Raw genomic sequence first — 56,828 nt, forward strand, 5'->3', positions numbered from 1 at the left:
CAGCGATGGGTTCGAGCACGGCGAAGGACGCAGCGTCGGTCTGCTCGGCGGTGGCATCGGTACGGCCCGGTGAGAAGGGCACCTCGATGCTCACGCCACCTGCCTTGGCGGCTTGCTCAACGGCGGCGTTGCCAGCGAGCACGATGAGGTCGGCGAGCGAGACCTTCTTGCCCCCCGTTTGGGCGGTGTTGAAGTCGCGCTGGATGGCGCCGAGCGTTTCCAGCACCTTGGCAAGCTGCGCGGGCTGGTTGGCTGCCCAGTCCTTCTGCGGCGCGAGGCGGATGCGTGCGCCGTTGGCGCCACCGCGCTTGTCCGAGCCACGGAAAGTGGACGCAGAAGCCCAGGCAGTCGACACGAGCTCGGCGACGCTGAGGCCCGAGGCCAGCACCTTGGCCTTGAGCGCGGCCACATCAGCCGGGCCGACGAGGGCGTGATCGACGGCGGGTACGGGGTCTTGCCAGATGAGGTCTTCGGCAGGTACCTCCGGGCCGAGGTAACGCACCTTGGGGCCCATGTCGCGGTGGGTCAGCTTGAACCAGGCGCGCGCGAAGGCGTCGGCGAAGGCGGCCGGGTCCTGGTGGAAGCGGCGCGCGATCTTTTCGTAGGCCGGGTCCATGCGCAGCGAGAGGTCGGCCGTCGTCATCATCGGCGGATGCTTTTTCGACGGATCGTGTGCGTCGGGAATCATGTGTTCAGGCTTCACGTCCTTCGCGACCCATTGGTGTGCACCGGCGGGGCTCCTGGTGAGTTCCCACTCGTACCCGAAAAGCATATCGAAGTAACCGTTGTCCCACTTGGTGGGGTTGGGTTTCCACGCGCCTTCGATGCCGCTGGTGGTGGTGTGCACGCCGTGGCCCGAACCGAACTTGTTGATCCAGCCGAAGCCCATTGCTTCAAGTGGCGCCGCTTCGGGCTCGGGACCGACGAGCTTGGCGTCGCCCGCGCCGTGGGCCTTGCCGAAGGTGTGACCGCCAGCGATGAGGGCGACGGTCTCTTCGTCATTCATGGCCATGCGGGCGAAGGTTTCGCGCACATCGCGGCCAGAGGCGACGGGGTCGGGGTTACCGTCCGGGCCTTCCGGATTGACGTAGATGAGGCCCATCTGCACGGCAGCGAGCGGGTTTTCGAGTTCGCGATTGCCGCTGTAGCGGCTGTTGGGCTTGTCACTGGTGGCGAGCCATGCTTTCTCTGCGCCCCAATAGATGTCTTCCTCGGGTGCCCAGATGTCCTCACGGCCGCCGCCGAAGCCGAAGGTCTTGAAGCCCATGGATTCGAGCGCGACGTTACCGGCGAGGATCAGGAGGTCAGCCCAGGAGAGGGCGTTGCCGTATTTCTGCTTGATCGGCCACAGCAGACGACGCGCCTTGTCGAGGTTGCCGTTGTCGGGCCAGCTGTTGAGCGGCGCGAAGCGCTGGTTGCCGGTGCCCGCACCACCCCGGCCATCGGCCGTGCGATAGGTACCGGCGGCGTGCCAGGCCATGCGGATCATGAGGCCACCGTAGTGGCCCCAGTCGGCTGGCCACCAGTCCTGCGACGTCGTCATGAGTGCTTTGAGGTCCTTTTTCACCGCCGCGAGGTCCAGCTTGCTGAAGGCGGCGGCGTAATCAAAATCTGCGGGCAGGGGGCTGGACTCGGACGTGTGCTGATGCAGGATCCTGAGGTTCAGCTGGTTGGGCCACCAGTCACGGTTGGATTGTGTGGCGGCCGTCGCGGCGCCACCGTGATGGAAGGGACATTTGTTTTCGCTGGACATGACTGACTCCTGAGAATGGGGGTGTGGTGGGTGCGGGGTTGGCGGTGTTCAGTAGCGACCGGCCTGGAAAGCCATGACTTCCCGGAGCAGATCGATGCAGGCTTGCAGGTGGTGTTTCATGCGCGTTCTCCAGAGGTGATGGAGGCACTTTAGTGAGCGCTGGTCGATCAATCCAATTGATTGCCGGAACAATGGTGATAGCAAATGACAATCGTCGAGCGAGGGGTGGCAGGGCGCGACGGCGGGGAGCGGCGAAGGTGACGGTGAGGCGGCGGTGAGCCGGGGCAGGGCGGTCAGGCGGCGCTTCCGGGCTACAATCGCGGCCATGAGTTACCAAGTCCTCGCGCGAAAATGGCGCCCCAAGAGTTTCGAGACCCTGGTGGGCCAGGAGCACGTCGTGCGGGCGCTGTCTCACGCCCTGGCGACCGGGCGTTTGCACCACGCCTACCTCTTCACCGGCACGCGCGGCGTGGGCAAGACGACCATTTCGCGCATCCTCGCCAAGAGTCTCAACTGCGAGACCGGCGTGACGGCGACGCCCTGCGGCGTCTGCACTGCCTGTACCGAGATCGATAGTGGGCGCTTCGTCGATTACGTCGAGATGGACGCGGCGTCGAACCGCGGTGTCGACGACATGGCCAACCTGCTCGAAAAAGCCGCCTATGCGCCGGCGCGCGGGCGCTACAAGGTCTACATGATCGACGAAGTGCACATGCTCACCGGGCATGCCTTCAACGCCATGCTCAAGACGCTCGAAGAGCCGCCCGAGCACATGAAGTTCATCCTCGCGACGACCGATCCGCAGAAGATCCCGGTCACCGTGCTGTCGCGCTGCCTGCAGTTCAACCTCAAGCAGATGCCGCAGACGCATATCGTCGATCACCTCTCGCGCATCCTGGGCGAAGAGCAGGTGCCTTTCGAGCCGGGTGCTTTGCGCCACCTCGCCAAAGGTGCCAGCGGCTCGATGCGAGACGCGCTGTCGCTGCTCGACCAGGCCATTGCGCATGGCGCCGGCAAGGTCGAGGAAGAGCAGGTAATCGACATGCTCGGCACGGTGGGCGATGACCACCTGTACGCCTTGCTCGACGCCCTTGCGGCGCAAGACATCGACGCCATGCTCGCAGCGGCCGACACCATGGAGGCGCGTGCGCTGTCCTTCGACGACGCGCTGCAGACCTTTGCCAGCCTGTTGCATCGCATCGCCCTCGTGCAGTACGCGCCGAGTGCGGTCAGCGATGCGTTCGAACGCGAGCGCCTGCTGGGCTATGCCGCGCAGTTCGATGCCGAATTCCTGCAGCTGGCCTACCAGATCGTTGTGCATGGCCGCGATGAGCTATCCATCGCGCCGGATGAGTTGACCGGCTTCTCGATGACCCTGCTGCGCCTGCATGCGTTCCGCCCCGAGACGGGCGCTGCTGCAGGTGGCGCATCGAGCAGTGGCGCGGGTGGTGGGCAGGTGCGTGTCATGCCTGCACTGCGTCCGGGTGCACCTGTTCAGGCTGCACCGGCGGGGCTCAAGCCTGCTGCCGCGCCCGCTGCTGCACCGCTCGCGCGCCCGCAGGCTGCAACGCCTGCAGCTCCTCCGGCTTCGGTCGCAGCAGAGCCCCCAGTGCGTTACGACGCTGAGCCTGCCAACTTGCCTGCTGGCAAGCTTGACTGGCAGGAACTCATCAGCGCCATGCAACTCGGTGGCCTCGTGCGCGAACTGGCGCAGAACTGCGAACTGGGGGTGACGGATGGGCAAACCGTCAACCTGCGTCTCGCGCCCTCGCATCGTCACCTGCTGGCGGTACCCGGTACGCAAGCCAAGTTGCAGGAGTCGCTTGGCAAGCATTTCGGTAGCGCCATCCGCCTCAACATCGAGATTGCGGAACCCGCATCGCAGACCCCCGCGCAGCGCCAGGCGGAAGCCCAGCGCCAGCGCCACGGTGATGCCGTGGCCGCGCTGGAGTCAGATCCCTTCGTGCAGGAAATGATCCAGCGCTTCGACGCCACGCTCGTCGAATCTTCGGTCAAGCCGCTCTGAGCGCAGACCTGACACCCCTTACGAATCAACCCGAACCAAGGAGTAACACCATGATGAAAGGCGGAATCGCCGGCCTGATGAAGCAGGCTCAACAGATGCAGGCCAACATGCAGAAGGCGCAGGAAGAACTCGCGCTGATCAACGTTGAAGGCCAGGCGGGCTCGGGCGCCGTCAAGGTCACTCTGTCCTGCAAGCACGAGGTCAAGCGCGTCAGCATCGACGCTTCGGTCATGGACGACCGCGAGATGCTCGAGGACCTGATCGCAACGGCGATGGGCGATGCGCTGAAAAAAATCGAATCGACCACGCAGGAGAAAATGTCCGGCTTCACCGCCGGTATGCCGCCCGGCTTCAAACTCCCATTCTGAAACATGCCGCCGAAGCTACTGCGCAAGCCGGGACTGCTTCTGCGATGCTCGTCGTACCCGGTGCACGACTGCGCTTCTCGAAACAGTCGCGACTTGCGCGCTGCGTTTCTGCGGCACGTTTGAACGTTCGGAAAAATTCACTTCACTCCGATGTCGCCGCTAGATCAATTGATTGAAGCTTTGCGCGTGCTGCCCGGTGTCGGGCCGAAGTCCGCGCAGCGCATGGCCTATCACCTGTTGCAGCGTGACCGGCAGGGCGCTGCGCGGCTTGGGGCCTCCATCGTTACTGCGATGGAAAAGCTCAAGCATTGCCAGCGTTGCAACAGCTTCACCGAGGCCGATGTGTGTGAGCGCTGCCTCAATGCGCAGCGCGACCCTGCTTTGTTGTGCGTGGTCGAGATGCCCGCCGATCTGGCGATGATGGAGCAGACGCATACCTACAAAGGCCTTTACTACGTGCTCATGGGGCGAATCTCGCCGCTGGATGGCGTGGGGCCGCGCGAGCTGCAGCTTGAAAAACTCATCGACCGAGCTTCCGATGGTGTGGTTAACGAGGTCATTCTCGCTACCAACTTCACCAACGAGGGCGAGGCGACTGCGCATTACGTGGGCGCCGTCCTGCAGGCGCGTGGCATCAAGGTCAGCCGCATCGCGCGTGGCGTGCCAGTCGGCGGCGAGCTGGAGCACACCGACATCGGCACCATCGCACAGGCGCTGGTGGAGCGACGCAGCTTGTAGCGTTGCGAAGTCTGACAACAAAACCAGCCAACAAAAAAGCTGCCCGTGGGCAGCTTTTTTGTTGATCAGAGGGGGCACATGGCCCCATCTTCTGAAGAGCCGATCAGGGCACCGGGTTCCAGCTGATGGCCGAGAAGGCCGCAGCGCGCGTTGCGAACACGGCGGCTTCGGTATCGGTCAGGATGCGGCCACCAACACGGCCACTCAGGCTCACGGCGTTACCCGCCGTGTCCATCGTGCCGTATTCCTTCCAGCCGGTCGTTGCCGTCGGCGTGGTCGGGTTCGGCGCGGGTTGGCCATTCACACCCAGGCCGGCCCAGCCGATGGTGGCAACGTGTGTGTCCATCTTGCAGTTGATGAACGTAACGTTGTCCCACGATGCCGTGCCGCCCGGGCTGCGCGCGAGGTAGGTGACGCCCAGGGGCAGGGCCACACCGCCGGGGCCGACCCCATTGGTCAGCGTGCTGTTGAGGAAGATGAAGCCCTTGTCGGTCGAAGCGACCGTACGAGCCTGCACCACGTAGCCGCCGGAGCTGGTGTTGGAGGTATCACCCACCGAGCGGATTTCGCTGTTCTCGAACAGTGCGACGCGGTTACCACCCCAGATGAAGTCGACGTTGCCGGCAATCAGGGTGTTGTAGAACCACGTGTAACCCTTCACCTGGATCGTGTCCTGCTCGCTGTAGAAGTTGGCGTTCTTGGCGATCAGGCGGCCCGTGTCGTTGTTGAAGTAGATCGTTTCGGCCTGGGCGCTGATGCTGGAAGAGCGCAGCGTCGTGTTCTTCAGCGTCAGATTGTCCAGCGTCAGCAGATCGGAGGTTTCGATCATGAACACCGCGCGACCACCAGCCGGCGAACCCGAACCGGCAGCCTGGCTTGCGCCCGAGCCGCTGTTGAGGGTTTCGTAGTTCTTGAACTGGATGATTGTGCCGTCGCGGCTCTCGCCGACGATGGTCAGGTTGTTCTTGCCGCGCAGGTACAGTGCTTCGTCATACACACCATTCTTGACGTTGACCGTTGCAGCCGTTGCGGCAGCCACGTTCTGCATTACGTAGTTGAGCGCGCCCTGCACGGAACGGAAGTCGGCGGTCGTGCCGTCGTCATCCACCGTCAGCGTGGTCAGGCCTGCAGCAGGCGCAGCCTTCGTGGTGAAGGACCAGTTCCCCGCTGCGCCGATACCCACGAACGGCGTGCCGCCAAGCGTGGTGCCCGTGAAGACGCCATCGGCGACCGCCACGTAGTACTCGGTGCCGTAGGCCAGCTTGCCCTGGTGCGGGGTGATGACGGCCGTATTGCCGCTGATGCTGATCATCGGCGTGTTGATCACACGCACGTTGCTCTGGCCGCTGTAGCCCAGGGTATTTGTTTCGCCGGTGGGCTTGATGACGTCGATCAGCGCGTTATCGCTCTTGCGGAAGATGCGAACCGAACCGCTCGTGGTCAGAGTGGGGGCCGAGTCAAACGTCAGGCTCAGCTTGCCGTCGACATAGGCCGTCGCATCGCCTGCGGCGGGCACGACGCTGCTGCCCAGCGAATAGGTCTGTGTGGGTTGCACGAAGGCCGGCGCGATGGTGGCGCTGATCGTGCGCGACAGGGTGGCGTCCGAACCGCTCTGGAACACGATGTTGGCGCTGCCTGCAGCCAGCGGCGTCAGGGTCACGGTGTTGCCGCTGACCGAGACCCCAACGACGGCGGGATTGCTCGACACCACGCTGAAGGTGTCGGCCGTGACGCCATCGCTCTTGACGGCGGTGACCGTCACCACGCGCGCTGCGTCACCCGCTTCGGCCGACCAGGTGGTCGAGGGCGACAGGGTGAGCTGCACCGGTTTGATGTTGGGGTCGCCAACACGGATGTCGTCGATCTGGAACGACTTGTTGGCCGTGTAGAGGCCGATCAGGCCGCGTGCCGCAAAGGATGCGTCGGTGACCGAACCGATTTTTTCGCCATCAAGATAGACCGTCAGCGTCGTGCCGATCAGCTCGAAGCGCACCGTGTACCAGGTGGTGTCCATGGAGATGGGCTTCTTGACCTGCTTGGGACGAGACAGGGAGCCCGCCAGCATCTTGGCGATTTCGACCTGCGTGCTGGAGGTCGAGCTCTGCACGTTGAGGCCGGCACCGTACCAGTTGTTGCTGTCAACGTAGCGCGTGACGAGGAACAGGAACTTGTTGCCCGTGGTGCTGTTCGTCTGCGGCTTGATGCGGGCTTCGAGGTAGTAGTCAGGCGAGGTAACGCCAGTGAAGGCCGAGGACTTCACGAGGGCCAGGATACCGCCCGTCGATACGGCGGTGTATTGCAGCACCTTGTTGCTGTTGCTGGCGCTTTCGGCATTCACGGCAAACGAGCCGTTCGGGCCGGCGACGGGGAGCAGGTCCCACTTGTCAGCCGTGCCGGTTTCGAAGTCGTCGCAGAAGTAGAGGCCGCTCGCAGGGCACCCAGCGTTGGCTGTGCTGGAGCTGCTGGACGAGCTGCTGCTGGAAGTCGAGCTGCTTGAAGAAGATGAACTGACGTTGCCCGTTCCGGTTACTGCAGTGGCAAGCTTGCCGCTGCCCGCTTGAGCCAGCGCCAAAGCCTTGACTCCGATGGTCGCGCGGGGCGTAAAGGAATAGGGAACCGTCCAGGTGACTGCATTCGACAAGGAGCACCCTGTCAGGGCTGTGCCATTAAGCGTGGAGCCGGTGTCCTTGAACAGACCTGCGGTAGAGGATGATGTCGGATTGACGATGATCTTGTCGCACGTGGCCTTGCCACTGAACGTGATTTCAAAGGCGTTGTAGTCCGAGATGATCTGTGAGCTCTTGCCGGCGCCGATGCTGTAGTCGTTCGGGTAGACCGGATGTGTCTGGCTGCCGAGGTAGTAGTTGTTGTAGAGGTGCACCTGACCAAAGCGTATGCGCGGCGAGCGCTGTGTCAGCTGACTGAAGATGTTGTTATGGAATGTGACATGCAGCTTGCCACTGTCGCCCGTTGCGCTGTCGCTGTTGCCGATCAGGAACGACTTGTTGTGCATGCCGAAGTTGTTATACGACAGCGTGACGTAGTCGGATGCATCGGTAATGTCGACCAGGCCATCGTGGCACTGTTTGAGCATGCCGTTTTCGATGGTCAGCGTGTCGTCAGTCTTGGGCGCGTCTGTAAAGGTATTGTGGTCGATCCAGATGTGATCGGAGCCCGATATCGAAATGCTGTCGTAGGCCGCGTTCCAGTTCCCGCTGGAGCCGTCAGTCGGGTCCCACACCGGTGCGACGTCGCAGGGCGTGACGAACTTGAGGTTGCGGATGATGATCTGCGAGACATTGCTCAGAATCACATGGCCGTTGATGAAGCCGGAGCTGGTGCCGTCGCCGATGAGTGTCGTGTTGCTCTTCAGGCGGATGGCCCCGCGCGTGCTCTGGTCTGAAGCGCTGGTATAGGCCGTGCCATTGCTCATGTCGATGGTGCCGACCACCTTGATGATCTTGGGCAGGGTGCCGCCGTTGGCGATGGCATTCAGCAGCTCTGTGCGGTTGGTGACGGTGTAGATCTGCGAGCTGGCGGCTGCAGAGCCACCCAGCGTGCCGCCAGCCATGCCGGCAAAGCCGTTGGAAGGCGCAACTTCGAGTGCCGGGTCGACCGCTTGGGCGGACGGGCCGGCGAGGCCGAGCGCCATAAGGCCGGCGCACAGCAGGGCCTTGATGAATGAAACATTCATTCCTGTTCTCCTTGATGAGAGCGGATGCGTTGAAGCCCCGGCACCACGTACCGGGAACGTTTTTGCAGAGAGAGGGGGCTAGCGTTTGCTGCGTCGGAGGGCAGCGGCAGTAAGACCGAGTCCGGCGAGCAACATGAGTGCGTTGGTCGGCTCCGGCACCGGGCTGACAGTCAGTTGCGCTGTATAGCCATCAACGCCGTTAGTCCAACTGACGTTGCTCAGATTCACGCGGATAGAGTTGCTACCAATGATGTTTAACACTGGCGTGCCCGAGATGCCGGTCAGGCTGGTCGAAGAGAGACTGGAGATGACACCGTTCAGGCCACTGAAACTGAAATCGAACACATAGCTTGAGGCCGTCGCGTCTGGGAGCCCAAAGAACGTGATGCTGCCGGACTCGCTGAAGTCGATCATGAACAGGAAGTCGGAGCTCAGATACTCGACCGTCGAACTATCGAGGTGCGTGATGTTCGATCCCACAATGGTGTCAAAGCCAGAGTCCACACCTAGCAAACCGGAGGCCGAGCCGTTATAAGTCCCCGTGATTGTCACCCCCGTGAGCGTGGCCGCTTGCAAGGAGCCGGCCGCCAGCCCGGCGCACAGGAGCGCGCCCAGTACTGCTGTTTTCATATCTCTCTCCACACTTGGTATTGTTCGTTCGCACAATGTGACCGGTCGAATCCGGTTCCGCTGTGCTTAAGCAAAAAAGGCGCCGTACCTTGCGGGCTTTGATTTTGTGAGAAATATTTAACGTGTTACCGGTCTCCTGTCAAACGAATCGACAGCTGCGGCGCAGCAAAATCCCTATTGTGTTTTTTCAACTTACTGATTCAGCCGGAATGAATTGCCGCTTCGACGGAGTACTCGGGCGCAATGACCGTTGCACTACCCGTCGTAACCACCTCACCGTTCTGGTTCCGTACTTCGCAGTCGAGCGTGACGCGTCGCTTCTCGTGTTTTTCGCGGCAGGTGAGGGTGACGGTGAGCGTGTCGCCGACCTTGACGGGGCGGCGGAAGCGTAGTGACTGGTCGAGGTAGATGGTGCCGGGACCCGGCAGCTGCATGCCCAGCACGGCGGAGATCAGCGCGCCGCTGAACATGCCGTGGGCGATGACTTCGCCGAACGGGGTGCTGCGTGCGTAGTCATCATCGAGATGGGCCGGGTTGCGGTCGCCTGAGATGGCGGCAAAGGCTTCGACGTCGGCACGCGTGACGGTACGGGTAAGGGTGGCCGATTCGCCGACCGTGATCTGGTCGTAGGTGCGGTTGTGGATGGTTGTCATGCAGCACCTCACCCGAGGATGTTCACGCCGCCATCGACGTGGAGTGTGCCACCAGTCAGTGAGCGGGCGCCGTCGCTGACGAGGAAGGCGCACAGCGCGCCGACGTCGTCGATGTTGACCAGACGGTGCAGCGGTGCGCGCTGCGCGGCGCTCTCCATAAGCCCGTCAAACCCCTTGATGCCCGAAGCAGCGCGGGTGGCCAGCGGGCCGGGCGAGACGGCGTGCACGCGGATCCCCTTGGGGCCCAGCTCGGCGGCGAGGTAGCGAGACGCAGACTGCAACGCTGCTTTGACCGGCCCCATGATGCCGTAGTTGGCAATCACCTCGTCGGCTCCCTGGTAGCTCATGGTGAGCAGGCAGCCCCCATCGCTCATCAGTGGTTCTGCGAGGTGGGCCATGCGCACGAAGGAATGGCAGGAGATATCCATCGCGCGCGCAAAGCCGGTGCGCGAGCTGTCGGTAACGCGACCGTGCAGATCGTCCTTCGGTGCGAAGGCGATGGAGTGAAGCAGGAAGTCCAGGTGACCCCAGCGTTCGCGCAAGGTAGCGAAGACGGCCCCCATTTGCGTGTCGTCCTCGACGTCGAGCGGCAGCGTTACGCTGGCGTTCAGTTGCTCGGCCAGTGGCCGCACATGGGGTTCTGCCTTGGCATTGAGCCAGGTGACGGCCAATTCGGCACCAGCAGCGCGAAAGGCTTTGGCGCAGCCCCAGGCAATGCTTTTGTCGTTGGCGATGCCGACGACAAGGCCGCGTTTTCCTTTGAGGTCAAACATGATGTACTCCAACTAGGCTGTGCTGCGATGCAGCGTTGACGCTCAGCCTAGTTGAAGGACATCCAGGGCGCCGATTGATCGCGGCGATCTTTGATGCGGCGCAACGGCGCGCTTAGAGCGCGGCCAGATCAATCTCGCCGACGTTGTTGAAGACGTGGTCCGGCTTGTAGGGGAAGTGCGTCATGATCTCGGGTGTTGTGACGCCAGACAGAACAAGCGCCGTGGTCATGCCAGCCTCCATGCCACCGACGATGTCGGTATCCATGCGGTCGCCAATCATCACGGCGTTATCCGGGTGCACACCCAGCTTGCGCGTCGCGAGGGTCATCATCAGCGCGTTGGGCTTGCCGACGATATAGGGCCTCTTGCCGGTGGCGGCCGAGATGGCAGCCAGGATGGTGCCAGCGGCGGGTTCGTTGCCGCCTTCGACAGGGTCGATCATGTCCGGGTTGGTGCCGATGAACTTGGCGCCGCCGTCAATGAGGCGAACGGCCTTCTTGAGCTGCTCGAAGTTGAAGGACGTGCTTTTGGCCACCACGACGTAGTCCGGATTGGTCTCGGACAGCGAGAAACCGACTTTGTAGAGCTCGCTCATGATGCCGCCGCCGCCGATCACATAGGCCGTTGCCGCGGGCTTCTGGGCCTTGAGAAACATGGCCGTGGCCATGGCGGCCGTGATGAAGTTCTCTTCCGTCAGGCCGCTGATGCCCAGACCTTCGAGCTTGAGCTTGAGATCGAGCGCGGTTTGTTCCGCGTTGTTCGTCAGGAAGAGGAATGGCGTCTGTGTGGACAACAGGCGCTGGACGAAGTCATTGGCGCCGGGGATCAACTGCTTGCCCCGGTAGATGACGCCATCCATGTCGCAGATGATGCTCTTGCTCATGAGGCGGTTGTTCCCTAGGTGGATTCGGTGCCAAGTGTACGCGAAAGGGGGGTGCTCCGGGCCCCCGGCGTGGCGTCGCAGCAAACTATCTGCTGCCCGCAAACCCAATGTCGGCGCGGCTTTCGGCGTATTGACGCGAATCAAGGCTTCTTTTTGTGGTGCGACTTTCGCTATACTCCGCGAGTTTCGCGAATCCAATCAGCGGGGTTTTCATAAATGAGCAATGACAAGAGTGCTGACGCTGGCTGCGCAGATTGCAGCCGTCGCAGCCTGATCGCGGCGACAGCCGTGGTCGGCGGCGCAGCGGGCATCGGGGCAGCAGTCCCGTTTGTGGCCAGCTTTACGCCCTCCGAGCGCGCCAAGGCGGCCGGAGCACCGGTCGAGGTGGACATCTCGGGAATGCAACCTGGCGAGAAGAAAGTGGTGGAGTGGCGCGGCAAACCCGTGTGGATCATCCGCCGTACGCCGGAAATGCTCGCCTCGCTGAAGGCGGTCGAGGCTTCACTCGCCGATCCGGACTCCAAGCGCTCCGAGCAGCCCACCTACGTCAAGGGCGCTGCCCGTGCGATCAAGGAGGAATACCTTGTCTGCATCGGCATCTGTACCCACCTCGGCTGCTCGCCCAGCGACAAGCTGGCCCCTGGTGCCGAAGGTGGCATGACCGCGGACTGGAAGGGCGGCTTCCTTTGCCCCTGCCACGGTTCACAGTTCGACCTCTCCGGCCGCGTGCTCAAGAGCATGCCGGCTCCCGATAACCTGCCGATCCCTCCGCACACGTATCTGTCGGACACGCGGATCCTGATCGGCGAAGACGGCAAGGGAGCCTGATCAATGAACGCACTGTTCCAACAACTGATGGGCTGGGTCGATGACCGCTTCCCGGCGACCAAGCTGTACAAGGAGCACCTCTCCGAGTACTACGCGCCCAAGAATTTCAACTTCTGGTACTTCTTCGGCTCGCTGGCCCTGCTGGTGCTGGTGATCCAGATCGTCACCGGCATTTTCCTGGTCATGCATTACAAGCCGGACGCTTCGCTCAACGCAGCGGGCATCCCGGTGGCGTTCGCCAGCGTCGAATACATCATGCGCGACGTGCCCGGCGGCTGGATCATCCGCTACATGCACTCGACGGGCGCTTCGGCCTTCTTCATTGTCGTCTACCTGCACATGTTCCGTGGCCTGCTCTACGGTTCATACCGCAAGCCGCGCGAGCTGGTTTGGCTGTTCGGCGTAGCGATCTTTCTGTGCCTGATGGCGGAAGCCTTCTTCGGCTACCTGCTTCCGTGGGGGCAGATGTCGGGCTGGGGCGCACAGGTGATCGTGAACCTGTTCGAAGCGATCCCCGTGATCGGCAAGGATCTGTCGATCCTCATCCGTGGCGACTTCGTGGTGGGAGATGCAACGCTCAACCGCTTCTTCAGCTTCCACGTCATCGCCATCCCGCTGGTGCTGATCGGTCTGGTTGCCGCACACATCATTGCGCTGCACGAAGTGGGTTCGAACAACCCGGACGGCGTCGAGATCAAGAAGCACAAGGACGCAAATGGCATCCCGCTCGATGGCATCCCGTTCCATCCGTACTACACGGTGAAGGACATCTTCGGTGCCGTGGTGTTCATGATCGTCTTCTCGGCCATCGTGTTCTTCTGGCCCACGGGCGGTGGCTACTTCCTGGAGTTCAACAACTTCGTGCCCTATGACGCGCTGAAGACGCCGCCGCACATTGCGCCGGTGTGGTACTTCACGCCGTTCTATTCGATCCTGCGTGCGACGACTTCGGACTTCCTGCCGTTCCTTGGCATCCTGGTTGCCGCTATCGGTGGTCTGACCTTCGCGACCGCGCGCCTGAGCATCGTCAAGATGCTGGCCGCTGCCGTGACGGTAGTGCTGCTGGCTGGCTTCTACTTCCTTGACGCCAAGGTCTGGGGTGTGGTGCTGATGGGCGGCTCGGTGCTGCTGTTCGCACTGCTGCCCTGGCTGGACCAGAGCCCGGTCAAGTCGATCCGCTACAAGGGGGGGCTGTTCAAGAGCATCCTCGCCGTGTGGGTGGTGTGCTTCCTGATCCTGGGGTATCTGGGCGTGCTGCCGCCGACCAAGCTGGGCACCATCGTCTCGCAGATTTGCTCGATCCTCTACCTCGCGTTCTTCGGCTTCATGCCCTGGTATTCGCGCATGGACAAGACCCAGGCTGAGCCGGAAAGGGTGACCTTCTGATGTTTTCCATGAAAAAGACTTTCCAGTTCTTCGCGGCTGCCGCACTGAGCCTGAGCCTGCCGCTGTCGGTGCACGCGTCCGGCGACGTACTGCGTCTGGACAAGGCGCCGCTGCAGTTCGACAACGCCTCGCTGCAGAACGGCGCCAAGCTCTTCGTCAACTACTGCATGAACTGTCACGGTGCCAGCGCCCTGCGCTACAACCGCATGCAGCAGATCGGTCTGACCGACGAGCAGATTCGCGACAACCTGTTGTTTGCCGGCGACAAGGTGGGCGACCTCATGAAGGTGGCCCTGCGTCGTGAGGACGCCACCAAGTGGTTTGGTGCTGCGCCACCCGACCTTTCTGTGATCGCCCGTGCACGCGCCAGCGAGTTCGGTAGCGGCGCCGACTGGCTCTACACGTACCTGCGTCAGTTCTACCGCGACGAGTCGCGTCCGAGCGGCTGGAACAACACCGTGTTCCCGGGTGTCGGCATGCCCAACGTGCTGTGGGAGCTGCAGGGTGAGCAAACCGCGCACTTCGTCGAGAAGGACGATGGGCATGGTCACAAGGCGCAGCACCTCGAAGCACTCGAAATCACCAAGCCGGGCAAGCTTACGAAGGATGAGTTCGATGAAGAGGTCGCCGACCTCGTCTCGTTCATCACCTGGATGGGTGAGCCCGCACAGGAATTCCGCCAGCAGATTGGCTGGTGGGTTCTTGCAGTCCTGTCTCTCCTGGCCGTGCTGAGCTATCTGCTCAAGCGTGCGTTCTGGAAAGACGTCCACTAAGCGCCTACACGGGCCATTTTAGGTTGCAGCCGAAATGATGCTGTTATCCAGTCGCGATCATGATGTGGCGCCTTCGCGCCGCATCGTGCGTGACGTTGAATATTCCTGGAGCAATTCCGCGATGATGAACCTTTATTCCGGGACGACGGACCCGTTCTCCCACCGTTGCCGGATCGTGCTATTCGAGAAGGGCATGGACTTCCAAGTGGTCGATGTCGATCTCTTCAACAAGCCCGAAGACATCGCAGTCATCAACCCCTACAACCGCGTGCCGGTGCTGGTGGATCGCGACCTCGTCCTGTATGAAGCGAACATCATCAACGAGTACATCGATGAGCGTTTTCCGCACCCGCAACTGATGCCGCCGGATCCGCTGATGCGTGCCCGTGCCCGTCAGCTGCTGCACACCCTGGAGCTTGAACTCTTCTCGCACATTGAAGCACTGGAGAAGAACCAGAAGGGCGTAGACAAGTCGCGTCAGCATGTCCGCGATCAACTGACCCAGCTCGCGCCGATCTTTGCAAAGCAGAAGTTCATGCTGGGCGACGAGTTCTCGATGCTCGACGTAGCGATCGCGCCGCTGCTGTGGCGTCTCGAACACTATGGTATCGAGCTGCCGAAGGCGGCGGCGCCGATCTTCAAGTACGCCGAGCGCATCTTCTCGCGCCAAGGTTTCATCGACGCGCTGACGCCTTCGGAACGGGCAATGCGTCGCTGAGCCGGCCTGGTGCCTTGATATCGCGAAGCGCTGCCCCCATCAAGGCGGCGCTTTGCGTTTCTGGCCCCGCTATTGCTTCTGGAACCGGAACCTGTCTTCTTTCGTCTGATCTGGCGTGATCCGTCGCAAACATGAGTACGAACGTCATCCCTTCGACCAAGCCTTACCTGATCCGAGCGATCTTTGAGTGGTGCGTGGAGAACAGCTTTACGCCGCACATCCTCGTCCAGGTGGATGGCAGCGTGCGCGTGCCCATGGCTTTCGTGCGTGACGGGCGCATCGTGCTCAACATTGCGCCTTATGCGACGCACCAGCTCAACATCTCCAACGACGAGATCACCTGCCAGGCGCGTTTCGGTGGCGTGGCGCATTCGCTGTTCGTGCCTGTCGGCAACGTGATGGCCGTGTATGCGCGCGAGAACGGGCAGGGCATGGCTTTCGAGGCAGGTCCCGGCGCTTCGGATGCAGGTGTCGAACTGCATGCCGGTAGCGACGAGCAAGCCGCTGACGACGATGCCATGGGCCAACCGCCCGAAGATGTAGCCCCCGACGCGCCGCAACCGCCAGATGAACCCACCCCTCCTGTTGCGCCGGCTGGCGGGCGTTCGCATCTGCGTGTCATCAAGTAAGCCGCATCCGCAAGGGTGCAGCATCAGCGCGATCTGATGAACCCTCACAAGCATTCCCCGACTCCGCAGTCCGCTGATTTGCCGCATCGCTTCGATGAGGGCAATCCTGCCGCTGAGCGCGGCACTGGCATCGTTTTGTGGATAACGCTCGCCATGATGGTGGCGGAGATTATCGGTGGCTGGTGGTTCAACTCCATGGCCGTGCTTGCCGATGGCTGGCACATGAGCTCACATGCCGTGGCAATGGGCGCTGCGTGGCTGGCCTATGTGCTGGCGCGGCGGCATGCCGACGACCCACGCTTCGTGTGGGGCACCTGGAAGATCGAGATCCTCACGGGCTACACCAGTGCCTGGCTGCTCATCGGTGTTGCCGTCGTGATGCTCTGGGAGTCGCTTTCGCGGCTCGTTTCGCCCTTGCCCATCCGTTACGGCGAGTCCATAGCACTGGCTATCGTGGGACTGATCGTGAATCTGGTCTGTGCCTGGATCCTGCACGCTGCGGGCCATCATCACCATCATGCCGAGCACGCGCCTCATCACGATGACGATCATGATCATGAGCACAATGAGCACGATCACCATCATGCGCATGATCTCAATCTGCGCGCGGCTTTTGTCCATGTGCTGGCCGACGCACTGACTTCAGCGCTGGCCATTGTGGCGTTGCTGGGAGGCAGTGTATTTGCGTGGGACTGGCTGGATCCTGCTGCCGGCATTCTCGGCGCAGTCATGGTCGCAATCTGGGCCGTCGGCCTGATCCGCCGCGCGGGTGCGATCCTGCTTGATCGCCAGGCAGACGACAGGCTGCCACAACAGATCGCCCGGCTGCTCGCTACACACGTACCGGACGGGAGCTTGTCAGTGACCGATCTGCACGTCTGGCAGGTTGGCCGCTCACGTTACGCCTGCGTCCTGCATCTGGAAACCACGGATTCCGCACTGCAGATTGAGCAGGTGAGTGCCTGGCTCGCTGAAGTGCCCGGGCTGTATCACCCGAGCATCGAGATCCGCTACAGCTGAACAGTCGCGCTAGCGACGAGGTGTTGCAGTCTGCGGCACTTTCGATTCCGGGTAGTCGGGGTCAATGGGGGTCATCGTGACACCGACCTTGACTGTGTGATCGCCGCCCCCCTGTATGACGCCACGCAGGGGCGACACATCGGTGAAGTCACGGCCCCATGCGAGCGTGACATGGCTGTTACCCGGCACCATGTCGTTGGTCGGATCGAAGTCGAGCCAGCCATGCTCCGGCACATGCAGGGAGACCCAGGCATGCGAGGCATCGGCGCCGATCAGGCGCTCCTGTCCCGGTGGTGGCTCGGTCAGCAGATAGCCCGACACGTAGCGCGCAGGCAGGCCCAGCGAACGCAGGCAGGCGATCATCAGGTGGGCGAAGTCCTGGCAGACGCCGCGCCGGATCTCCAGCACCGTGTCGATTGGCGTGGCCACGTGGGTGGCGTCCGGATCGAACTCGAAGTCGGCGTGTATGCGCGCCATCAGGTCGGCCGTGGCTTCGACGACAGGGCGCTCCGGCGTGAAGCTTTCCAGCGCATACAGACGCGCACTGGCAGATTGCGGCACATGCGGCGACGGGAAGAGGAACTCCGCGACATCGGCGTCGAGGCCAAGCCCCCAGATTGTGCGCGCAAAGTGGGCTCGTACGTCCTCCCAGGGCTGGCTGGTCTCCGGCAGGCTGGCGTTACGCTCGACAGTGACTTCGCTCTCTGCCGTGATGATGAGTTCCTGGTGCGCGCGTGCGAGTTCGAAGCGCGTCACCGGATTGCCGAAGTAATCGGTGTCCTCGCGGATTTCGGCCGGCTGCGGCGATACATGCAGCGCGTGACCTACCGTGCGTTGCGCGTCGTCTTCGCGCGGACGCAGGTGGGCCAGCTGCAGGCTCAGGCCGACGGTCTGGCTGTAGGAGTAATGCGTGACGTGTTCGATGTGATAGCGGGCCATGATGCTCAGCTCGCAGTGGCGCGCGTGGCGACCAGAGTGAAGTATCGATCGTGCAACAGGTCGGACACCGTGTTGCCGGCTTGCCAGGCTTGCGCCAGCAGGTTGCGCAATGCCGCCAGATCGGACGGTGTGCGCACCCAGTCTCCTGGACGGCGTGCAGCCAGGCGCTGCGACAGGATCTGCAGCGGTGCTACCGCGCCCGGCAACTGCCCCGGCAACTGGGCAATGTGATCAGCCAGAGATTCAATCTGGTACAGAAAGGCGCGCGGGTTGTCATGATCGATGAGCAGCAGCTCGGCGACCGGGCCCAGCTCTGGCGCGCGCTGGTAACGGCGGCGGTAGGTCAGCACCGCATCGGCAAGGTCAATGAGGCTCGCCAGCCCCGGCACCTGATCGCCTTCGGGCGTTAACAGCAGCTGCTGCGCGGAGGCGAGGAATTGCATGCGTTCGAGACGTCGGCCGACGGACTGGAAGCGCCATGCCGCGTCGCGCGTCATATGCTCCATGCTGTAGCCGGACAGGGTGATCAGTGACTGCAGGCACTGATCGATGAACTCCAGCGCATCCGACAGGCTGTGCGTGCCGCGCGCCCAATCCTTGGCGAGTCGTTCGAGGCGGTTATAGATGCGCCAGCTGTCGGGCGCGAGGCGGTCGCGCAGGCTGCGCGCGAGGCGCAGCAGGTTGAGCAGGTTCCATTGGGGGCTGCCGGGCAGGCTGGTGTCGCGCAAGGCAGTCAGCAGAGTGGCTTGCGGACTACCTACGTCCTCGACCGGCAGGATGCCGAGTCGCCGGCCCGCCGCCAGCAAGGCGGGCCATTCCGCATCGTCGGCGGCCAGTTGTTGGCGCAAGCCACAGCGCAGGAGGCGCAGGCTGCAATCAGCGCGCTCCGCATAGCGAGCCAACCAGAACATCGCCTCGCCCGTGCGGCTGGCCAGAGTGCCGTGATCGTGCTCGGTGACGATGGTTGCACTGACGCTGGCGTCGCGCGCACTGAATGGCAGCTCTTCCTGTGCGCTGCCTGTGATCCAGGTGTCCTTGCTGCCGCCGCCGCGCTGGATGGTGATGACGCGTGCGTCGCGGAGGCCTGCCACGCGGGTCAGGCCGCCGGGCATGACGATGTAGCCATTCGGTGTCGCTGCAGCATAGACACGCAGGCCGGTCAGGCGCGGTTCCAGCGCCGCGTTGGCGACGCCCCAGACGGGGCCGCGCGACAGGCGCACCATTTCCTGGCCGACGAAATGGCGCGGTTGCTCGCGGATGCGCTGGATCAGCGCGGCGCGGCCCGCCTCGTCGAGGTCGCCCCCAAAGATCGGACCTTCGGCGGCAAAGCCGTAGGCGGGCTTGAGCACAAGGTCGTCGAGGCGGGCGATGACCTCTTCACGAGCATCCTCCTCGCCGCACCACCAGGTTGCGACTGATGGCAGGGCCAGTTCCTCACCCAGCAGGTGCTTGCACAGTGCAGGCAGGAAGCCCAGCAGGGCGCCCGATTCGATCACGCCGCTGCCCAGCGCGTTGGCAATCAGCACGTTGCCACGACGTGCGGCATCGACGAGGCCCGGCACGCCCAGTGCCGAGTCGCTGCGCAGTTCCAGCGGGTCGCACCACGAATCATCGACGCGGCGCAGGATGGCATGCACGCGGCGCAGGCCTGCGAGGGTCTTGAGGAAGACGCTGCCGTGGCGCACGGTCAGGTCTTGCCCCTCGACCAGCGGGATACCCATCATGCGGGCGAGGTAGGCGTGTTCGAAGTAGGTTTCGTTGAGCGCGCCCGGCGTCAGCAGCACGATCAGGGGCGTCTCATCGTCGCGTGGCGCCCAGTGGGCCAGCGCATCGTGCAGGGACTGGAAGAAGCCCCCCAGCGGCTGCACGCGCAACTCGCGCAGCAGTTCGGGGAACTGGGCGCCGATCAGTGCGCGGTTTTCCAGCGCGTAGCCGGCACCGGACGGGCCTTGCGTGCGGTCAGAGACGACCCACCAGCGGCCGTCCGGCGAGCGCGCTATGTCGGCAGCGTAGAGATGCAGGTGGATGTCGCCGGGAACTTCGATGCCGTGGCAAGGGCGCAGGAAGCCTGGATGGCCGCGCAGCAGGCTGGCGGGCAGCAGGTTTTCGGCCACCAGGTTCTGCGGGCCGTAGAGGTCGCGCAGGGTAGCGTTGAGCAGGGTGGCGCGCTGGCGGATGCCGGCCGCGATCTGCGCCCATTCCTCGGCGGGCAGCACCTGCGGCACAAGGTCGAGGTCCCACAGGCGGTCTGCGCCACGCGGGTCAGCGTAAACGTTGTAGGTCACGCCGTTATCGCCGATCTGGCGCTGCACAGCTTCGCGGGCGCTCTGAAGGGCGCGCGGCCCCAGCTCTTCGAGGTGGGAAATCAGCGCGGTCCAATGCTCACGCGGCGTCCCGGTCGGCCCGAGCAGCTCGTCGTAACGGTCGGCAGGGCTGGTATAGCGGTCAAGCAGGGACATGGACGGCGAGGCTGGACTGGAGGACGAGGGCAAGCGGCTGAACCCGGCACCAGTACCGGCACAAGGGTGGGGCGAGCGTAGCCGAAAGCGGACGATACATACAGGCGATTGAAAGCGGAAATACGTAGTATTGCGCACACGTCCGGCGCCGCCGGCGGACTATCGGTCGCCCGCAGCGACGCGTTTTGCTTGATGATTCGCTAGCTTGCTATGTCAATGTCAGTCGGGGGACAGCCCATGCGGCACAACAAAAATTCACACAAAACGCCCGGGAGCCTCTCCAGCGGGCTGTTCGTTCTTTTCGCTGCTTTGCTTCTGCTCGCAGCTTGTGGGGGTGGTGGTGGGGGAGGTGGTGGGGCTGGCAGTGGGGCTGCCGCGTCGTCAATGGCCAGCGTCTCCAGCGCTGCCAGTGTGTCGACGACCTNTGTGTCGACGACCTCCAGCTCGGTCAGCTCGACAGCGCTTTCTTCCGCCTCGTCATCGGTGGCCTCGTCCTCCTCGTCTGCGGTCAGCTCTTCGATCGCCTCGTCGGCATCATCGTCCAACTCGTCAGTTTCCGACCTGCTGGCAGCGCCGTTGCCTCTGGATGAACAGCCCTTCGGCACACTGGAGCTGGTCGATGAGATCGACACCGCCACCGTCGCGCCAAACCAGCAATACCCCCTGGCCATCAGCAGCGTTCAGACCGTGCTCAGCCGTTCGGCGCGCACCATGAGCATGGGCGACACGGCGAGCTACTTCAGCTACCGCATCGGCGCTGGCAAGGGGCTGGTGGCCAAGCAGGCTTACGTGCTCGATATCGAGTACCCGGATGATGTCGCGCGCGCCATGTTCGTCGCCAACCGCGGCGCCGACTTCGTGCGTGGTTTTGCGACCGGTACGGCCATCGGTGACGTGCGTCGTACCTACACCCCGGCCACGCTGGAGTCGCTGGCCTACCCGCACAGCGCCGCCTGGAAGCGTTATCGCAGCCTGTTCTACCTGCACGAGCGCTTCAGCCCGCTGATTGCCCAGCGCAACGCCGAATGCGCCAACCGCAGCCTGCTGCCGGCCGATGGTTTCGATGTGACGCTGTTCCAGGCGCGGGCCTTCAATGATCCGCGCGCCAACGGTGTCGCAGTCGGCAAGATTCGCCTGTACAAAGTGGTGGGTGACGCCAATGCGATTGCCGCACCGATCAACTACCCCGGCAGCCTGCCGCGTCGTCACGTCTACTGGCGCGAAGAAATGGCCGACGAAGCTGTGATGGGCAGCACCACGGCCAAGCGCGCCGTCGCCAGCCCCATCGACTGGTTCGTCTTCAAGATGGACATGGGCCGCGCACTGGGTTTCAACACGGTCGGCAAGGACATGATGGAGTGGGGCTTCAACCAGGGCTTCGATTCGGGCGACCAGACCTGGATCTACAACGCCCAGGGCCTGATGACCAACATCTGGGCCGACATCGTTGCCAAGGCCGGACAACGGGGACTCTACGTGTTCCCGTATCTCGAGTACGGCGGCAGCCTGGGCAGCAATTGCGCAGCCGGCAACAGCTGCGACAAGACGGCCGGCAACTACAAGAGTCTGGGCTTCCAGCGACGTACCGAGAAGCTGTTCCACGGTGTGTATGCCGGGGACGGCGAAGCCAGCAAGTCGCAATACACCAGCGTCTGGTGGACCGAGGACAAGTCGGCGGATCTCACTGATCCCGATACCCTCACCGACATCAAGAAGGTGATGGACAAGCTCATCGTCCAGTACAAGACCTCGGCCAACTTCCTCGGCGTATGGCTGCGCATGCGCCAGACCAAGCTGCCGATGAGCTTTTCTGCAGCCACCATCGCGCGTTACAACGCTGACAACCCCGGCAACACGCGCACACTGAACCAGCTGCAGACCGACGAGACCTCGCGGGCCGCCTATTACGACTGGTGGTATGGCAAGCGGCGCGCCTTCCTGACGGCCATCCGCGACTACATCCGGGCCGGCACGGGCGACAGCACCCTGCAGGTGCACTTCACGCCCTATGCCGACGAACCCGTACCGCGCGCCTATGCACCGAGCCCGACCGAAACCTCGACGCCCCTCAACCTGGTCAGCGACGACCCGAGCTGGTGGACGACCTATGCCAACGGCTTGTCGAGCAGCGGCGACAATGGCTGGTACAAGTGGCAGTGGGGCGCGACGACGCCCGCCAATGCTGTCAGCCAGCGGATTCATCGCAACGGCCTCAATCTCTTCAAGCGTCCCTACAACAACTGGAGCACGAACTGGCCAGAGCTCGGCCACAGCACGCCGCCTGCCGACCCGCTGCGCTACAGCAGCGACGATGGTCTGGCCATGACCCTGTCGTTCGGCAACGGCTTGCACACCGTGGATGACGCCGCTGCGCTGAGCGAATACAACAACGCTGCCGGCGCCAGCCTCGTGCATCACTTCCCGCTCAATGAAGATGACGGCAACGGTTACGTCGACAACACCTGCACCAGTCTGCGGCCCGTTTCCACGTCCGATGCCTTTGATGCCAAGTTCGGCTACCTGTCGGTCGCCGTCGAACGCGCCGGGCCCTACAGCGTGCTGGCCGAAGCCCGCGCGCTCGCCAATGGCAATCCCATCAACATCGGCTATCTCGAATCGTCGAGCATGAGCCGGGGCTTTCCGGCCTGGGTGCGGCGCTTCAACCAGGCCTTGTTGTCGCTACCCGCATCGACAGCCGTTACCGCTGCCGGCATGAGTAGCGACGCCAATGTTGTCGTGCGACGTTTCAGCACGGCCGGCGGCACGTATTACGCCGTGATCAATCCGACACTCAACAGCCGCAGCGCTGTGGTGATCGACTTCGGCGCAGGTACGACGAGTGTCGAGGACCGCATTGCGGGCACGACCTATGCGGCCCGCAAACTGCAGTTCGATCTCTACCCGGGGGAAGTGCGGACGTTCCGTCGGCCGTAATTTTTCGCCCGGATCTGTGGCAGATGTCACAGTTTTCCGGGCGTGGCTGAACAAAATCCAACCTTTGCTGCGACACGGCTTTTTTTGTCGAAATCGCCAAGCTATATTCCCGTGACCGGTCAATCCGAGAAAATAATCAGATACCGGTAAAGCGATGCAAGCACTCGCCAGCTTCGCAAGAGCACACAACAACAGCACCATCGAGGAGTCGATATGAAACTGCACGCAATGGTCGTGGCTACCGCCATGGCATTCGCTTCCCCCGTTTTCGCCCAGGCTGACGCTGCCCTGCTGACAGCCAGCTTTCAGTCGGAAAACGTCTTCACCGCCGCCTTCAAGGCTCTGCCGAATGACGCAGCAAAGCCCTTTTTTGTTGTTGCAGGTGGCACTGCCCAGGTAGAAGCCGGCAAGCTCGTGTTGGCCAACGGCCGCATCACCATGGGCGCCGTAGCTGATGCAGACGGCAAGGTCGCCGCTTCGACGCCGGACGCCCGCCCTGCTGGCGTGCTGGACCTGTCCAAGCCCTACAAGGTCATCGTCAAGGTTTCCGAAGCTCAGTCCCTGAACCCGGGTAAGGACACCTTCACGATCTACGTCAACAACAGCACCGCCAAGCAATCCGATTCGCCGCTCGGCAAGGACTCGCAACTGGTCAAGGTGTCCGCCAGCACGCTGAAGGTCGGCGACAACGTGTTCGAGGGCAAGGTGGGTGACGCCAAGTCCTTCCTGCAACTGCGCGCCGAATCCGGTGCGTCGGTCAAGATCGAATCGGTGCGCGTCGTACCGATGTGATCAGGATCTGCCCGCCTGAAAAAAGCCCGCACCAAGCGGGCTTTTTGTTTTTCAGGCCAGCGCGGCCTCGATGCATTGCGCCAGCGCAAAATCCAGCGTGGTGAGTCCGCCGGCGTCGTGTGTCATCAGTTCGATGTCGACCGTGGCGTAGCTGTTACGCCAGTCAGGGTGGTGATCCATCATGTCGGCGGCCATGGCCACGCGTGTCATGAAGGCAAACGCGGCGTTGAAGTCGGCAAAGCGAAAGTGCTTGCAGAGCTTACCGCTGCTGATCTGCCAGGGCGCCGGCAGCGGGGCGTTCAGTGCGAGCAGCGCTTCCAGCGCGGTCTCGTCGCTCATTTTCGGGGGGCGCATGGTGTCCTCCAGCAGACAGCGCAGATCAATCAGGAATAGTAGCGCCAGAAGTAGTACAGGCTCAGCACCGTGCCGGTGGCAATGACAATGCGGCGCAACCATTGCGCAGGCAGCACGCGCGCCAGCCGTGTGCCGGCAACGCCACCGACCAGTGCCCCGCAGAAGGTCACGAGGGTGTGCGGCCACGACACCAGCCCCGAAACGGACAACACCACGACTGCAGTGCTGGTGGCAATCGAGGCGAGCAGATTCTTCAGCGCGTTGTTGCGTTGCAGGTCGTGCACGCCCATCAGCATCAGGCTCGCCATCAGGATCACGCCCAGCCCTGCAGGAAAGAAACCGCCATACACGCCAATGGCGAACTCCATGAGGCGCGCGACGACGGGAGGGCGTTCGAGGGTGGTGCCGTGACCCAGTCCATCGGCCCAGCGTCCGAGGCGTTGGGCGCTGGCAAACAGCAGGGTGGCGAACAGGATCAGCCAGGGCACGGCATACGAAAACGCAGCGTTGCCGATCAGCTTGACGAGCACTGCGCCCGTAGCCCCGCCCAGCAGGGCCAGCACGGCGGACACCTTGAGCTGACGCACATCGCCAGCCAGCTCACGTCTATAGCCCAGCACCGCCAGGGCGTGACCGGGCCACACAGCCACCGAGTTGGACGCGTTTGCCACCTGGGGCGGCAGCCCGGCAGCGATGAAGACAGGAAAGGTGAACAAGCTGCCCCCGCCTGCCAGTGCGTTGAATGCACCGCCCAGCACACCGGCGCAGGCGAGCAGCAAAGCCATGGCGGGCGTGAGTTCGGGCAGGGGCATGGCGCTGTGCGAAAGCTGTCTGGAGCGACATCGTACCGCGGCCGGGCGGGCCCATCGTCGGAATGTCCTGTATCGCCAGCGGCATATGCCGCTTGATGCCTGCACCGATGACCATCTGTCGGCGCTGCAGGCTGCTGAAATGTTTGCTGACACTTCGCACAGGTTTCACAACAATTTACCCGCTGCGCGTGGTCACACTGGGGTCATTGCTGCAACGGGGGTGAAGCATGGAAGCGAATCGACAAAAGACCGGACCGGGCTGGACGCCACTGCTATGGACGGCGCTGCTGACTGCGGCGCTGGCAGCCTGTGGTGGAGGTGGTGGGGGCGGTGGTGGTGGTGGTGGTGGTGGGGGATCATCCAGCAGCGCTTCGAGTGCGTCGTCATCTGTCGCCGCCTGTTCGGTCAGTGACGCCGAGACGGCACTGAGCAATGCCTTGTCCAGCGCGCCGTCTTCGGTGGACTTTTCGCTGTCACTGGAGCGCAGCGACGGACGCCGCTTCACCTACCAGCGTGGCAGTTCGACAGCGGATACGGTCTATGAGTCGGCGTCCACTTCCAAGCTGGTCACCTCGGTCGTGATCCTGCGTCTGGTCGAGCAGGGCTATCTGAGCCTCAACAGCCGGCCGCAGGACTTCATCAGCGACTGGCCCATCCCGACTTCCGACCCGCTGCGCAACGCTACGCTGGCGCAGCTGCTCAGCTTCACCTCGGGCATCTACGACGAACCCGTCTGCCTCAACAACCCGCTCGCCAACTTTGCGACCTGCGTGAACAGCATCGCCACAAAGAACGCTGGAAACGGCGTCACGCCCGGAACACAGTTCTACTATGCGAGTACTCATATGCAGGTGGCCGGGTTGATGGCGATTCGCGCGCGCGGCTTTACGGGTTGGCAGCAAGTGTTCGACGAGTTCAAGACGCAGACCGGCCAGTTCGCCGGGCGAGACTACGACCTGCCGTCCCTGCAGAACCCGCGTCTGGCCGGTGGCATGCACTGGAGCGGCACACAGTACCTCGACTTCCTGCATGCCCTGCGCGCCGGCAACCTGCTGGGTTCGAGCATGATGAACGCCATGCTGGCCGACCACTCCGGTGCAGGCGTCACCATCGTGGCCTCACCGGCATTCGATCTCAACGAAGAGTGGCACTACGGCCTGGGCTTGTGGCACGAGTGCCAGAGCAGCACCTGGAACTGCACGCCGGGCACGCGCATCTCCAGCCCCGGCGCCTACGGCGCCTACCCGTTCTGGGATCGCAGCAAGAACTACATCGGCATGCTGGCACGGCAGGGCGGGCTGGGCTCCTACGCCAGCGATTCCGCCACGACAGAGCGCGCCGTGCGCCCGCAGATTGAAGCCTGGGCGGCATGCCAGTGACGGAGCGGCGCAGAATGCGGATTTTGCATCCCGAGGGCCGTATGCGCCGCCTGCTAGCTGTCTGTCTTGTACTGAGTTTGTGCCTGACCGGTTGTGTCAGTGCGCCACCGCCCGCCAGCAGTGAGGCGGCGCCAATCCCGGTGCGTCGTTTGCAAGCGGCTGAAAAGCGCGACGGCGGGGTGTTCCTGCGCAAGCACGCAGCTTTCCTGCAGCGTGCGCAAGAGGGGCCGGTGGATCTGCTATTCCTCGGTGACTCGATCACCGAAGGCTGGGGCAAGGCGCCTGCCGTGTGGCAGCAGCATTACGGCAGCCTGCGCGCCGCCAATTTCGGCATCGGCGGCGACCGCGTCGAGCACGTGCTGTGGCGGCTCGACAACGGCGAGCTGGACCGCATCCGGCCGCGCGTGATCGTGCTCATGATCGGCACCAACAACAGCGCCAGCCAGCGAGGCGAAGACATTGCAGCGGGTGTGCGCGACATCGTCGCCACGCTGCACGCCAAGTCGCCGGTCTCGCGCGTGCTGCTGCTGGGCATCTTTCCACGCGGTCCGCGCAAGAATGCGGACGGCAGCCCGGACGACGCAGTGCGACGCATGGAAGCCATCCGCACAGCAAACGCCAGTCTTGCGAAGCTGGACGACGGCCAGCGCGTGCGTTATCTCGACATTGGCGAGCGCTTCCTGGTCGATGGCCGCATTCCGTCCGACGTCATGCCCGACCAGTTGCATCCGGCGGTGAAAGGCTACGAAATCTGGGCCGCGGCCATGCAGCCCCTGCTGACGCAGATGCTGGCCGCGCCAGTCGGCCCCGACTGAGGTCCGCCGCCAAGGCTCGGCTTGCCCGGGGCAACGCGGTACAATCGCGGTCTTGCTGCGTTTTGCCCAGCTATCTTTCATTTTTCGCAGAGAAATCCCCGTGGCTGCAACCATTCTCCAGAAGATCCCCGCCGGCGAACGCGTCGGCATCGCCTTTTCCGGCGGTCTCGACACCTCGGCCGCCGTGCACTGGATGCGCGGCAAGGGCGCCGTGCCCTGTGCCTACACCGCCAACCTCGGCCAGCCCGACGAATCCGACTACGACGAAATCCCGCGCAAGGCCAAGGCCTATGGCGCCGAGATTGCCCGCCTGATCGACTGCCGCCCGCAGCTCGTGGCCGAAGGCATTGCCGCCATCCAGTCCGGTGCCTTCCATATCAAGAGTGGTGGCGCGACGTATTTCAATACGACACCGCTCGGCCGTGCCGTGACCGGCACCGCCCTGGTCGTCGCGATGAAGGAAGATGGCGTCAACATCTGGGGCGACGGTTCGACCTACAAGGGCAACGACATCGAACGCTTCTACCGCTACGGCCTGCTCGCCAATCCCGCACTGAAGATCTACAAGCCCTGGCTCGACCAGAGCTTCATCGACGAACTCGGCGGCCGCAAGGAGATGAGCGAATACCTCATCGCCAATGGCTTCGACTACAAGATGAGTGTCGAGAAGGCCTATTCGACCGACTCCAACATGCTCGGTGCCACGCACGAAGCGAAGGATCTCGAATTCCTCAACGCCGGCATGCACATCGTCAAGCCCATCATGGGCGTCGCCTTCTGGCGTGAAGACGTGGTCGTCAAGCCCGAGACCGTTACCGTGCGGTTTGAGGAAGGCGTGCCCGTTGCCATCAACGGCCGCAGCTTCGCGAACGCAGTGGATCTCTTCGCTGAAGCTAATGCCATCGGCGGCCGTCACGGCCTCGGCATGTGCGACCAGATCGAAAACCGCATCATCGAAGCCAAGAGCCGCGGCATCTACGAAGCCCCGGGCATGGCCCTGCTGCACATCGTCTACGAGCGCCTCGTTACCGGCATCCACAACGAAGACACGGTCGAGCAATACCGCATCAACGGCCTGCGCCTCGGTCGCCTGCTGTATCAAGGCCGCTGGTTCGACCCGCAATGCCTGATGCTGCGCGAAACCGCCCAGCGCTGGGTCGCCCGCGCCATCACCGGCGAAGTCACGCTGGAACTGCGTCGCGGCAACGACTACAGCATCCTCAACACCGAGAGCCCGAACCTCACCTACGCGCCCGAGCGTTTGTCGATGGAGAAGGTCGAGGACGCCGCCTTCACGCCAGCCGACCGCATCGGCCAGCTCACCATGCGCAACCTCGATATCAGCGACACGCGCCAGAAGCTGGGCATTTATGTGGCCAGCGGCCTGCTGGGCTCGCAATCCGAAGGCAGCATTCCGTTGCTGACGGGGGGCGACGAGAAGTAACGGGTCGGTTGTTCAGTGCATGAAAAAGCCCGCTGCGAAGCGGGCTTTTTTCTGGCGACTACGCTCTCAATTTCTAATGGGGCTGTCATTCCCGCGAACGCGGGAATCCACGGGCTTGCCGCAGGCGAGTGCCTTGCGTCATACCAGCGAGAGAACCGCTTTTGCTAAAGCAAAAGCCCTCTGGATTCCCGCGTTCGCGGGAATGACGGCGCCACGTAAAGTAGGTGTTTGCCATCATCGCAGCGTGCCGCAGCCGCAACGACGCTGGATCGATGCAGCCGCTACAGAACAGCGCAATGCGCAACTCGTGCTCCTGCTGCGCCATCCAACGGTCCAGCACCTCTTCTCCGGCCAGCGCTGCTTCCAGTGCTGGGCGTGCATAGCCCACGCGTTCGGCGCCGAGGGCGATCAGCTTGGCGGCGTCCAGCCCCGAGCGCACACCGCCCGATGCCCAGCATTCGACGCGGGGCAGGGTGCTGCGTGCATGGATGACGGATTGTGCTGTCGAGACGCCCCAGTTGCGGAAGGTCTCTGCAGCCTGCGCCTGCATGCCGGCACCCGGTGTGTTCGCTGCGCGTGCGCCTTCGATGCGGCCCCAGTGCGTACCGCCGAGTCCGCTCACGTCCACAGCGGCGAGGCCAATACCTTCCAGCGAGCGCAGGGTGCGCGCCGAGAAGCCGCAGCCAGTCTCCTTGAGCACGACTGGCACGCCCAGCTCTGCGCACAGCGCCTGCAGTGCCGCGCGTCCGCCTCGGAACTGCGGCGTGCCTTCGGGCTGCATGCATTCTTGCAGCGGGTTGAGATGCACGGCCAGTGCTTGCGCGCGGATCGATGTCACCAGATCCTGCAGGTAATGGATGGGTGTTCCGATGATCTGGCTCAGGCCGATATTGCCGAACAGCACCAGCGCGGGCGCTTCGGCGCGCAGCTGCGCCCACTGGTCGAGCTCGGCATCGGCGCGCGTTGCAGACAGCTGACGGCGTTGTGAGCCGACGCCCATGGCCCAGCCACGTCGTTCGCAGGCGCGTGCCAGCAGGCGGTTGATCTTCGCTGCGTCGGGGTGACCGGCGGTCATGCCGGCCACATAGAACGGCGTGGGCGCGGGCTGGCCCAGCAGGCGCGAAGCCAGCGTCACTTCGTCGAGGTCGATATCGGGCAGTGCCTCGTGTTCGAGTTCGAAGTCATCGAGTCCGCTCAAGCCTGTTGCCTGACAGGCGTCGTCCAACGCGCGCAGGATGTGCTCGCGCTTGCGTGCCACAAAAGCTTCGTATCGCGACATCGTCACGGACGCTGCTGCCACGGATGCCTCCATTGTTGAACTCACCAGACTTGCCATGGCTGTTTGCCCTCCGCTTTGAACGTCCGATACAGCAGCACGATGTAAATCGCACCGAACACGATGAAACCGACATAAAGATAGTTAAGCAGCAGCGAGTCTGGCGAGATGCGTATCTCGAACGGCACCAGAGCGATGCTCGCCAGCCAGGTCAGCACGGCGACGTACATCGACTGCCCACGCGTGTTGCCGCGTCTCAGCAGCATGGCGATCAGCGCGCAGGGGATGAGGAAGTTGTCGCCCCAACCGGTGTAGCTGCCGGTCCAGTCGTTGAAGTGATACGTCACCGCGAGCACACCCGCGAAGCTCATGGCGAGTACCAGCAGGAAGGCCGGGATGAACAGCGCACGTGGCAGCAGAGCGGGCATCTCCTCGCGGCCGTATTTGAAGTACGTCCACACGATACCCAGGTCGAGAACAAAGTAGGCCATACATACGTAGTTGGCCGGTGGCAGGTCCGGGTGCATGAAGCCGAAGATGAATTCCCAGGACAGGTTTATGCACAGGGGTACGAGGGGCATGCCGCAAGCGCGATCCTTAATGCCGCGGCGGATGATTACGACATAGCTGATAAGCCAGCCCAGCATGCAGGTGAGAAGCAGGAGTTGGTAGAACGGGTGCGTATAGGCATCCATGATTTTTGACTTTCAGAGAATGGCGTTGGCGACAATCAGGTAGAGCGGCCACAGCAGCCATTCGGCATCCGCTGTTACGTTGCACAGCAGCTCGGCATTGATCTGCGCATGTCGCGCTGCGTTCAGATAGAGCTGCGTGTAGACAACCGTGGCGCTCAGGAAGAGGGCCGACGCGGGCAGTGCGCCGATGCAGACGGCCATGGCCAGAAGGAGCGGCGTCGTGAGGTTTAGCCCTGCGAGAATGCGCAACGCCCTGTCGCGCCCCAGCGTTACAAAGGGCGTCACCACGCCAGCTGCGCGATCACGTTCGATGTCCTTGAAGTCGCAGAACACGGTGTTAATGAACAGGCGCTGCGCAAACAGCACGAAGACCAGCAGAGCGCCGCCGACTGCGCAAGCGGGATCGACATAGACCAGCGAGAAAACGCCCAGCAGCCCCCAGAAAAACGCGGTGTAGAAAGACTTCGCATAGGGGATGCTCTTCACGCAGTCGAAGGGGATGAGGCCCAGCGACATGCGACGCAATACCGGCATGCCGTACAGCACTACCGAAGCGGGGAAGATAAGCAGCGACAGGGACATCCAGACTCCGGCGTGCAGGGCCGTGACCAGCATCGCGCCCAGGAAGGCTGCAACCCCCTGTAAGACCACGCGACCTTTGCGCGCCTGCAGGTAGCGTGAGCGGGACGAGGCTGTGCTGGTGTCGAAATTCTTGAGTTCACCGAGCGAATCGATCTGGTAGCTGGCGTAAACCAGCAGCCACACAGCGACCAGCAGCGACCACACGGGCCGATTCACTGCCAGTAGGCTGACCGTCAGTGCGCCGCCCACGCCAAGCTCCGTGGGAACCAATACCCCACTACTTGCCAGCCAGTGCCGGAAGCTGATTGCTGGGCCACGCTCTGCTATCGACAACATGTTCGTTCCTTCCAGAGGGAGTCTGTCTGGAACGCATCGTCGTTTCTGCGCGTATCAATTCCGTTTCGCAGGAGGCGGGATTGTGTTTCATCTGTTTCATTTGCCCGGACGGGCAGGGAGATTCAGTCGAGTGCTGCCTCGAAGTCCTTGAGCACCTGCTCGCATTGCGCTTTGTCGCTGCCCTCGGCAATCTCGACTGACCACCCTGCTGTCACTGCAGCGCGCACGCTGAAGTAGGGGGCACCTTCGGAATCCTTTGTTTCCACCAGCTCCGCCGAGGCGATGTCCTGTCGTTGCAGCGTCTGGCTGCCCCGCCGGAACAACCAGCGCCGTTCGATGTGGAAGCTGCCGGCATGGTCGCCCTCCGCCTTGACGCAGGGAACGGCAAGGAAATGGCTGGCCATGCCGAGACCGGCTGCCCAGAAAATGCTGAGCACCGTGGGCACGAACCATGGCGGTTAGTACTCGGCAATGTCCGCGCTGTAGATGGGGACGTGCGAGACACCGTCGCGAAAGAAAATCCAGGTGAAGGCGGCGCAACCGAGCAGGAAGAACAGGCTGAACCCCCAGCCGAAGCGGGCGAAGTTGTTCCTGCGTTGCATGGTGATCTCTTGCCTCAGACGGGTTGCAGGTAGGACTTCTTGGGCAGATCGACAAGGTTGGACCACATGTCATCGGTGGGCAGGCGATTGGCGATGAGGAGTCCGCTATAGCGCCAGTTGCTCATCCGGGCGCGCCAGCGTGCCGGATAGTCACGGGCGGGGCAGGCGATGTCGGCCCAGACGTCGCAAATGGCGGCGTCGGGGTCCCACGCATTGAAGTCGGTCGGGAAGTCGCCGTTCCCGTCGCTGGTCTGACCGATGGCCACGAAGATGTGGTCGCGCACCCCTTGCCCCGGCGCGTTGTGGCCGGGGTAGTAGACCATGTCGTAGTTGAAGCGCCCGCTCTCGTTGAGGTACCAGACCGAGGCGCAGGACATTTCGAGGCAGTTGCCAGCGCCAGCGGCAATCGCGAAGGCGCCATACAGCACGACGTTCTTCGGCGTAGCGTCTTGGGGGCGAGCCGGGCAGCGATGGTGGGCGCGGATGCTGTCGACCTTGTTCTTCTTGGCTTGTTGCCTGTCGCGACGATCTTGCTGGCTTTGCGGATCCTGTGCGATCAGATCGGGGCGGGTGCTCTTGTTGTCGGAGCTGTCGAGGGGCATGCGCCCCTTGACGTACTGCAGAGTGGTGAGGGCCTGTACGAGGTTGCTCATGGGGATCGGCTCCGTGCGCTGGTTGTTGTGACCAGCAGAATATCCAAGTCGCTTTGCGGCAGCACTACGCCATGAGGGCAGTAGTTACAGCCGATGCACCGTGACATTCGCCGGTGTCGAAGGCGCCGCAGCCGCATCGAACGCCGCCTGCGCTGCGAGCACGGCCTCGATGTTGTGCTCGGCCCAGTGGGCGAGGCCGGAGATGAATTCGTTAAGCGTTTCGCCGAGTGGCGTCAGCGAATATTCGACGGTGACCGGCACGGTAGCGAAGACCTGTCGTGCGATGAGGCCGTCGCGTTCGAGTTTGCGCAGCGTCTGCGTCAACACCTTCTGCGTGATGCGCTTTATGTCGCGCTTCAGGCTGTTGAAGCGCAGCGGACCTTGCTGCAGGCGGTCGAGGATCAGCACGGCCCATTTGTCGGCCAGGCGGTCGAGCACAAGACGCGTGGGGCAGAGGTCTTCGAACACGCTGTAGAGCATGTCGCCATCGCTCGGCGGGCTGGTGTCCAGTGTGGTGTCATCGGTTTTCTTGCGGGGCATGTCGGGCTCCTTGCCGGTTTCCTCGGGGAAACCTGGTTACGTCGAAGTGCGTTCTTTGCGGCGCATCGCATAGTTTCTAGTATGGCATCAGGTATCAATCAGATACCAGTATCCATTTGAAACTGGGAGCTGCACATGAGTGAAAAGATTCTGGTCCTGGGCGCCAACGGCAACGTCGGTCGCCCCCTCGTCCAAGCACTGCTGGCCAAGGGCGAGCGCGTCAAGGCAGCGAGCCGTTCAGGCACGGCGATCGGTGGCGCTGAAGGCGCTGTGTTCGACTACGACAAGCCCGAGACCTTTGCCACGGCTTTTGACGGCGTCGATCGCGCCTACGTGCTGTTGCCGGGTGGCAACGTGAATTCGCGCGAGTTGCTGACGCCCGTGATCGAGGCGTTGGCGGCGCGCAAGGTGAAGGTGGTGCTGCAGACGGCGCTGGGCGTCGATGCCGATGACAGCATTCCCTACCGTCAGGTCGAACTGGCACTGGAGCGCTCCGGCACGCCCTGCGTGATCCTGAGGCCCAACTGGTTCGCCGACAACTTCCACAACTTCTGGCTCGGCGGCATCCTGCAGGGGAACATCGCCTTGCCGGCCGGCGAGGGCAAGACCAGCTTCATCGACGTACGCGACATTGCCGCGAGTGCGGCTGCGGTGCTGACCACCCACCGTTTCGATGGACAGGCGTTCAATCTCACGGGCGCAACAGCACACAGCTACGCCGAAGCCGCCACACTGATCGGCAGCACTATCGACAAACCCGTGCGCTACACCGCCATCGATGACGAAACCTTCGTGCGCAATATGGTGCAGATCGGCCTCAGCGAAGCCTATGCACGCTTCCTTGCCATGATTTTCTACCCCGTGCGCGAAGGCTGGACCGCTGCCGTCAACGACACGGTGCAGACACTGACCGGCCAGCCGGCGCGTTCGCTGCAGGACTATCTGCGCGATCATGTTCGCGACCTGAAGGGCTGAACGTCGCCGCTCCGATGAGGGCGGCCGGCGCAAAGCAGAACGCCCGGAGATTTCTCTCCGGGCGTTCTGTCATTTGCAGCCTGAGATTTGCAGCCTGAATACGTACGGTGATCAGTACGTCCAGCTCAGTGCGTGCAACTTAGTACGTCCAGCTTTCCTTCACGCGGTTGACCGGTGCAGGATCCACACCGTTGCCCGGAGCGATGCCGGTCTTCTTCGTGCCGTTCAGTTGATCGACGGCGAAGATGTCGGTGTAGCTCACGTTACACGTGCTGGTGCTCCACTCCGGACCGATGTTGCTCGACGAGCCCGAACCCTTCTCGACGCCCTTGAAGGTCGAGCAGACTTCGATTTCGCCGTTCCAGCGCAGCAGATAGAGGTTACGCAGCGTGGCCTTGTCAGGCGTCGAGCCGTTCGAGTACGAGCTGTTCACACCCACGATGGTCTGGTGGTTGTGGACGCGCGAATTCTCGATGATCACGTTGCGCGGACCCTTGTTGCCCGTGCAGTCGCCGCAGGAGCGATAGAACTTGCCGCCCTTGCTCTTCCAGTTGTCTGCCACAAAGCGGGTGATGTGCAGCGTGCCCTGGCCGTTGTGCTGGAAGGTCTTGTCGGTGCCGAGGAAGGCGCCGCCGCAGTCCACACGCATCGTGGTGCCCGATGCGCCGAGTGCTGTGGCAGCGTCCTCACCGATGTCTTCCCACCACACGTTGTAGACCGTGCAGTTGCCCTTGCAGTGCACGCCGTCAGCGGCGAGATCACCGATCACGGCATTGCGCAGGGTCGCGCCTTCTTCCAGCAGGAAGACCGGCGGCTGACCTTCAGACTGGCCAGCGTTCGACAGCTGGAAGCGCTTGCCGCCGCCGTCATAGGTCGTGCCGGCGGGCACGGTGATCGATGCCGTCAGCGGCTCGACGCTGCTGGGTGCCACGTAGGCCGGGCAACCCTGCCATGCCGGCACCGTCACATTGGCGCTCAGGCTCGATCCGGCGGAGCTCGAGGACTTCGAGCTGCTGCTGGACGAGGAGGGCGTGCTGCTCGACTTCGAGCTGCTTGAGCTCGACGCAACGCTGCTGGACGCAACGCTGCTCGAGGCCACCGACGAGGCGCTCGACGATGCGGTGCCCGACGGTGCCGAGCACTCGTTGGTGCCGCCGGCGACCTTGGTGCCGGCGCCGAAGGTGGCTTCGGAACAGACGAAGCTGCCCGAGAGAACCTTGTAGGTGAACTTGTCAGCGCGGCCGAAGGCCACGTTCGTGTTGGCTGCTACAGAGCAGGTCTTGCCCTCGGTACAGATGGTGGTGTAACCGGCGGGGCGGTTTGCCGCGCTGGCATCGACCATGACGCCAGCCAATAGCGCCAACAGCGCGAGTTGCTTGCTTCTCATGTTGTCTCCTGGATTTGTAATCGAACCGGACTGCGGGAACGGAGCGGATCGTCCGGTGTTTTGCTGTGTGACATATTCCCGGTGACGGGATATTAGGAACATTAGTGTGACCGGGCAACAGGGAATTTGTGCTGCATTGCGGCGAGTCAGACCCCGCGCGGGCCGCGCCACGGCACATCGGCGCGCGGACGCTGACTGCACGCCGACCTGCCCCTCGTTTGTCAGATAAGCATTGCAGCATTTGCATTGCAGTATTTCTTCGTTCCGCACCCCATGGGGCCGCTCATAAGCTGTGCGTCAGCCTTCACCGAGACGTCACAGGAGACCCCGAATGTCCAACGCCGCGCTTCAATCCGTCCCCCTGTCTCGGGGCGCGCCGCTTGCCGATGCCGCGCCCTTGAGCGCTGGCGCCATTGCCATCCTCGACCGCGCTCGCCAGCAGGCTGCCGAAGCCGCGCTCGGCTATGCCGGCGGCATTTCCCCGCAAGATGCCTGGACCCTTTTCAGCAACGGGCATGCCGTGCTGCTCGACGTGCGTACTGCCGAAGAACGCAAGTTCGTCGGCTACGTCCCTGACAGCCTGCACGTCGCCTGGGCTACCGGCACCTCCATGACCCGCAACCCGCGCTTCGTGCGCGAGGTCGAGGCCAAGCTCGGCAAGGACCGCGTCGTGCTGCTGCTGTGCCGAAGCGGCAAGCGCTCGGTCGATGCTGCCGAGGCGCTGACCAAGGCGGGCTACACGCAAGCCTTCAACGTGCTCGAAGGCTTCGAGGGTGACCTCGACGCGCAACAGCGTCGCGGTGCGCTCGGTGGCTGGCGTCACCACGGTTTGCCCTGGTTGCAGGACTGAGCCGGTGCAAGCTGGCAGGGCAGGGCGTGAGCCTGCCCGGAGTTGTATCAATCGTGGAGCAGGGAATGAGTGAGAGTGGATCAACCCGCGAGTTGCTGACTGCAGTACCCAACTGGGAGCTGGACCAGGTCGTCACCCAACTGCGCGCCGTACGCGAACAATGGCGCGACGGACAACAACGCAACAAGGAATCCGGCGGCCGCGAGCTCCCCTCGCGCGAAGCACTGGAGAGCATTACCACCAGCCTCTGCGCCGCGCTGTTCCCCATGCGCCTCGGGCCTGCAGACCTGCGACAGGAGAGCGAAGACTTCTACGTCGGCTACACGCTGGACGCCGCCTTCAACGCCCTGCTCGCGCAGGTGCGCCTCGAATTGCGCTACGCCGCGCGCCACGCCTCCGCCAGCGCGATTGAAATTGAACTTGCCGCCATTAGCATCGTGCGTGGCTTCGCCGCCACGCTGCCCGACGTGCGCGCACTGCTCGACACCGACGTGCAGGCTGCCTTCAACGGCGACCCCGCAGCGCGCAGCGTCGATGAAGTGCTGCTGTGCTACCCCGGCATCGTTGCCATCATCCACCACCGCCTCGCGCACCAGCTCTACCGCCTCGGCGTGCCGCTGCTGGCCCGTATCGTGGCCGAGATCGCCCACTCCGCCACCGGCATCGACATCCACCCGGGTGCGCAGATCGGCGCCGGCTTCTTCATCGATCACGGTACCGGCGTCGTGATCGGCGAGACCGCTGTCATCGGTGAACGCGTGCGCATCTACCAGGCCGTCACGCTGGGTGCCAAACGCTTCGAGAAGGGCGAAGACGGCAAGCTGCAGAAAGGCCAGCCGCGCCACCCGCAAGTCGAAGACGACGTGGTCATCTACGCCGGCGCCACCATCCTCGGCCGCATCACCATCGGCAAGGGCTCCAGCATCGGCGGCAACGTCTGGCTCACCCACAGCGTGCCGCCCGGCAGCCAGGTCACGCAAGCCAGCCTGCAAAGCCAGCCCAGGCCTGCCTCCGAGGCCGTTGCCTCCAGCAAAGGCGGTGTGCAATGAGCGCCGAGGTCTCCGTACGCTTCGGCTCCGTGGTGCGCAACCTGCGCGAGTCCTGCAGCCTGTCGCAAGAGCAGCTCGCCGAGCGCGCTGACCTTAACCGCTCCTACGTCGGCGAAATCGAGCGCGGCGCTGCCATGCCTTCGCTGGCCACGCTGATCAAGTTGTCGATTGCGCTGGATGTGACAGCGAGCTCCTTGCTGGCGCGATACGAGCGGAGTGGCGGGCACCTCAGCACCGACACCGTCACTCCCGCGCAGGCGGGAATCCAGCGACTTTGATGCTTGGGGTGGGTGCCATCATTTTCCCTCTCCGGCCCCCGTCCACTCCGCGCCGCGCCCCATGGTTGTCATTGCACTGCCAACCGGCTGCGCAAGCGAGTTGCATGCAATGCGGAACCCTTGCTTCGCCCCGCAAGCGGGAGAGGGGGGCCAAAGCAGGCCCACGCAGTTGATGGCTATAGCATGTTGAGTGCAGTGCACCACTCCACGAGACTCGCTTAGCTGATTTTCCGCTAACCAATTGCAATCTTTTCATCAGGAGTCGAACGTGGCAGACACTGCACCCACACAACTGGCCCTGGGCGATAACGCCGCCCGCCAGCTAGCCAACGCAACCAAGACCGTCCCCCAGCTTTCCATCATCACCCCCCGCTGGCTGACGCATCTTCTGCAATGGCAACCGGTCGAGGCCGGCATCTACCGCCTCAACAAGGTGAAGAACCCGCAGGACGTGCAGGTCGCCTGCACCCAGCGCGAGGGCTCCAATGAGCTGCCCAACACCTTCGTCGACTACGAAGAACAACCGCGCGAATACTTCCTCAACGCCGTCAGCACCGTGCTCGACGTGCAGACGCGCGTCTCCGACCTCTACAGCAGCCCGCACGACCAGATCAAGGAACAGCTGCGCCTGACCATCGAGACCATCAAGGAGCGCCAGGAGTCCGAGCTCATCAACAACCCGGACTACGGCCTGCTCGCCAGCGTGCATCCCGACCAGATCATCTACCCGCTCACCGGCGCCCCCACGCCTGACGACCTCGACGAGCTGCTCACCAAGGTCTGGAAAGAGCCCGCCTTCTTCCTCACCCACCCGCTCGCCATCGCTGCCTTCGGTCGCGAGTGCACGCGCCGTGGTGTGCCGCCTCCCACCGTCTCGCTGTTCGGCTCGCAGTTCCTCACCTGGCGCGGCATCCCGCTGATCCCGTCGGACAAGGTGCCGGTTGCCGATGGCAAGACCAAGATCCTGCTGATCCGCGTGGGCGAAAAGCGTCAGGGCGTCATCGGCCTGTTCCAGCCCGGTCTCGCTGGCGAACAGAGCCCCGGCCTGTCGGTGCGCTTCATGGGCATCAACCGCAACGCCATCGCGTCCTACCTGATTTCGCTGTACTGCTCGCTCGCCGTCCTCACCGACGACGCCCTCGCTGTGCTTGAAGATGTGGAGATCGGCAAGTTCCATGACTACCCAGACACCTACAAGTAATCCTGCGGAAGCAGGCGGCTTGGGTGGTGTGGGTTCGGGTGCGAATCCCGGCGTGAGTGGCTTGACGCCACCCATCGCGCAGTTGCCGGATATCGTCGACATCGCCAGGCTGGCCGGCGAGTTCTTCTCGGCCTTGCCCGGCAGCACGTCGACGACGGCGGCACCCGGTGGCGTGGCCAACGGCCTGCCGCTGGGGCTCAGCCACATCGGCGGCCCCTCGCAGCTCGCCACCCCGCCGCAGCCTCCCGAGCCGGTGCTCGCACTCGGCGCCCGTGCCCCGTCGCTCGCGCCTGCCGCAACGACGCAAACCGGCGTGCCCGAGAAATTTGCGGATAGCAGTGGTGCGTCCAGCCGTGGTCAGGCCCAAGGCGTGCCCGAAGCCTACGCGGCCTCGCTGCCCAGCATCGATGCGCCGCAGCCGCCTTTACACGCACCTGCACAGCCGCCCAGCTCGCCGTACTACTTCCTCGGCGAGAAGAGTGCGTATCCAGTCGCTGCGCCCGACGTCGATGTGCCGCGTGAAGACCGCGTCACCGCGCGTTCCTTCGGCCTGCCCGGCGAAGACGAACTGCGCGCACTGCTCGTCGGCACGCCACCCACGGCCGCTGCGGCGCCCGCTGCACCGTCGACTGCGAAGAAAGATCAGTGGTACTACTTCACCGATCTGACTCGTAATGAGACAGGCAAAGCCCCCGCACACCAGCAGGACGCCAACCCGGCTTTCGACGTCAACGCCGTGCGCCGCGACTTCCCCATCCTGCAGGAGCGGCTCAGTGGACAACATGGTGGCAAGCAGCTCGTCTGGTTCGACAACGCCGCCACCACGCACAAGCCGCAGTCCGTCATCGACCGCATCTCGTACTTCTACGCGCACGAGAACTCCAACATCCACCGCGCCGCGCACGAACTCGCCGCGCGCGCCACGGATGCCTACGAGGGCGCACGCAACAAGGTCGCACGCTTCATCGGTGCCGGCTCCGCCGAAGAGATCATCTTCGTGCGCGGCACCACCGAAGCCATCAACCTGATCGCCAAGACCTGGGGCGTGCAGAACGTCGGCGCCGGTGACGAGATCGTCGTCTCCAATCTCGAACACCACGCCAACATCGTGCCCTGGCAGCAACTCGCTGCGCAGGTCGGAGCCAAGCTGCGCGTGATTCCCGTGGATGACAGCGGCCAGATCCTGTTGGATGAGGCGCGCAAGATCATCACCGACAAGGTGAAGATCGTCGCCGTCACGCAAGTCTCCAACGCACTCGGCACCGTCACGCCGATCAAGGAAATTGTCGCCATGGCGCACAGCGTCGGCGCCAAGGCCCTGGTCGACGGCGCGCAGTCCGTGTCGCACATGCGCGTCAACGTCCAGCAACTCGATGCCGACTTCTTCGTCTTCTCCGGCCACAAGATCTTCGGCCCCACCGGCATTGGCGTGGTGTACGGCAAGCGCGACATCCTCGAACACATGCCCCCCTGGCAAGGCGGCGGCAACATGATCGCGGACGTCACCTTCGAGCGCACCATCTACCAGCCGCCCCCCAACCGCTTCGAAGCCGGCACCGGCAACATCGCGGACGCGGTCGGCCTGGGTGCAGCGCTCGATTATGTGGATCGCATCGGCATCGAGAACATCGGCCGCTACGAGCACGACCTGCTCGAATACGCCACGCATGGTCTCAAGACGATTCCCGGCATCCGCCTCATCGGCACCGCAGCCGACAAAGCCAGCGTCGCTTCCTTCGTGCTCAAGGGCTACACCACCGAAGAAGTCGGCAAGGCCCTCAACCGCGAAGGTATCGCCGTGCGCACCGGCCACCACTGCGCGCAACCCATCCTGCGCCGCTTCGGTGTCGAGACCACGGTGCGCCCTTCACTGGCCTTCTACAACACCTGCGAAGAAGTTGATCGCATGATTTCGGTGGTGTACAGGTTGGCGACGGCGAATCGCTGAGCGGTACTGCAAGTCTGAAAGAGGAAACGGCCGCGTAAGCGGCCGTTTTCACAGGAGCATCCATGAGCGATCTCACCCGCAGCATCCTCGGCACGCTCACCCTCATCGTGCTCATCGCCGCCATCCTGCATCCACTGCCTTCACATCGAAACGAGGACGACGAACAGTCAAAGTAGGAAGGGCGGAGGGAAGCGACAAGCCACCATCCCAAGCGTGACGGAAAGCGGTGGGTTGCGTAGCGAATCCAACCAATGGCCACAACACCGAAGAGGTCGGCAAGGCCCTCCACCGCGAAGGCATCGCCGTACGTACCGGCCACCACTGCGCGCAACCCATCCTGCGTCGCTTCGGTGTCGAGACCACGGTGCGTCCGTCACTGGCGTTCTACAACACCTGCGAAGAAGTTGATCGCATGATTTCGGTGGTGTACAGGTTGGCTATGGCTAATCGCTGAGTGTTACCGAAGCAACCCAAAATGAAACGGCCGCGCAAGCGGCCGCTTTCGCAGGAGCATTCATGAGCGACCTCACCTTTATCATCTTTGAGACCCTGGCGCTTACCGGGCGCACCTTACATAACTTATCCGTTGACAGGTGTAAGGTCACGACGGCTAGCTAGGATCGCGACGTCCTTTGAATAAGTGCTTCGGCTGAGGCGCTTTAGAACACTCTGCTGCGTCTCAGGTGTCCAGAATATCCGCAAGCGCTCACGTGCCCGAGTTACGGCTGTGTAAAAGATACTGTGTGTAATGTCGTCTTCATTCGCATCGGTGATGACGATCTTGACGGAGTCGTACTCTAAACCCTGCGCTTTGTGGATCGAAACGGCGTAGGCAACTTGGAATGGCACGGTCGTGTTCAGTGAGTCGTCGTCCTCGTCGCTGGTATCGGCTTCGTAGACGGAGAAGCGCACTGTCGAGCCCTCTATCCATTCGAGCTCATCAATGTCGACGTCGAACTCGCTGAGCGGCCGATCAAGCTCTACATCGAATTGAATCCGACCGCGTTCGTGGTCGATGCCGACGATCCTGCCCTTGAGGTTGTTGTAGATCACAGGTCGGAACCGATCGGTATCATTGAAGAGAACAGGGTCACCGATCTTGTATGTGGAGACGCGCCAAGTAGTCGCCGCGCCGGGATTGCCACTCTGGAGGAAGCGGTTGATGTTATTGATGCCGTAGAGACCGTCGTAGTTTAGGCACAGAATGATCTCGTCCTTTCCTTGGGGTTCGAACAGTGTTTTGTCGAGGACGGTCGAGTACCCGTTGCGCGCCATGATCTCAGTGAGATCGTCTTCGATGGCTCGAACCTTGTTCCAGAAGCTCAAGAGCGAGTCATTCTTTGTTCTGTAGGGCGTTGTCAGCTCGAACACCGAGGTGCTTGGGATGAATGAGCGGATGATCTCAAACCAATTGCCGAACTGGATCGATTCGATCTGGTAAACGTCACCAACGAGCACAAGTAACTTAAAGGATGTTTTCTCCAGCACTGCGAGCAAATCTGCGTTACTAACAGTGCTGCATTCGTCGATAACGAGAAGGTCATACTCCGTAGCTGAGGCTCTCCTGCCAATCTGGCTGCTGATTGTGCGGAAATCAGAGTTCTGCGCGGTCACCTTGCGTTGGAGGTTGTCCTTCGCTGGATTTGTATGCGCAAGGAAGAGCTTCTCCTTGTCGTTGAAGTAGTGCGCGATGTGGTCGACCATCGTTGATTTTCCTGTGCCAGCCGCTCCATAGACCAAGGCGACGCGCGACTGGCTGAATAACTGCTTGAGTGCATTCTTCTTTGCCGGATCGTCGATGCTACGAGGTGTTTCGTTGAGCCAGCGCTCGACGGCTTGAGTGTAGCCTTCGATCTTGGACGATGCGTACCCTTGAAGCTTCTCGACGATTGAGACAGTTTCATTCTCATACCCACGGACAAAGACATGCCCCTTGTCGAGCACGAGCTGACGCTCCGTATGCGTGTAGTAGAGCTTATTGTTGTAGCTGTTGATCAAGCCTTTGACGTCTCCAAACTCCTCGAGGTCAGCCACGGGCGTGTAGAGGTTTCCATGGCGCTCCACGTTGTTCTTCACCCTTCGAACGAGCAGTTCATGGGTCCTGCCGGTCGTATCAAGGCTTTCCACAAGATCCCAGTACCGCGGGTTGTGGCTAGGTAGGGAGGTGCAGAAGGGCATGGTGTCAAATGGAATGCAGCTGTACGGAAGCTTCATGCCAGAAAGAAGCTTACAGCCGTCCCGGTGATACTGCGACTTCAGTATCTGGTTCTGCATTCGCAGCATGAGATATCGAATGACGTTGTGACCAGGAGCGCCAGACCTCACTATGCGACGCGCTTCATCTAGTGCCGGGAAGATTAGCGGTTGCGCGCCGCCAGCCGTAGCTTCTGCTCTTGTCGCCGCGTACTTGTCATCCGGGAGGTCAAGCAGGTCAAGCAGTGTGCCCGAGCCAGTCGTTAGCCCGTACATTAGGTAGCGATACTCCGTGGAGGCAGCCCGTACTTTAGAGGCGAAGCCAAAAAGACGCGCGAAGTTGTCGAACTCGCACGGGCGTATTGAGACATCCCACTCGCGAATGATCGTGATCGGCATCGTCTGTCCAAGCACTTCGATCGAATCTCTTCGGAGTGTCAGCATGGCCGCGTACTTATCGGTCATGTCGATATCGGTGAAGGCGATGATGCGGTCGAATTTGCTAACTTTGTTTACAGCGCGATATAGGGTCGCCTCGTAGTAAATCCGACCCCTGACGAAAAACGGGCGAGTCTTGTGGATGTAGTACCGATCGCGAGGGCTGTTGTCAGGCGAAGATGAGCGGGCTGCATCAATCCTTGCGCTGATCTTCTCGTGGTACTCACGCAGAGACGGATCGAGGTCGACCGGAAAGTCCTCAAGGTTTGCCAACACTACCAATCCACAGGTGTCTTTAAGCAAGCTGCGGATACGATAGAGGTACTCGTAATACTTGAGCATCAAACGCTCGGAGGCATCCCCGTCCCAAGTGTAGTGAGAAGCACTTTGCTGAATTAGTTTGTGAAACTTGCCAAGGAAGTTGAACCTTCCCTTGCTCTTAACGAAGGCTAGCCCCGGTTCTACCGCGGGATAGTTGAATTCGGCGTCGGGTGAGCCCGTATGGAGACGAACTGCTACGCCCTCGACGAGGTTCCGTAGCTGCGAGAGTACGTTTTGCGAAAGCAACGCCCGCTGGTCAGCGAGCGACTCGATATTTCGACAGATTGCCTCATCAGAGTTCTGGATCTGCTGACTAACCGTTGCCATGAGTACTTAGTTCCTCCGAGTAAAAGCAAGTAGCCCGGATGCAGCGTAGCGCAATCCGGGACGGAACGCCCCGGATTCCGGCAAGCCTGCATCCGGGCTACGACACCGTTTGTTGATGCATGGATTCGACATATCGGCATGCCCTGCATGCATGGGTGTTTCTGCAGTGCGCTTGCTACATTGGCACATCATCTCCGGATCCCCACCATGCCCATCGTCGATGCCAACTACCGTTTCATCGCCGCAGCCCAGGAAGTCAATGCGCGCATCGCCCACCGCCAGCAGGCGCTGAGCCTCTACGTCACGCTCGTCGTGAGTCTGCTTGCCGCGCTGGTGGCGCTCAAGCCCGGCGCAGGCGCTGTGGCCTTGCCGGTGGAATGGCTGGTGCTGGGCTTCCCGGTGGCATCGACCTGTCTGGCCTTTCTCAATTACAAGACCGAGCGTGCGCTGAGCAACCTGCGTGCGTTTCTCTCTGCACTGGAACGACTCGACAACGCGCATGAGCGCCTGCCCAGCTACAACACGGACCCGCGCTGGTCGCAGACGGCCAATCTTGCGCGGCGTTTCCATGACTACGCTTCTGCCGTACTGGTGGGCGCGAGCAATCTGGTCGCCATCGCCGCCTTCATCCACATCTACCCCACGCGCACGGCAGACCTGCCGCCCGCGCTGTGGATCACGGGCGTGGTCGCGCTGCTGTGCATGGTCTTCCTGCTGTGGTTGCCGCGCCTGAGTTACGAGCCGGGGCAGGTGTAGGCGTAGGCGGTTTCAGATTTTGATGATGGTGTCGCTGTAGCGTGCGACCAGCGCGTCATGCGTCATCAGGCGCATGGGTTCAACGAGTGCCTGGGCGATAAGGATGCGGTCAAATGGATCGCTGTGATGCGCGGGTAAATCTTCCACGGCGACGGCGTGCTCTGGCTCAACAGACAGGCACCGATAGCCGGATTCCGTGAAATAGCGCAACGCGTCTTTGCCGGACACCGGCATGTCGCCGCGCCCCAATGAATGTTTGATGGCGATCTCCCAGATGCTGGCGACGCTGATCCAGACATTCGTTCTGGGCGCGGCAATCAGCTCGCGCGCCTTCTGCGGCAACTTCGGGCTGTCGGCGATTGCCCACAAGGCGACATGCGTGTCGAGCAGGAGGTTCAAGGCTGCGCCCCGCCCATGAAGAGCTGGGCCACTTCGTCGTTGTGCGCGTCAATGTCGTCCGGCACTTCGAACAAGCCCTTGGCGATGCCGATGCGCTGACCGGCCGGGGCAGCATCTATCGGCACCAGCCTGGCGGCGGGGCGCCCGTTACGGGCAATCACGATTTCCCGCTCCTGGCCTTGTTCAATGGCCTCGACCAGGCGGGACAACGAAGTTTTGGCTTGAAGCATGTTCACGGATTGCATGGCGACCTCCACAAATGACGAAGTTAGTCTAGTCTGGCTAACCTGCGCTGTCAAAGTGCAAGGCTGCCGTTTGCACGCGGAGTGGGGTAGTGGGTGGCAGCGTGCGTTTCTTTTGCCTGACGCTACGCCTTCGCCAGCCTGAACGCCGCCGCCATGCGCTCGCATTCCGCACGCGGCATCGATAGCGCCGCCGCCACGCTGCGGGCGAGTGCGAGGTCGAGTTCGTTGCGCTGTTCGTCGACCAGCAGCTTCAGGCCATTGCCGCGCGGGTCGAGAATGCTGTCACCCGGACAGACGCCTGTCATGATGCATTTGAATGCCTTGTCCATCACTGAGCGATACAGATCGCAAGCCGTCTTTGCCGAGGCTATCTCCTGTTGGTGATTGACAGTCGTAACCGGCGGAGCATGCCGGGCGTGTCGAAGGACTGTACTGGCCGGACGGGTGCGGTCCTCCCGGCTTGCTGACGCTCACTGCCCCCAGAGAGTCCAGGCCAGCGCGAGGATGGCTGAGGGGACGACGCCGAGGATGTAGCGCGATGACTTGGTGATCTTCAGGCGTACGAAGAGCAGCAGGGTGCCGAATGCGGCACCGAATGCTGCGCAGGCTGCGTAGGGGATGAGGGTGGAGAGCCACATGCCCTGGAAGGCGAGTGTGGCGCCCACGTCGCCGCGCCAGGCGCCGAAGGCGTTGAAGGCGTAGAAGAGCAGGAAGGGTGTGACGGCGCCGAGCGGGACGACGAGCCATCTGCGCGCACGGGGCCAGAGGGCCAGCAGGCCAAGGATGGCGGGCAGACCGAGTTCGAAGGCGATGGCGAGGTAGAGCGAGGTGTTGTCGTTCATGCGCTGTGCGTGTTGTGTGCAGGGTGTGGAAGCGGCATCAAAGCGCATTCCGTCAAGCGCGGCAAGTGCGGCATGCGATGAGGGGTGCAGTGGTGCGTCATCAGACCGAGGCACTGACACAGCGCTTGCGATGCGTGTCGGTGTTCTCGGTTGTGCAGTGCTTGCTCACCTTGCAAACGCACGCGGGGCAAGACCGTTGCCGGTTTTGCCCCGCGTGAGGTGTTGCGAGTGATGCGTGCGTCAGCTGCGGCGCAGGTCGAGCGTGAAGGGGAAGTTGGGGTTGAGTGGTTCCGGCTTCGCCTCGATCTTGCCCGGCGTATGGCCCATGCGCGCGTAGCGTGCGAGGCGGCGGCCTTCGGCTTCGTAGGCGTTGATGGGGTAGGTCTCGAAGTTGCGGCCGCCGGGGTGGGCGACGTAGTAGGTCGCGCCGCCCATGGATTTGTTCATCCAGGTGTCGACGAGATCGAAGACCAGCGGGTTGTGCGAGGGAATCGTCGGGTGCAGCGCACTCGGCGGGGCCCAGGCCTTGTAGCGCACGCCGGCGACTGACTCGCCGACGTTGCCGGTGGGCGCCAGCGGCACGGGGCGACCGTTGCAGGTGAGGATGTAGCGGTTGGAGGCCAACCCTTTTGCATGCACCTGCAGGCGTTCGACTGAAGAGTCGACGTAGCGCACGGTGCCACCGACGGCGCCTTCTTCACCCATCACGTGCCAGGGTTCGAGTGCGAAACGCAGTTCGAACTCGGCGCCGCGCGAGGCGAATTCGCCGACCTTGGGGAAGCGGAACTCCATGTGCGGGGCGAACCACTCGGTCTTGAGCGGGTAGCCGAAGTCGTTCAGCTCGGTCATGACGTCGTCAAGATCCTGCTGCACGAAGTAGGGCAGCATGAAGCGGTCGTGCAGCTCGGTGCTCCAGCGTGTGAGCTTTTCGGGCGCGTAGGGCTGTTGCCAGAAGCGCGAGATGAGGCTGCGCAACAGCAGTTGTTGCGTGAGGCTCATCTGCGCGTGCGGTGGCATTTCAAAGGCGCGCAGCTCCAGCAGGCCGAGGCGGCCGGTGGGGCCGTCGGGCGAGTAGAGCTTGTCGATGCAGAACTCGCTGCGGTGCGTGTTGCCGGACGAGTCGATGAGCAGGTTGCGCAGGATGCGGTCGATCAGCCAGGGCGGGGTGTAGCCACCTGGCTCGGGGATCTGGCGCATGGCGATTTCCATCTCGTAGACGGAGTCGTTGCGTGCTTCGTCGATGCGCGGGGCCTGCGAGGTCGGGCCGATGAACATGCCCGAGAACAGGTACGACAATGACGGGTGGTTGTGCCAGTAGGCGATCAGGCTCTTGAGCAGGTCGGGGCGACGCAGGAAGGGGGAGTCCTGCGGGGTCTCGCCGCCAAGCACGAAGTGATTGCCGCCCCCGGTGCCGGTGTGGCGGCCGTCGAGCATGAACTTCTCGGTGGTGAGGCGCGAGTAGTGGGCTTGCTCGTAGAGGTGCGTGGTGCGATCGACGAGTTCTTCCCAGCTCTTGGAGGGGTGGATGTTCACTTCCAGCACGCCGGGGTCGGGGGTGATGCGGAAGCTTTGCAGGCGCGGGTCGCGCGGCGGCTCGTAGCCTTCGAGGATGACCGGCACGCCAAGCTTGGCCGCGACCGACTCGATGGCGGTGGTGATTTCGAGGTAGTCCTCCAGCGCCGAGACCGGCGGCATGAAGAGGTACAGCCGGCCGTTGCGCGGTTCAGCGCACATGGCGGTGCGGGTGATCCAGCCGGCGGATTGGCCGAAGGCGGGCACGCTGTTCTTGTCCAGCATCTCCTTAATGTGCGGCGGCGTTTCACGCTTCTTCGGCTTGTCCAGCCCGGCAAGCAGCGCATCGCGTTCGGCCTGCGTCACACCCGGTGTCTGGAACAGGCGGCGGATCGCGTCGTAGGCCGGCAGCGGCGGGAAGGGCGCGCTCTGGTCGATGTCGTACTGCCAGGGGTAGTCACCCTTGCTGACCCAGGGTTGCGAGTCCAGCGGCAGGCGGTAGCCCACGGGGGAATCGCCTGGCACGAGGTAGCAGCGCTCGGCGCGCAGGAACCACGGGCCGGTCTGCCAGCGAGAGTCAGATTGCGTGCCGTAGTTTCGTGCGATGGGCAGCACGCAGCCGACAACCTTGTCGAGGCCCTGGTGGAACACCTTGCGCAAGCGCTCGCGCTCCATCTCGTCGCCGAGGCGTGCGTCGAACGGGTCGACGTTGATCGGCAGCTTGCGTTCCTTCCACAGGTAGTACCAGACGTCTTCATACGCCGGGAATACGTACTTGGGGTCGAGGCCCAGCGATTCGGCCAGCGCCGCGAGGAAGGTGGCTGCGGTCTCTTCGTTCGCGCCGTAGTCCTTGTGCTCGTCGGCGTAGAGGCCGACATCGTTCCAGATCGGCTGGCCGTCCTTGCGCCAGAAGCAGGAGAGCGACCAGCGCGGCAGCTGCTCGCCCGGGTACCACTTGCCCTGGCCGAAATGCAGCAGGCCTTGCTTGGCGTACTTGTCCTTGAGGCGGTAGAGCAGGTCGGCGCCGAGCAGGCGTTTGCGCGGCCCCATGGCCTCGGTGTTCCACTCGGCGCCGTCACGGTCGTCGAGCGACACAAAGGTCGGCTCGCCGCCCATGGTCAGGCGCACGTCGTTGGCGTTGAGGTGGCTGTCGATGAGGTGGCCCAGCTCTTCGATGCTGGCCCACTGCGCTTCGGTGTAGGGCTTGGTGACGCGCGGGGCTTCCCAGACGCGCTCCACCTTCATGGTGTGCTCGAACTCGCATTCGGCTTCGTCGGCGTAACCGAAGACGGGCGCGGCAGACGAGGGCTCGGGCGTGCAGGCCAGCGGGATGTGGCCCTCGCCCGCGAACAGGCCCGAGGTGGGGTCCAGCCCGATCCAGCCCGCACCCGGCAGGAACACTTCGCACCAGGCGTGCAGGTCGGTGAAGTCGGCCTCGGGACCGCTGGGGCCGTCGAGCGACTTCACGTCGGCGGTGAGCTGGATGAGGTAACCGGACACGAAACGGGCGGCGAGGCCGAGGTGGCGCAGCAGCTGCACCAGCAGCCAGCCGGAGTCGCGGCACGAGCCCGTGCCCTTGACCAGCGTCTCTTCCGGCGTCTGCACGCCGGGTTCCATGCGGATGGTGTAGCCGACCGCCTGTTGCACCTTCTGGTTGATGGCGACGAGAAAGTCGACGGCGCCAACAGGGTCGAGGCTCACGCTGTTGAGCAGGTCGTTGAACTTCGGTGTACCGGGCAGTTTGATGAGGTAGGGCGCGAGGTCCTTGGCAACCTCAGGCTCGTAGTTGAACGGGAATTTTTCGGCCGAGGGCTCGAGGAAGAAGTCGAAGGGGTTGATGACCGACAGCTCGGCAACCAGGTCGATCTCGACCTTGAACTCGCGCGTTTTTTCCGGGAAGACCAGGCGCGCGAGGTAATTGCTCTGCGGGTCTTGCTGCCAGTTGATGAAGTGTTCGTTGGGGGTGATGCGTTGTGAGTACGCCAGGATGGGCGTGCGGCAATGCGGGGCCGGACGCAGGCGGACGATTTGTGGGGAGAGACCGACGAGGCGGTCGTAGCGGTAGTGGGTAACGTGGGTAAGCTTGACGTGGATCGACACGAAGGACTCCGCTCTGTTCGTTCAACTACAAGGAATGCGCCAGTTCCTCTAAGCAAGATATGTGCAGCGCACAACAATATAGCGGAAGCAGCCCTCCGGCACTGCTATGGATCATGACCGCAGGGCCGCAGGCACCGGAACAGGGCTTGTGGCTGGCGTGGTGACGCCGGAAGCCAGATTGTCTGCGCGCTTGCGTTACCGGGGTTTGACAGGGGAAAGCCTGGGTGCGGCTCAAATGCCGCCATGCCAATGCAGGCGCGCTGCCGCGCTGTGAAGCCGGATTCCGCAGGTGCGGTTGAAACCGCACAATCCCGCGTCGCAAACCGCCCAGCCACGTTGGGTGAGCGTGTTGACGGGTTGAAACCCGTCCTACAGCTATCAGGGGAAATCACCGGGAGGAGCAAAGCAGGCGTCGCATCGTGAAGCCAGATTCCGTAGGTGCGGTTTCAACCGCACAACCGCGTGCCGCTAACCGCCTGAGCAAGCTGCGTGAGCGTGCTGACGGGTTGAAACCCGTCCTGCAGCTATCGGGGGAAATCACCGGGAGGAGCAAAGCAGGCGTCGCGCTGTGAAGCCAGATTCCGTAGGTGCGGTTTCAACCGCACAACCGCGCGCCGCAAACCGCCCGACAGCACTGCTTCAGGAATGCTCGGAGGCTACCCCGAACAGCTCCCCGCAAACGGCTGCTGCCTTGGCAGCCGCTGCAGCGGGCACGAAGACGTAGAAGCGCCACAGGCCGGCGTAACGCGCCTGCAGGGCACGGATCTCGGTGTGGGCGTCGTCGTCGGGGTCGTCCAGGTGGGCCAGGCCGCGGCTGTTCTCGATGGGCACGGCGGCTTCTTTCATCACCGTGAGGGCTGGGCAGTAGAGCACCACGTCTTCGAACGGCAGGCCCAGCGCGTCGGCGATCTGGCGCTCCTTCTGTGCGCGTTCCAGCCGGCCGTGATGGAGGCGCGTGACCCAATCGCTACGCTGTGCCTCGGGCACGCTGCGGCCGGAGACGACGTAGCCGCGCTTGAGCAGCTGACGTGACTGCACGCGCTGGGCAAGCGCTGAAGCGCCCGGCACCGGGCTGTGGGTCAGGCGGTCGAGCAGGGTCCAGTCGTTGAGGGCCAGCAGGTCGCCCTCGGCAATGGCGTTGTGGTCAAGCGCGAGTTCGACGGCCTTGGAGATCATCGCGCCGGCGACGACCTTGGTGTGGTGGTAATACACGCGCTCGGTGAGGAAGTAGCGCAGGCGCAGGACGCGCAGGATTTCGGAGCGGGCGTCGGGGCGGTCCATGCCGTGCTTGACGAGGCGCACGACGAGGCGATCGTCGTGCAGGGCGAAGGCGCGGAAGATGCGGTCGTCGTAGTCGTGCGAGAGGCCGGCGAAGAAGCTGTCGCGGCGCAGGTAGTCGAGCAGGTCGGCGTCGATGGCGCCGGACACCATGTCCTGCATCCAGCGTGGTGAAGTGAGCGGTGCGGCGCCCAGCAGGCCGGCCACGGTGTCGTGCAGGTCCAGGCGCGTCAGCGCTTCGCCGAGTTCGCCGGCCATCAGCTGTGCCAGCCGTGTGCCCTTGTCGTGGCGCGGGAACAGGCGGCGCTCGTCTTCCAGCGTGTGACCGTAGGGCACGTGCGTAACGTCGTGCAGCAGGGCGGCGGCGCCGATGGCGGCCTCCTGCGCCATCGAGACGGCACAGCCTGCACGGCGCAGGCCTTCGACGAGGCGATGTGACAGCGCGCAGACGCCGATGGAGTGGTCGAAGCGCGTATGCAGTGCACCGGGATACACGAGGTTGGCTGTACCCAGCTGCTTGACGCCGCGCAGGCGCTGCATGACGGGCAGGTCGATCAGCTGCGTTTCGAGCGGGCTCAGCTCGATGTCGCCGTGGATGGGGTCGCGCAGGAGCATGGGGTTCTCTTGTGAAGGGTCAGACTGCGACGCGGGATTCTTTGGCCAGCGCGACGAAGGCACGAATGTAGTCGATGTCGGCATCTGCTTCGCGGTAGCCGAGGAAGATCTGCTTGGCCACGCCCTGCTTGCCGAGGCGCACGGGCGTGACGTCAAGCTTGGCTGCGTATTCCTCGACCAGCCAGCGCGGCAGGGCTGCAACGCCACGGCCGCTGGCGACCATCTGCAACATGATGTCGGTGGTCTCGATGGGCTTGTGGCGTTGCGGGGCGATGCCGGCAGGGGTGAGGAACTGGGTGTAGATATCGAGCCGGTCGATGGCGACGGGGTAGGTGATCAGTGTCTCGCCGGCCAGTTGCTTCGGCTGCACATGGGTGGCGGTGCGCAGTGGGTGTTGCGGGCCGACGACCAGCACCTGTTCGTAGTCGAACACGGGTTCGAAGCTGAGGCCGTTCTTGTAGAGCGGGTCGGGCGTGACGAGCATGTCGATCTCGTAGCCGAACAGGGCGCCGATGCCGCCGAACTGGAATTTCTGCTTCACGTCGACATCGACAGCGGGCCAGGCTGCGAGGTAGGGCGAGACAATCTTGAGCAGCCACTGGTAGCAGGGGTGGCATTCCATGCCGATGCGCAGCGCACCGCGCTCGCCACGGGCGAACTGGCGCAGGCGTTCTTCGGCATGGCCGAGTTGCGGCACCAGGCGGTTGGCCACCGCCAGCAGGTATTCGCCGGCCTGCGTGGGGCGCAGGCTGCGGCCTTCGCGGTACCAGATCGCAATGCCGAGCTGGTCTTCCAGCTTGCGCATGGTGTGGCTCAGCGCGGACTGGGTGAGGTGCAGTGTGTCCGCGGCAGCCGTCAGCGAACCATGCTGGTCGACGGCGCGGATGATGGCGAGGTGCATGCGTTCGAGGATGGCCATGCGGGCGGGTCAGGCGTGAATGCTGTTCATGATTGGATGAAACAATACCATTTTTGTTCATGTATCGAAGTGCCTAGGATGGCAGCACTTTTCATCCACGCAAGGCAATCGTCATGGCACGCACGCATAACCTCGGCTTTCCGCGCATCGGCGCAAAGCGCGAGCTGAAGTTCGCTCTGGAATCCTACTGGAAGGGCCAGTCCTCACGCGACGAGTTGAAGACAACCGGCGCAGCGCTGCGCAGCCGCCACTGGCAGGATCAGGCGGCGCTGGATCTCGTGCCGGTTGGTGACTTCGCGTTCTACGACCAGGTGCTGGACATGAGCTTCACCCTGGGCAACCTGCCCGAGCGCGTGCAGGACTTCCATGGTGATGCGCTGGACAACTACTTCCGCGTGGCGCGTGGTCGGTCGGCACAATCGGCAGAAGATCACGCGCATTGCTGCGGGGGTGTGGCCGCCGGCGAGATGACCAAGTGGTTTGACACCAATTACCACTACATCGTCCCCGAGTTCACGGCGGGCACGCAGTTCAAGCTGGATGCCTCGCGTCTCATCGAGCAGTTGCAGGAAGCCCGCACACAAGCGGTCAAGGCAAAGCCCGTCATCATCGGCCCGGTGACCTATCTGGCACTTGGCAAGGCCAAGGACGAGTCTGACCGCCTCGCGCTGCTCGACCGTCTGCTGCCTGTCTACAGCCAGCTGCTTGCCGCACTGGCCGCCGAGGGCGTGGAGTGGGTGCAGATCGATGAGCCGATTCTGGCAACCGAGCTGGAGGCGGATTGGCGCCATGCGTTCAGCACGGCCTACCACGCGCTGAAGACGGCGCCGGTGAAGCTGCTGCTGGCGAGCTACTTCGGGCCGCTGCGCGCCAACCTGGAGTGGGCAATCAAGTTGCCGACAGCGGGCTTCCACCTTGATGCTGTGAATGCGCGCGACGAGTTGAACAGCGCGCTGAACTACCTTGCTGCGCACAAGGTGTTGTCGCTGGGCGTCATCAACGGCCGCAACATCTGGAAGACCGATCTGAACGGCGTGCTGCAATGGCTGCAACCGGTGGCTGAACGCCTCGGCGAACGCCTGTGGATCGCGCCGTCGTGCTCGTTGCTGCATGTGCCGGTCGACCTCGACAGTGAAGAGCGACTCGATGCCGAGGTGCGTTCCTGGCTGGCCTTTGCGAAGCAGAAGCTGGTCGAGCTGAATGTGCTGGCGCGCGCCTTGAATGAGGGGGTCGATACGGTGCAGGCAGAACTGGCTGCCAATCGCGCGGCGATTGCGGCACGACGCGTGTCGCCGCGTGTGCACAACCCCAGCGTCAAGGTGGCCCTCTCCCGGATCACGCCCGAGCTTGGCCAGCGCAAGAGCCCCTATGCCGAGCGTGCGGCAAAGCAGGCGGCGTTGCTGAAGCTGCCGAAATTCCCGACCACCACCATCGGCTCGTTCCCGCAGACGGCGGAGATCCGCCATGCGCGCAGCGAGTACAAGGCTGGTCGCCTCGACCGGCAGGGCTACCTTGCGGCAATGCGTACCGAGATTGCGCGTAGCGTGAAAGAGCAGGAGGCGCTGGGGCTGGATGTGTTCGTGCATGGCGAGGCCGAGCGCAACGACATGGTCGAGTACTTCGGCGAGCAGCTTGATGGCTACGCCTTCAGCCAGTTCGGCTGGGTGCAGAGCTATGGGTCGCGTTGCGTCAAGCCGCCCATCCTTTTCGGCGACATCAGCCGCCCGAGGGCGATGACGGTGGAGTGGATCAAGTACGCCCAGTCGCTGACCGACAAGCCGATGAAGGGCATGCTCACCGGCCCGGTGACCATCCTCAACTGGTCCTTCGTACGTGACGACCAGCCCCGCTCGGTGTCCTGCCAGCAGCTTGCACTGGCGATCCGCCAGGAGGTGCTGGATCTGGAAAAGGCCGGTGTGCGCGTGATCCAGATCGACGAAGCCGCGCTGCGCGAAGGCTTGCCGCTGCGTCGTGCGCAGTGGCAGGAGTACCTCTCGTGGGCAGTCGAGTCCTTCCGCATCACGGCCAATGGCGTGGCGGACGAGACGCAGATCCACACCCACATGTGCTACTCGGAGTTCAACGACATCATCGATTCGATTGCCGACATGGATGCGGATGTGATCACCATCGAAACATCGCGTTCGGACATGGAATTGCTCGATGCCTTCGAGGACTTCCAGTACCCGAACGAGATCGGGCCGGGTGTGTACGACATCCATTCGCCCAACATTCCGAGCGAGGAGCACATCGTGCAGCTGATGCAGAAGGCAGCAGAGCGCGTGCCGGCGGAACGGCTCTGGGTGAATCCGGACTGCGGGCTGAAGACGCGGCAGTGGAACGAGGTGATTCCGGCCCTGACCAACATGGTCAAGGCTGCGAAGACCTTGCGCAGTCAGTTGGCCTGATACATCACTACAATCCACAGTCCCGGCCGCGTGCCGGGACTTTGCATTGCAAGTCGATGTTTCACACCACCCGGCGCCCGGAGCCCATGAAGATATTCAACCGCAGCATCCGTATCCGCGAGTACAGCCTGCCTGTCTCGATCGGCTTCTACGAAGTCGAGAAACAACGCCCGCAGCGGGTACTCATCGACATCGACCTGCGTCTGGCACCGCTCACGCAAGAGATGCCGGACGACGTGCACGCCACCGTCAACTACGATCTCGTGCACAAGGCCATTCCTGGCCTGGTCGCCGGCCGTCACTTCAATCTGCAGGAAACCCTCTGTCACGAGCTGCTGGCGCTGTGCGCGAGTCAGCACGGTGTGGTCGGCGCACGCGTCTGGGTGCGCAAGCCGGACATCTATACCGATTGCGAGAGCGCAGGCTACGAGGCCGAGGTGGAAGTGGCGGGCTGAAGCGGGCCGGTCAAGAGACCGGGGGCGCAGCGGCGGGGCGGCGGGGGCAGGGAACTGGTCCCCCCGACAGGAATCGAACCTGTATCTGCCGCTTAGGAGGCGGCCGTTCTATCCATTGAACTACGGCGGGAGCGGGGCGTATTGTAGTGCATGCCATGTATGACTTGGCATTCCACGATACGTCCCGGTAAAGGAGCCAACCATGTTACGAATGCTTTGTCTGAGCTTGTTGCTGGGCCTTGTCGCACCGGTCATGGCGGATACGCTGACCGTGGGGCAGCCCGCGCCGGTTTTCGCGTTGAAGGATCAGAGTGGTGTCATGCGCTCGCTCGAGCAGTTCCGCGGCAAGTGGCTGGTGCTGTACTTCTATCCCAAGAACGACACGCCGGGCTGCACGACCGAGGCCTGCAACTTCCGCGACGGGCAGGCCTTCATTACAGGGCTTGGTGCGCAGGTGGTGGGCGTGAGCATTGACGAGTCCGCCTCGCACAAGGCGTTTGCCGAGAAGTACAAGCTGCCCTTCCCGTTGTTGGCGGATGCCGAGGGAACTGTGGCTGACAGGTACGGCGCTTTGTCGAATTGGGGCGTGGTGCGCTTCGCGAAGCGTCAGACCTTCATCATCGACCCGCGTGGGGTGTTGCGGAAGATCTATCGCGATGTGGATGCGGACAAACACGCACAGCAGGTGCTCGATGACCTCAAGGCGCTGACGACCAGGGGTTAGGCGCGCGTTACGGCTGTTTCAGGCTGCGTGCTTTTCGAGCGCGGCCGCTGGCGGGTTGAGCGGAATCTGTACGACGAATTCGCTACCGCCCGCGTCACGCTGGCGCGCAAAGATCCGGCCGTGG

Annotated in this window: 51 protein-coding genes and 1 tRNA gene (2 of these 52 cut by a window edge); 24 read left to right on the plus strand and 28 right to left on the minus strand. The window is 62.9% G+C overall.

Going from position 1 to position 56,828, the window contains the following annotated elements; all coding sequences use genetic code 11:
• A protein-coding gene (gene katG, locus ABEA02_RS00565; RefSeq protein WP_345530867.1) for a catalase/peroxidase HPI crosses the window boundary here: on the minus strand, positions 1–1,753 show its 5' portion. 449 nt of this gene lie to the left of the window's left edge; 1,753 of the gene's 2,202 nt are visible here — the first part of the coding sequence; its start codon is at positions 1,751–1,753; its stop codon lies beyond the left edge, outside the window.
• Positions 1,754–2,078: 325 nt separating this feature from the next.
• On the opposite strand from katG, the gene dnaX reads away from it, so the two are divergent.
• The 3 genes from dnaX (at position 2,079) to recR (ending at position 4,885) form a co-directional block, all read left to right on the plus strand.
• Entirely contained in the window at positions 2,079–3,779 is a 1,701-nt protein-coding gene (gene dnaX / locus ABEA02_RS00570; RefSeq protein WP_345530868.1) for a DNA polymerase III subunit gamma/tau, read from the plus strand.
• A 50-nt stretch (positions 3,780–3,829) separates the two neighbouring features.
• Positions 3,830–4,147, plus strand: coding sequence for a YbaB/EbfC family nucleoid-associated protein (locus ABEA02_RS00575; protein WP_345530869.1), 318 nt, complete (start codon positions 3,830–3,832; stop codon positions 4,145–4,147).
• A 150-nt stretch (positions 4,148–4,297) separates the two neighbouring features.
• Entirely contained in the window at positions 4,298–4,885 is a 588-nt protein-coding gene (gene recR, locus ABEA02_RS00580; protein WP_345530870.1) for a recombination mediator RecR, read from the plus strand.
• Between the two features lie 103 nt (positions 4,886–4,988).
• Here recR and ABEA02_RS00585 read toward each other — a convergent pair whose 3' ends face one another.
• From ABEA02_RS00585 to ABEA02_RS00605, 5 genes are all read right to left on the minus strand, one after another.
• Positions 4,989–8,579, minus strand: a complete 3,591-nt coding sequence (locus ABEA02_RS00585; protein ID WP_345530871.1) for a pectate lyase family protein — start codon at positions 8,577–8,579, stop codon at positions 4,989–4,991.
• Positions 8,580–8,657: 78 nt separating this feature from the next.
• Positions 8,658–9,209, minus strand: a complete 552-nt coding sequence (locus ABEA02_RS00590) for a PEP-CTERM sorting domain-containing protein (protein WP_345530872.1) — start codon at positions 9,207–9,209, stop codon at positions 8,658–8,660.
• 200 nt (positions 9,210–9,409) lie between these two features.
• Positions 9,410–9,862 (minus strand): MaoC/PaaZ C-terminal domain-containing protein, encoded by a 453-nt coding sequence (locus tag ABEA02_RS00595; RefSeq protein WP_345530873.1) that lies wholly within the window; start codon positions 9,860–9,862, stop codon positions 9,410–9,412.
• An 8-nt stretch (positions 9,863–9,870) separates the two neighbouring features.
• Positions 9,871–10,635, minus strand: coding sequence for an enoyl-ACP reductase FabI (gene fabI, locus ABEA02_RS00600; protein ID WP_345530874.1), 765 nt, complete (start codon positions 10,633–10,635; stop codon positions 9,871–9,873).
• 112 nt (positions 10,636–10,747) lie between these two features.
• Positions 10,748–11,518 carry an HAD-IIA family hydrolase gene (locus ABEA02_RS00605; RefSeq protein WP_345530875.1) on the minus strand — a complete coding sequence of 257 codons (771 nt, stop codon included), beginning with the start codon at positions 11,516–11,518 and terminating at the stop codon, positions 10,748–10,750.
• A 216-nt stretch (positions 11,519–11,734) separates the two neighbouring features.
• Between ABEA02_RS00605 and petA the strand changes: the two genes are divergently transcribed.
• From petA to dmeF, 6 genes are all read left to right on the plus strand, one after another.
• Positions 11,735–12,346, plus strand: a complete 612-nt coding sequence (petA, locus tag ABEA02_RS00610) for a ubiquinol-cytochrome c reductase iron-sulfur subunit (RefSeq protein WP_345530876.1) — start codon at positions 11,735–11,737, stop codon at positions 12,344–12,346.
• 3 nt (positions 12,347–12,349) lie between these two features.
• The gene (locus ABEA02_RS00615) at positions 12,350–13,732 is read left to right on the plus strand and encodes a cytochrome b (RefSeq protein ID WP_345530877.1); all 1,383 of its coding nucleotides are present in this window, start codon (positions 12,350–12,352) and stop codon (positions 13,730–13,732) included.
• An 8-nt stretch (positions 13,733–13,740) separates the two neighbouring features.
• Positions 13,741–14,505, plus strand: a complete 765-nt coding sequence (locus tag ABEA02_RS00620; RefSeq protein ID WP_345530878.1) for a cytochrome c1 — start codon at positions 13,741–13,743, stop codon at positions 14,503–14,505.
• Between the two features lie 121 nt (positions 14,506–14,626).
• Positions 14,627–15,223, plus strand: a complete 597-nt coding sequence (locus ABEA02_RS00625; protein ID WP_345530975.1) for a glutathione S-transferase N-terminal domain-containing protein — start codon at positions 14,627–14,629, stop codon at positions 15,221–15,223.
• Between the two features lie 131 nt (positions 15,224–15,354).
• Positions 15,355–15,852, plus strand: a complete 498-nt coding sequence (locus ABEA02_RS00630) for a ClpXP protease specificity-enhancing factor (protein ID WP_345530879.1) — start codon at positions 15,355–15,357, stop codon at positions 15,850–15,852.
• Positions 15,853–15,888: 36 nt separating this feature from the next.
• Complete coding sequence (gene dmeF / locus ABEA02_RS00635; protein WP_345530880.1) at positions 15,889–16,872, plus strand: CDF family Co(II)/Ni(II) efflux transporter DmeF; 984 nt, start codon at positions 15,889–15,891, stop codon at positions 16,870–16,872.
• 9 nt (positions 16,873–16,881) lie between these two features.
• Here the strand turns inward: dmeF and ABEA02_RS00640 are convergent, their stop codons facing one another.
• Entirely contained in the window at positions 16,882–17,811 is a 930-nt protein-coding gene (locus ABEA02_RS00640; protein ID WP_345530881.1) for a transglutaminase family protein, read from the minus strand.
• Positions 17,812–17,816: 5 nt separating this feature from the next.
• On the minus strand, positions 17,817–20,270 hold the full coding sequence (locus tag ABEA02_RS00645; protein ID WP_345530882.1) for a circularly permuted type 2 ATP-grasp protein: 2,454 nt from the start codon (positions 20,268–20,270) through the stop codon (positions 17,817–17,819).
• A gap of 3,147 nt (positions 20,271–23,417) precedes the next feature.
• Here ABEA02_RS00645 and ABEA02_RS00650 point away from each other — a divergent pair.
• On the plus strand, positions 23,418–23,996 hold the full coding sequence (locus ABEA02_RS00650) for a hypothetical protein (RefSeq protein WP_345530883.1): 579 nt from the start codon (positions 23,418–23,420) through the stop codon (positions 23,994–23,996).
• A 51-nt stretch (positions 23,997–24,047) separates the two neighbouring features.
• Here the strand turns inward: ABEA02_RS00650 and ABEA02_RS00655 are convergent, their stop codons facing one another.
• Positions 24,048–24,350: a 4a-hydroxytetrahydrobiopterin dehydratase gene (locus ABEA02_RS00655; protein WP_345530884.1), complete on the minus strand. Its 303-nt coding sequence runs from the start codon at positions 24,348–24,350 to the stop codon at positions 24,048–24,050.
• A gap of 29 nt (positions 24,351–24,379) precedes the next feature.
• Positions 24,380–25,162: a sulfite exporter TauE/SafE family protein gene (locus tag ABEA02_RS00660; protein ID WP_345530885.1), complete on the minus strand. Its 783-nt coding sequence runs from the start codon at positions 25,160–25,162 to the stop codon at positions 24,380–24,382.
• Positions 25,163–25,389: 227 nt separating this feature from the next.
• On the opposite strand from ABEA02_RS00660, the gene ABEA02_RS00665 reads away from it, so the two are divergent.
• The 3 genes from ABEA02_RS00665 (at position 25,390) to argG (ending at position 28,800) form a co-directional block, all read left to right on the plus strand.
• Complete coding sequence (locus tag ABEA02_RS00665; protein ID WP_345530886.1) at positions 25,390–26,541, plus strand: serine hydrolase domain-containing protein; 1,152 nt, start codon at positions 25,390–25,392, stop codon at positions 26,539–26,541.
• Between the two features lie 41 nt (positions 26,542–26,582).
• Positions 26,583–27,356 (plus strand): GDSL-type esterase/lipase family protein, encoded by a 774-nt coding sequence (locus ABEA02_RS00670; RefSeq protein ID WP_345530887.1) that lies wholly within the window; start codon positions 26,583–26,585, stop codon positions 27,354–27,356.
• Between the two features lie 100 nt (positions 27,357–27,456).
• On the plus strand, positions 27,457–28,800 hold the full coding sequence (gene argG / locus ABEA02_RS00675; RefSeq protein WP_345530888.1) for an argininosuccinate synthase: 1,344 nt from the start codon (positions 27,457–27,459) through the stop codon (positions 28,798–28,800).
• 85 nt (positions 28,801–28,885) lie between these two features.
• On the opposite strand, the gene fni is transcribed toward argG, so the two are convergent.
• The 7 genes from fni to ABEA02_RS00710 form a co-directional block, all read right to left on the minus strand.
• Entirely contained in the window at positions 28,886–30,100 is a 1,215-nt protein-coding gene (gene fni / locus ABEA02_RS00680) for a type 2 isopentenyl-diphosphate Delta-isomerase (protein WP_345530889.1), read from the minus strand.
• Positions 30,101–30,120: 20 nt separating this feature from the next.
• Positions 30,121–30,771 (minus strand): transmembrane-type terpene cyclase, encoded by a 651-nt coding sequence (locus ABEA02_RS00685; protein WP_345530890.1) that lies wholly within the window; start codon positions 30,769–30,771, stop codon positions 30,121–30,123.
• Positions 30,772–30,783: 12 nt separating this feature from the next.
• Complete coding sequence (locus ABEA02_RS00690) at positions 30,784–31,689, minus strand: UbiA prenyltransferase family protein (RefSeq protein WP_345530891.1); 906 nt, start codon at positions 31,687–31,689, stop codon at positions 30,784–30,786.
• A gap of 122 nt (positions 31,690–31,811) precedes the next feature.
• A complete protein-coding gene (locus ABEA02_RS00695) occupies positions 31,812–32,093 on the minus strand; it encodes a hypothetical protein (protein ID WP_345530892.1) in 282 nt (93 codons plus the stop codon).
• A 54-nt stretch (positions 32,094–32,147) separates the two neighbouring features.
• Entirely contained in the window at positions 32,148–32,291 is a 144-nt protein-coding gene (locus ABEA02_RS00700) for a hypothetical protein (RefSeq protein ID WP_345530893.1), read from the minus strand.
• Between the two features lie 14 nt (positions 32,292–32,305).
• A complete protein-coding gene (locus ABEA02_RS00705) occupies positions 32,306–32,944 on the minus strand; it encodes a hypothetical protein (protein ID WP_345530894.1) in 639 nt (212 codons plus the stop codon).
• An 84-nt stretch (positions 32,945–33,028) separates the two neighbouring features.
• Complete coding sequence (locus ABEA02_RS00710; protein WP_345530895.1) at positions 33,029–33,484, minus strand: winged helix-turn-helix transcriptional regulator; 456 nt, start codon at positions 33,482–33,484, stop codon at positions 33,029–33,031.
• A 135-nt stretch (positions 33,485–33,619) separates the two neighbouring features.
• Here ABEA02_RS00710 and ABEA02_RS00715 point away from each other — a divergent pair, with 135 nt between their 5' ends.
• Positions 33,620–34,459: an SDR family oxidoreductase gene (locus ABEA02_RS00715; RefSeq protein WP_345530896.1), complete on the plus strand. Its 840-nt coding sequence runs from the start codon at positions 33,620–33,622 to the stop codon at positions 34,457–34,459.
• Positions 34,460–34,598: 139 nt separating this feature from the next.
• Here the strand turns inward: ABEA02_RS00715 and ABEA02_RS00720 are convergent, their stop codons facing one another.
• Positions 34,599–35,846 carry a pectate lyase gene (locus tag ABEA02_RS00720; protein WP_345530897.1) on the minus strand — a complete coding sequence of 416 codons (1,248 nt, stop codon included), beginning with the start codon at positions 35,844–35,846 and terminating at the stop codon, positions 34,599–34,601.
• A 331-nt stretch (positions 35,847–36,177) separates the two neighbouring features.
• On the opposite strand from ABEA02_RS00720, the gene ABEA02_RS00725 reads away from it, so the two are divergent.
• The 6 genes from ABEA02_RS00725 (at position 36,178) to ABEA02_RS00750 (ending at position 41,626) form a co-directional block, all read left to right on the plus strand.
• Entirely contained in the window at positions 36,178–36,696 is a 519-nt protein-coding gene (locus tag ABEA02_RS00725) for a rhodanese-like domain-containing protein (protein ID WP_345530898.1), read from the plus strand.
• Positions 36,697–36,761: 65 nt separating this feature from the next.
• The gene (gene epsC, locus ABEA02_RS00730; protein ID WP_345530899.1) at positions 36,762–37,745 is read left to right on the plus strand and encodes a serine O-acetyltransferase EpsC; all 984 of its coding nucleotides are present in this window, start codon (positions 36,762–36,764) and stop codon (positions 37,743–37,745) included.
• Positions 37,742–38,023 carry a helix-turn-helix domain-containing protein gene (locus ABEA02_RS00735; RefSeq protein ID WP_345530900.1) on the plus strand — a complete coding sequence of 94 codons (282 nt, stop codon included), beginning with the start codon at positions 37,742–37,744 and terminating at the stop codon, positions 38,021–38,023. Before epsC ends, ABEA02_RS00735 begins: the two co-directional genes overlap by 4 nt.
• A 268-nt stretch (positions 38,024–38,291) precedes the next feature.
• A complete protein-coding gene (locus ABEA02_RS00740; RefSeq protein WP_345530901.1) occupies positions 38,292–39,224 on the plus strand; it encodes a family 2A encapsulin nanocompartment shell protein in 933 nt (310 codons plus the stop codon).
• Entirely contained in the window at positions 39,199–41,172 is a 1,974-nt protein-coding gene (locus ABEA02_RS00745; RefSeq protein WP_345530902.1) for a family 2A encapsulin nanocompartment cargo protein cysteine desulfurase, read from the plus strand. Before ABEA02_RS00740 ends, ABEA02_RS00745 begins: the two co-directional genes overlap by 26 nt.
• A 226-nt stretch (positions 41,173–41,398) precedes the next feature.
• Positions 41,399–41,626: an aminotransferase class V-fold PLP-dependent enzyme gene (locus tag ABEA02_RS00750; RefSeq protein WP_345530903.1), complete on the plus strand. Its 228-nt coding sequence runs from the start codon at positions 41,399–41,401 to the stop codon at positions 41,624–41,626.
• Positions 41,627–41,751: 125 nt separating this feature from the next.
• Here ABEA02_RS00750 and ABEA02_RS00755 read toward each other — a convergent pair whose 3' ends face one another.
• Positions 41,752–44,451, minus strand: coding sequence for an ATP-dependent DNA helicase (locus ABEA02_RS00755; protein ID WP_345530904.1), 2,700 nt, complete (start codon positions 44,449–44,451; stop codon positions 41,752–41,754).
• A 207-nt stretch (positions 44,452–44,658) separates the two neighbouring features.
• Between ABEA02_RS00755 and ABEA02_RS00760 the strand changes: the two genes are divergently transcribed.
• A complete protein-coding gene (locus tag ABEA02_RS00760; protein WP_345530905.1) occupies positions 44,659–45,207 on the plus strand; it encodes a hypothetical protein in 549 nt (182 codons plus the stop codon).
• Positions 45,208–45,219: 12 nt separating this feature from the next.
• Here the strand turns inward: ABEA02_RS00760 and ABEA02_RS00765 are convergent, their stop codons facing one another.
• The 7 genes from ABEA02_RS00765 to ABEA02_RS00795 all read right to left on the minus strand — a co-directional run bounded on the left by ABEA02_RS00765 (position 45,220) and on the right by ABEA02_RS00795 (position 53,117).
• Entirely contained in the window at positions 45,220–45,606 is a 387-nt protein-coding gene (locus tag ABEA02_RS00765) for a type II toxin-antitoxin system VapC family toxin (RefSeq protein ID WP_345530906.1), read from the minus strand.
• On the minus strand, positions 45,603–45,851 hold the full coding sequence (locus tag ABEA02_RS00770) for a type II toxin-antitoxin system Phd/YefM family antitoxin (protein WP_345530907.1): 249 nt from the start codon (positions 45,849–45,851) through the stop codon (positions 45,603–45,605). The genes ABEA02_RS00765 and ABEA02_RS00770 overlap by 4 nt, the downstream gene beginning before the upstream one ends.
• A 122-nt stretch (positions 45,852–45,973) precedes the next feature.
• Positions 45,974–46,156, minus strand: coding sequence for a hypothetical protein (locus ABEA02_RS00775; protein ID WP_345530908.1), 183 nt, complete (start codon positions 46,154–46,156; stop codon positions 45,974–45,976).
• Positions 46,157–46,321: 165 nt separating this feature from the next.
• On the minus strand, positions 46,322–46,693 hold the full coding sequence (locus ABEA02_RS00780; protein ID WP_345530909.1) for a hypothetical protein: 372 nt from the start codon (positions 46,691–46,693) through the stop codon (positions 46,322–46,324).
• 240 nt (positions 46,694–46,933) lie between these two features.
• Complete coding sequence (locus tag ABEA02_RS00785) at positions 46,934–50,305, minus strand: transglutaminase family protein (RefSeq protein ID WP_345530910.1); 3,372 nt, start codon at positions 50,303–50,305, stop codon at positions 46,934–46,936.
• A 639-nt stretch (positions 50,306–50,944) separates the two neighbouring features.
• Complete coding sequence (locus tag ABEA02_RS00790; RefSeq protein WP_345530911.1) at positions 50,945–52,198, minus strand: HD domain-containing protein; 1,254 nt, start codon at positions 52,196–52,198, stop codon at positions 50,945–50,947.
• A 19-nt stretch (positions 52,199–52,217) separates the two neighbouring features.
• A complete protein-coding gene (locus ABEA02_RS00795) occupies positions 52,218–53,117 on the minus strand; it encodes a LysR family transcriptional regulator (RefSeq protein WP_345530912.1) in 900 nt (299 codons plus the stop codon).
• Positions 53,118–53,230: 113 nt separating this feature from the next.
• Between ABEA02_RS00795 and metE the strand changes: the two genes are divergently transcribed.
• On the plus strand, positions 53,231–55,525 hold the full coding sequence (gene metE / locus ABEA02_RS00800) for a 5-methyltetrahydropteroyltriglutamate--homocysteine S-methyltransferase (RefSeq protein WP_345530913.1): 2,295 nt from the start codon (positions 53,231–53,233) through the stop codon (positions 55,523–55,525).
• An 86-nt stretch (positions 55,526–55,611) separates the two neighbouring features.
• Complete coding sequence (locus tag ABEA02_RS00805) at positions 55,612–55,980, plus strand: dihydroneopterin aldolase (RefSeq protein ID WP_345530914.1); 369 nt, start codon at positions 55,612–55,614, stop codon at positions 55,978–55,980.
• A gap of 55 nt (positions 55,981–56,035) precedes the next feature.
• Here ABEA02_RS00805 and ABEA02_RS00810 read toward each other — a convergent pair.
• Positions 56,036–56,110, minus strand: a tRNA-Arg gene (locus tag ABEA02_RS00810).
• A 72-nt stretch (positions 56,111–56,182) separates the two neighbouring features.
• Here ABEA02_RS00810 and ABEA02_RS00815 point away from each other — a divergent pair.
• Complete coding sequence (locus ABEA02_RS00815) at positions 56,183–56,704, plus strand: peroxiredoxin (protein ID WP_345530915.1); 522 nt, start codon at positions 56,183–56,185, stop codon at positions 56,702–56,704.
• An 18-nt stretch (positions 56,705–56,722) separates the two neighbouring features.
• Here ABEA02_RS00815 and ABEA02_RS00820 read toward each other — a convergent pair whose 3' ends face one another.
• A protein-coding gene (locus ABEA02_RS00820) for a PAS domain-containing sensor histidine kinase (protein ID WP_345530916.1) crosses the window boundary here: on the minus strand, positions 56,723–56,828 show its 3' end. Its footprint extends 2,066 nt past the window's final position; the window shows 106 of its 2,172 coding nt (coding positions 2,067–2,172); the start codon falls outside the window, past its right edge; its stop codon occupies positions 56,723–56,725.

Origin of the sequence: Viridibacterium curvum, assembly GCF_039544165.1 — a bacterium.
In the GTDB taxonomy this organism is placed as follows: domain Bacteria; phylum Pseudomonadota; class Gammaproteobacteria; order Burkholderiales; family Rhodocyclaceae; genus Viridibacterium; species Viridibacterium curvum.

Bases quoted from the DNA above. Each gene is read 5' to 3' on its own strand.
- dnaX (WP_345530868.1), top strand. From the start codon at position 2,079: ATGAGTTACCAAGTCCTCGCGCGAAAATGGCGCCCCAAGAGTTTCGAG.
- ABEA02_RS00575 (WP_345530869.1), top strand. From the start codon at position 3,830: ATGATGAAAGGCGGAATCGCCGGCCTGATGAAGCAGGCTCAACAGATG.
- recR (WP_345530870.1), top strand. From the start codon at position 4,298: ATGTCGCCGCTAGATCAATTGATTGAAGCTTTGCGCGTGCTGCCCGGT.
- ABEA02_RS00585 (WP_345530871.1), bottom strand. From the start codon at position 8,579: ATGAATGTTTCATTCATCAAGGCCCTGCTGTGCGCCGGCCTTATGGCG.
- ABEA02_RS00590 (WP_345530872.1), bottom strand. From the start codon at position 9,209: ATGAAAACAGCAGTACTGGGCGCGCTCCTGTGCGCCGGGCTGGCGGCC.
- ABEA02_RS00595 (WP_345530873.1), bottom strand. From the start codon at position 9,862: ATGACAACCATCCACAACCGCACCTACGACCAGATCACGGTCGGCGAA.
- fabI (WP_345530874.1), bottom strand. From the start codon at position 10,635: ATGTTTGACCTCAAAGGAAAACGCGGCCTTGTCGTCGGCATCGCCAAC.
- ABEA02_RS00605 (WP_345530875.1), bottom strand. From the start codon at position 11,518: ATGAGCAAGAGCATCATCTGCGACATGGATGGCGTCATCTACCGGGGC.
- petA (WP_345530876.1), top strand. From the start codon at position 11,735: ATGAGCAATGACAAGAGTGCTGACGCTGGCTGCGCAGATTGCAGCCGT.
- ABEA02_RS00615 (WP_345530877.1), top strand. From the start codon at position 12,350: ATGAACGCACTGTTCCAACAACTGATGGGCTGGGTCGATGACCGCTTC.
- ABEA02_RS00620 (WP_345530878.1), top strand. From the start codon at position 13,741: ATGAAAAAGACTTTCCAGTTCTTCGCGGCTGCCGCACTGAGCCTGAGC.
- ABEA02_RS00625 (WP_345530975.1), top strand. From the start codon at position 14,627: ATGATGAACCTTTATTCCGGGACGACGGACCCGTTCTCCCACCGTTGC.
- ABEA02_RS00630 (WP_345530879.1), top strand. From the start codon at position 15,355: ATGAGTACGAACGTCATCCCTTCGACCAAGCCTTACCTGATCCGAGCG.
- dmeF (WP_345530880.1), top strand. From the start codon at position 15,889: ATGAACCCTCACAAGCATTCCCCGACTCCGCAGTCCGCTGATTTGCCG.
- ABEA02_RS00640 (WP_345530881.1), bottom strand. From the start codon at position 17,811: ATGGCCCGCTATCACATCGAACACGTCACGCATTACTCCTACAGCCAG.
- ABEA02_RS00645 (WP_345530882.1), bottom strand. From the start codon at position 20,270: ATGTCCCTGCTTGACCGCTATACCAGCCCTGCCGACCGTTACGACGAG.
- ABEA02_RS00650 (WP_345530883.1), top strand. From the start codon at position 23,418: ATGAAACTGCACGCAATGGTCGTGGCTACCGCCATGGCATTCGCTTCC.
- ABEA02_RS00655 (WP_345530884.1), bottom strand. From the start codon at position 24,350: ATGCGCCCCCCGAAAATGAGCGACGAGACCGCGCTGGAAGCGCTGCTC.
- ABEA02_RS00660 (WP_345530885.1), bottom strand. From the start codon at position 25,162: ATGCCCCTGCCCGAACTCACGCCCGCCATGGCTTTGCTGCTCGCCTGC.
- ABEA02_RS00665 (WP_345530886.1), top strand. From the start codon at position 25,390: ATGGAAGCGAATCGACAAAAGACCGGACCGGGCTGGACGCCACTGCTA.
- ABEA02_RS00670 (WP_345530887.1), top strand. From the start codon at position 26,583: ATGCGCCGCCTGCTAGCTGTCTGTCTTGTACTGAGTTTGTGCCTGACC.
- ABEA02_RS00685 (WP_345530890.1), bottom strand. From the start codon at position 30,771: ATGGATGCCTATACGCACCCGTTCTACCAACTCCTGCTTCTCACCTGC.
- ABEA02_RS00690 (WP_345530891.1), bottom strand. From the start codon at position 31,689: ATGTTGTCGATAGCAGAGCGTGGCCCAGCAATCAGCTTCCGGCACTGG.
- ABEA02_RS00695 (WP_345530892.1), bottom strand. From the start codon at position 32,093: ATGGCCAGCCATTTCCTTGCCGTTCCCTGCGTCAAGGCGGAGGGCGAC.
- ABEA02_RS00700 (WP_345530893.1), bottom strand. From the start codon at position 32,291: ATGCAACGCAGGAACAACTTCGCCCGCTTCGGCTGGGGGTTCAGCCTG.
- ABEA02_RS00705 (WP_345530894.1), bottom strand. From the start codon at position 32,944: ATGAGCAACCTCGTACAGGCCCTCACCACTCTGCAGTACGTCAAGGGG.
- ABEA02_RS00710 (WP_345530895.1), bottom strand. From the start codon at position 33,484: ATGCCCCGCAAGAAAACCGATGACACCACACTGGACACCAGCCCGCCG.
- ABEA02_RS00715 (WP_345530896.1), top strand. From the start codon at position 33,620: ATGAGTGAAAAGATTCTGGTCCTGGGCGCCAACGGCAACGTCGGTCGC.
- ABEA02_RS00720 (WP_345530897.1), bottom strand. From the start codon at position 35,846: ATGAGAAGCAAGCAACTCGCGCTGTTGGCGCTATTGGCTGGCGTCATG.
- ABEA02_RS00725 (WP_345530898.1), top strand. From the start codon at position 36,178: ATGTCCAACGCCGCGCTTCAATCCGTCCCCCTGTCTCGGGGCGCGCCG.
- epsC (WP_345530899.1), top strand. From the start codon at position 36,762: ATGAGTGAGAGTGGATCAACCCGCGAGTTGCTGACTGCAGTACCCAAC.
- ABEA02_RS00735 (WP_345530900.1), top strand. From the start codon at position 37,742: ATGAGCGCCGAGGTCTCCGTACGCTTCGGCTCCGTGGTGCGCAACCTG.
- ABEA02_RS00745 (WP_345530902.1), top strand. From the start codon at position 39,199: ATGACTACCCAGACACCTACAAGTAATCCTGCGGAAGCAGGCGGCTTG.
- ABEA02_RS00755 (WP_345530904.1), bottom strand. From the start codon at position 44,451: ATGGCAACGGTTAGTCAGCAGATCCAGAACTCTGATGAGGCAATCTGT.
- ABEA02_RS00760 (WP_345530905.1), top strand. From the start codon at position 44,659: ATGCCCATCGTCGATGCCAACTACCGTTTCATCGCCGCAGCCCAGGAA.
- ABEA02_RS00770 (WP_345530907.1), bottom strand. From the start codon at position 45,851: ATGCAATCCGTGAACATGCTTCAAGCCAAAACTTCGTTGTCCCGCCTG.
- ABEA02_RS00775 (WP_345530908.1), bottom strand. From the start codon at position 46,156: ATGACAGGCGTCTGTCCGGGTGACAGCATTCTCGACCCGCGCGGCAAT.
- ABEA02_RS00780 (WP_345530909.1), bottom strand. From the start codon at position 46,693: ATGAACGACAACACCTCGCTCTACCTCGCCATCGCCTTCGAACTCGGT.
- ABEA02_RS00790 (WP_345530911.1), bottom strand. From the start codon at position 52,198: ATGCTCCTGCGCGACCCCATCCACGGCGACATCGAGCTGAGCCCGCTC.
- ABEA02_RS00795 (WP_345530912.1), bottom strand. From the start codon at position 53,117: ATGGCCATCCTCGAACGCATGCACCTCGCCATCATCCGCGCCGTCGAC.
- metE (WP_345530913.1), top strand. From the start codon at position 53,231: ATGGCACGCACGCATAACCTCGGCTTTCCGCGCATCGGCGCAAAGCGC.
- ABEA02_RS00805 (WP_345530914.1), top strand. From the start codon at position 55,612: ATGAAGATATTCAACCGCAGCATCCGTATCCGCGAGTACAGCCTGCCT.
- ABEA02_RS00815 (WP_345530915.1), top strand. From the start codon at position 56,183: ATGTTACGAATGCTTTGTCTGAGCTTGTTGCTGGGCCTTGTCGCACCG.